This is a genomic window from Desulfomonilia bacterium, assembly GCA_036567785.1.
GTDB lineage: Bacteria > Desulfobacterota > Desulfomonilia > UBA1062 > UBA1062 > DATCTV01.
Genome location: DATCTV010000010.1, coordinates 1 through 57,671 on the forward strand (window position 1 = coordinate 1; position 57,671 = coordinate 57,671).

The 57,671-nt window shown below is 43.6% G+C and carries 51 protein-coding genes, 2 tRNA genes and 1 other RNA gene (1 of these 54 running past the window's edge); 34 read left to right on the forward strand and 20 right to left on the reverse strand.

What is annotated here, in order from left to right; all coding sequences use genetic code 11:
* Positions 1-157 precede the first annotated feature (157 nt).
* From VIS94_02775 to VIS94_02795, 5 genes are all read right to left on the reverse strand, one after another.
* Complete coding sequence (locus VIS94_02775) at positions 158-1,195, reverse strand: DUF362 domain-containing protein (protein ID HEY9159996.1); 1,038 nt, start codon at positions 1,193-1,195, stop codon at positions 158-160.
* Between the two features lie 4 nt (positions 1,196-1,199).
* Positions 1,200-2,405, reverse strand: a complete 1,206-nt coding sequence (locus VIS94_02780) for a PhoH family protein (protein HEY9159997.1) — start codon at positions 2,403-2,405, stop codon at positions 1,200-1,202.
* Positions 2,402-3,295 carry a class I SAM-dependent methyltransferase gene (locus tag VIS94_02785; protein ID HEY9159998.1) on the reverse strand — a complete coding sequence of 298 codons (894 nt, stop codon included), beginning with the start codon at positions 3,293-3,295 and terminating at the stop codon, positions 2,402-2,404. Before VIS94_02785 ends, VIS94_02780 begins: the two co-directional genes overlap by 4 nt.
* 77 nt (positions 3,296-3,372) lie before the next feature.
* Positions 3,373-5,793, reverse strand: a complete 2,421-nt coding sequence (locus tag VIS94_02790; protein ID HEY9159999.1) for a PAS domain S-box protein — start codon at positions 5,791-5,793, stop codon at positions 3,373-3,375.
* A 216-nt stretch (positions 5,794-6,009) separates the two neighbouring features.
* Positions 6,010-7,464, reverse strand: a complete 1,455-nt coding sequence (locus tag VIS94_02795; protein ID HEY9160000.1) for a PAS domain S-box protein — start codon at positions 7,462-7,464, stop codon at positions 6,010-6,012.
* Between the two features lie 652 nt (positions 7,465-8,116).
* On the opposite strand from VIS94_02795, the gene VIS94_02800 reads away from it, so the two are divergent.
* The 3 genes from VIS94_02800 (at position 8,117) to greA (ending at position 9,543) form a co-directional block, all read left to right on the forward strand.
* The gene (locus VIS94_02800; GenBank protein HEY9160001.1) at positions 8,117-8,404 is read left to right on the forward strand and encodes a hypothetical protein; all 288 of its coding nucleotides are present in this window, start codon (positions 8,117-8,119) and stop codon (positions 8,402-8,404) included.
* Positions 8,405-8,420: 16 nt separating this feature from the next.
* Positions 8,421-8,630, forward strand: a complete 210-nt coding sequence (locus VIS94_02805) for a helix-turn-helix transcriptional regulator (GenBank protein ID HEY9160002.1) — start codon at positions 8,421-8,423, stop codon at positions 8,628-8,630.
* A 439-nt stretch (positions 8,631-9,069) separates the two neighbouring features.
* Positions 9,070-9,543, forward strand: a complete 474-nt coding sequence (gene greA, locus VIS94_02810; GenBank protein HEY9160003.1) for a transcription elongation factor GreA — start codon at positions 9,070-9,072, stop codon at positions 9,541-9,543.
* Here the strand turns inward: greA and VIS94_02815 are convergent.
* Genes VIS94_02815 through VIS94_02825 form a run of 3 tightly spaced genes read right to left on the reverse strand, consistent with a single transcriptional unit; the run spans position 9,530 to position 12,107 of the window.
* Positions 9,530-10,321, reverse strand: a complete 792-nt coding sequence (locus VIS94_02815) for an ABC transporter ATP-binding protein (protein HEY9160004.1) — start codon at positions 10,319-10,321, stop codon at positions 9,530-9,532. The two genes, greA and VIS94_02815, sit on opposite strands and share 14 nt — an antisense overlap.
* Entirely contained in the window at positions 10,318-11,301 is a 984-nt protein-coding gene (locus VIS94_02820) for an iron ABC transporter permease (GenBank protein ID HEY9160005.1), read from the reverse strand. Before VIS94_02820 ends, VIS94_02815 begins: the two co-directional genes overlap by 4 nt.
* On the reverse strand, positions 11,298-12,107 hold the full coding sequence (locus VIS94_02825) for a helical backbone metal receptor (GenBank protein HEY9160006.1): 810 nt from the start codon (positions 12,105-12,107) through the stop codon (positions 11,298-11,300). The genes VIS94_02820 and VIS94_02825 overlap by 4 nt, the downstream gene beginning before the upstream one ends.
* Before the next feature lie 116 nt (positions 12,108-12,223).
* On the opposite strand from VIS94_02825, the gene VIS94_02830 reads away from it, so the two are divergent.
* The 3 genes from VIS94_02830 (at position 12,224) to VIS94_02840 (ending at position 15,593) form a co-directional block, all read left to right on the forward strand.
* The gene (locus tag VIS94_02830) at positions 12,224-13,456 is read left to right on the forward strand and encodes a DNA recombination protein RmuC (GenBank protein HEY9160007.1); all 1,233 of its coding nucleotides are present in this window, start codon (positions 12,224-12,226) and stop codon (positions 13,454-13,456) included.
* On the forward strand, positions 13,428-15,080 hold the full coding sequence (locus VIS94_02835; protein HEY9160008.1) for a YgiQ family radical SAM protein: 1,653 nt from the start codon (positions 13,428-13,430) through the stop codon (positions 15,078-15,080). Before VIS94_02830 ends, VIS94_02835 begins: the two co-directional genes overlap by 29 nt.
* 69 nt (positions 15,081-15,149) lie before the next feature.
* Positions 15,150-15,593 carry a flagellar biosynthesis anti-sigma factor FlgM gene (locus tag VIS94_02840; GenBank protein ID HEY9160009.1) on the forward strand — a complete coding sequence of 148 codons (444 nt, stop codon included), beginning with the start codon at positions 15,150-15,152 and terminating at the stop codon, positions 15,591-15,593.
* On the opposite strand, the gene VIS94_02845 is transcribed toward VIS94_02840, so the two are convergent.
* Positions 15,590-16,780, reverse strand: a complete 1,191-nt coding sequence (locus VIS94_02845) for an ABC transporter substrate-binding protein (GenBank protein HEY9160010.1) — start codon at positions 16,778-16,780, stop codon at positions 15,590-15,592. The genes VIS94_02840 and VIS94_02845 overlap by 4 nt on opposite strands.
* Before the next feature lie 110 nt (positions 16,781-16,890).
* Between VIS94_02845 and VIS94_02850 the strand changes: the two genes are divergently transcribed.
* The 7 genes from VIS94_02850 (at position 16,891) to VIS94_02880 (ending at position 24,227) form a co-directional block, all read left to right on the forward strand.
* Entirely contained in the window at positions 16,891-17,634 is a 744-nt protein-coding gene (locus VIS94_02850) for an HAD family hydrolase (protein ID HEY9160011.1), read from the forward strand.
* A 43-nt stretch (positions 17,635-17,677) separates the two neighbouring features.
* Entirely contained in the window at positions 17,678-19,168 is a 1,491-nt protein-coding gene (locus VIS94_02855; GenBank protein ID HEY9160012.1) for an NAD(P)/FAD-dependent oxidoreductase, read from the forward strand.
* Positions 19,169-19,183: 15 nt separating this feature from the next.
* Positions 19,184-20,341: an FAD-binding oxidoreductase gene (locus VIS94_02860; GenBank protein HEY9160013.1), complete on the forward strand. Its 1,158-nt coding sequence runs from the start codon at positions 19,184-19,186 to the stop codon at positions 20,339-20,341.
* 104 nt (positions 20,342-20,445) lie between these two features.
* Positions 20,446-20,637: a hypothetical protein gene (locus tag VIS94_02865; protein HEY9160014.1), complete on the forward strand. Its 192-nt coding sequence runs from the start codon at positions 20,446-20,448 to the stop codon at positions 20,635-20,637.
* 37 nt (positions 20,638-20,674) lie between these two features.
* Positions 20,675-22,624, forward strand: a complete 1,950-nt coding sequence (locus VIS94_02870; GenBank protein ID HEY9160015.1) for an aldehyde ferredoxin oxidoreductase family protein — start codon at positions 20,675-20,677, stop codon at positions 22,622-22,624.
* Positions 22,625-22,639: 15 nt separating this feature from the next.
* On the forward strand, positions 22,640-23,068 hold the full coding sequence (locus VIS94_02875) for a 4Fe-4S dicluster domain-containing protein (protein ID HEY9160016.1): 429 nt from the start codon (positions 22,640-22,642) through the stop codon (positions 23,066-23,068).
* A gap of 88 nt (positions 23,069-23,156) precedes the next feature.
* Entirely contained in the window at positions 23,157-24,227 is a 1,071-nt protein-coding gene (locus tag VIS94_02880; protein ID HEY9160017.1) for a DUF763 domain-containing protein, read from the forward strand.
* A gap of 153 nt (positions 24,228-24,380) precedes the next feature.
* Here VIS94_02880 and VIS94_02885 read toward each other — a convergent pair whose 3' ends face one another.
* The 4 genes from VIS94_02885 to VIS94_02900 form a co-directional block, all read right to left on the reverse strand.
* The gene (locus VIS94_02885) at positions 24,381-25,091 is read right to left on the reverse strand and encodes a hypothetical protein (GenBank protein HEY9160018.1); all 711 of its coding nucleotides are present in this window, start codon (positions 25,089-25,091) and stop codon (positions 24,381-24,383) included.
* A 385-nt stretch (positions 25,092-25,476) separates the two neighbouring features.
* A complete protein-coding gene (locus tag VIS94_02890; GenBank protein HEY9160019.1) occupies positions 25,477-25,845 on the reverse strand; it encodes a molybdenum cofactor biosynthesis protein MoaE in 369 nt (122 codons plus the stop codon).
* A 5-nt stretch (positions 25,846-25,850) separates the two neighbouring features.
* Positions 25,851-27,257, reverse strand: a complete 1,407-nt coding sequence (locus VIS94_02895; GenBank protein ID HEY9160020.1) for a sigma-54 dependent transcriptional regulator — start codon at positions 27,255-27,257, stop codon at positions 25,851-25,853.
* Complete coding sequence (locus tag VIS94_02900) at positions 27,254-28,789, reverse strand: PAS domain S-box protein (GenBank protein ID HEY9160021.1); 1,536 nt, start codon at positions 28,787-28,789, stop codon at positions 27,254-27,256. Before VIS94_02900 ends, VIS94_02895 begins: the two co-directional genes overlap by 4 nt.
* 106 nt (positions 28,790-28,895) lie before the next feature.
* On the opposite strand from VIS94_02900, the gene VIS94_02905 reads away from it, so the two are divergent.
* From VIS94_02905 to VIS94_03005, 21 genes are all read left to right on the forward strand, one after another.
* Positions 28,896-29,432, forward strand: coding sequence for an O-acetyl-ADP-ribose deacetylase (locus VIS94_02905; protein ID HEY9160022.1), 537 nt, complete (start codon positions 28,896-28,898; stop codon positions 29,430-29,432).
* Positions 29,433-30,146 carry a 3-deoxy-manno-octulosonate cytidylyltransferase gene (gene kdsB, locus VIS94_02910; protein HEY9160023.1) on the forward strand — a complete coding sequence of 238 codons (714 nt, stop codon included), beginning with the start codon at positions 29,433-29,435 and terminating at the stop codon, positions 30,144-30,146.
* Positions 30,134-31,375 carry a 3-deoxy-D-manno-octulosonic acid transferase gene (locus tag VIS94_02915; GenBank protein HEY9160024.1) on the forward strand — a complete coding sequence of 414 codons (1,242 nt, stop codon included), beginning with the start codon at positions 30,134-30,136 and terminating at the stop codon, positions 31,373-31,375. Before kdsB ends, VIS94_02915 begins: the two co-directional genes overlap by 13 nt.
* A 231-nt stretch (positions 31,376-31,606) precedes the next feature.
* Positions 31,607-32,482 carry a glucose-1-phosphate thymidylyltransferase RfbA gene (gene rfbA, locus VIS94_02920; GenBank protein ID HEY9160025.1) on the forward strand — a complete coding sequence of 292 codons (876 nt, stop codon included), beginning with the start codon at positions 31,607-31,609 and terminating at the stop codon, positions 32,480-32,482.
* A 108-nt stretch (positions 32,483-32,590) separates the two neighbouring features.
* Positions 32,591-33,364, forward strand: a complete 774-nt coding sequence (locus VIS94_02925; GenBank protein ID HEY9160026.1) for an ABC transporter permease — start codon at positions 32,591-32,593, stop codon at positions 33,362-33,364.
* Complete coding sequence (locus VIS94_02930; GenBank protein HEY9160027.1) at positions 33,361-34,107, forward strand: ABC transporter ATP-binding protein; 747 nt, start codon at positions 33,361-33,363, stop codon at positions 34,105-34,107. The genes VIS94_02925 and VIS94_02930 overlap by 4 nt, the downstream gene beginning before the upstream one ends.
* Positions 34,108-34,187: 80 nt before the next feature.
* A complete protein-coding gene (locus VIS94_02935) occupies positions 34,188-34,868 on the forward strand; it encodes a class I SAM-dependent methyltransferase (protein HEY9160028.1) in 681 nt (226 codons plus the stop codon).
* A 136-nt stretch (positions 34,869-35,004) separates the two neighbouring features.
* Positions 35,005-38,505: a glycosyltransferase gene (locus VIS94_02940; GenBank protein ID HEY9160029.1), complete on the forward strand. Its 3,501-nt coding sequence runs from the start codon at positions 35,005-35,007 to the stop codon at positions 38,503-38,505.
* Positions 38,506-38,529: 24 nt separating this feature from the next.
* Positions 38,530-39,636, forward strand: coding sequence for a UDP-N-acetylglucosamine 2-epimerase (non-hydrolyzing) (gene wecB / locus VIS94_02945; GenBank protein ID HEY9160030.1), 1,107 nt, complete (start codon positions 38,530-38,532; stop codon positions 39,634-39,636).
* Positions 39,627-40,742, forward strand: coding sequence for a glycosyl transferase (locus VIS94_02950; GenBank protein ID HEY9160031.1), 1,116 nt, complete (start codon positions 39,627-39,629; stop codon positions 40,740-40,742). The genes wecB and VIS94_02950 overlap by 10 nt, the downstream gene beginning before the upstream one ends.
* Positions 40,743-40,788: 46 nt before the next feature.
* Positions 40,789-41,694 (forward strand): glycosyltransferase, encoded by a 906-nt coding sequence (locus VIS94_02955; protein ID HEY9160032.1) that lies wholly within the window; start codon positions 40,789-40,791, stop codon positions 41,692-41,694.
* On the forward strand, positions 41,691-43,121 hold the full coding sequence (wbaP, locus tag VIS94_02960; protein HEY9160033.1) for an undecaprenyl-phosphate galactose phosphotransferase WbaP: 1,431 nt from the start codon (positions 41,691-41,693) through the stop codon (positions 43,119-43,121). Before VIS94_02955 ends, wbaP begins: the two co-directional genes overlap by 4 nt.
* Positions 43,118-44,473: a hypothetical protein gene (locus tag VIS94_02965; GenBank protein ID HEY9160034.1), complete on the forward strand. Its 1,356-nt coding sequence runs from the start codon at positions 43,118-43,120 to the stop codon at positions 44,471-44,473. The genes wbaP and VIS94_02965 overlap by 4 nt, the downstream gene beginning before the upstream one ends.
* 50 nt (positions 44,474-44,523) lie before the next feature.
* Entirely contained in the window at positions 44,524-44,988 is a 465-nt protein-coding gene (tadA, locus tag VIS94_02970) for a tRNA adenosine(34) deaminase TadA (GenBank protein ID HEY9160035.1), read from the forward strand.
* Positions 44,965-45,058 (forward strand) — tRNA-Ser (locus tag VIS94_02975). The genes tadA and VIS94_02975 overlap by 24 nt, the downstream gene beginning before the upstream one ends.
* Before the next feature lie 83 nt (positions 45,059-45,141).
* Positions 45,142-45,234, forward strand: a tRNA-Ser gene (locus VIS94_02980).
* A 51-nt stretch (positions 45,235-45,285) separates the two neighbouring features.
* An RNA gene (gene ffs, locus VIS94_02985) (signal recognition particle sRNA small type) lies at positions 45,286-45,384 on the forward strand.
* Between the two features lie 39 nt (positions 45,385-45,423).
* Positions 45,424-46,992 carry a DNA polymerase III subunit gamma/tau gene (dnaX, locus tag VIS94_02990; protein ID HEY9160036.1) on the forward strand — a complete coding sequence of 523 codons (1,569 nt, stop codon included), beginning with the start codon at positions 45,424-45,426 and terminating at the stop codon, positions 46,990-46,992.
* A complete protein-coding gene (locus VIS94_02995) occupies positions 46,982-47,941 on the forward strand; it encodes a P1 family peptidase (protein ID HEY9160037.1) in 960 nt (319 codons plus the stop codon). Before dnaX ends, VIS94_02995 begins: the two co-directional genes overlap by 11 nt.
* 23 nt (positions 47,942-47,964) lie before the next feature.
* Positions 47,965-48,864: a DMT family transporter gene (locus VIS94_03000; GenBank protein ID HEY9160038.1), complete on the forward strand. Its 900-nt coding sequence runs from the start codon at positions 47,965-47,967 to the stop codon at positions 48,862-48,864.
* Between the two features lie 139 nt (positions 48,865-49,003).
* The gene (locus VIS94_03005; GenBank protein ID HEY9160039.1) at positions 49,004-50,482 is read left to right on the forward strand and encodes a tetratricopeptide repeat protein; all 1,479 of its coding nucleotides are present in this window, start codon (positions 49,004-49,006) and stop codon (positions 50,480-50,482) included.
* Positions 50,483-50,487: 5 nt separating this feature from the next.
* Here VIS94_03005 and VIS94_03010 read toward each other — a convergent pair whose 3' ends face one another.
* The 7 genes from VIS94_03010 to VIS94_03040 all read right to left on the reverse strand — a co-directional run.
* Positions 50,488-50,850 carry a DRTGG domain-containing protein gene (locus VIS94_03010; GenBank protein ID HEY9160040.1) on the reverse strand — a complete coding sequence of 121 codons (363 nt, stop codon included), beginning with the start codon at positions 50,848-50,850 and terminating at the stop codon, positions 50,488-50,490.
* 28 nt (positions 50,851-50,878) lie between these two features.
* Complete coding sequence (gene gltA / locus VIS94_03015; GenBank protein HEY9160041.1) at positions 50,879-52,282, reverse strand: NADPH-dependent glutamate synthase; 1,404 nt, start codon at positions 52,280-52,282, stop codon at positions 50,879-50,881.
* A 3-nt stretch (positions 52,283-52,285) separates the two neighbouring features.
* Positions 52,286-53,128: a sulfide/dihydroorotate dehydrogenase-like FAD/NAD-binding protein gene (locus tag VIS94_03020; protein ID HEY9160042.1), complete on the reverse strand. Its 843-nt coding sequence runs from the start codon at positions 53,126-53,128 to the stop codon at positions 52,286-52,288.
* A gap of 229 nt (positions 53,129-53,357) precedes the next feature.
* Positions 53,358-54,668: a hypothetical protein gene (locus tag VIS94_03025; GenBank protein ID HEY9160043.1), complete on the reverse strand. Its 1,311-nt coding sequence runs from the start codon at positions 54,666-54,668 to the stop codon at positions 53,358-53,360.
* A gap of 156 nt (positions 54,669-54,824) precedes the next feature.
* Positions 54,825-55,130, reverse strand: a complete 306-nt coding sequence (gene atpE, locus VIS94_03030; GenBank protein ID HEY9160044.1) for an ATP synthase F0 subunit C — start codon at positions 55,128-55,130, stop codon at positions 54,825-54,827.
* A 182-nt stretch (positions 55,131-55,312) separates the two neighbouring features.
* Entirely contained in the window at positions 55,313-56,872 is a 1,560-nt protein-coding gene (locus VIS94_03035; protein ID HEY9160045.1) for an ATPase, T2SS/T4P/T4SS family, read from the reverse strand.
* Positions 56,873-57,065: 193 nt separating this feature from the next.
* A protein-coding gene (locus tag VIS94_03040) for a hypothetical protein (GenBank protein ID HEY9160046.1) crosses the window boundary here: on the reverse strand, positions 57,066-57,671 show its final stretch. It continues 1,263 nt past the right edge of the window; 606 of the gene's 1,869 nt are visible here — the last part of the coding sequence; its start codon lies off the right edge, out of view; the stop codon is at positions 57,066-57,068.

A 57,671-nucleotide genomic window follows, 5' to 3' on the forward strand; every position in this document is an offset into this window, starting at 1 on the left:
AGAACCATACAGTCGGACTGGGTGACATAGTATCGGACTGCCGCATAGAAGGCATAACTCGGGACTTCGTAACCGTCTCCAAACTCCAGAACGGCTCAACACTCCTTGTAAGACTTCCCGCTCCTGATTATGTTGAAAGAAAAAGTAAGAGATAAAATCAAAGAGTTATAAGGTTATAGTCCTGCTTTCCAAGTCCGATAAGTTCGGAATAGGGGAATAATGTCGTACCGTCCGACTTTGTAGCTTCCCTGAAGATGTCTTTGCCTCCATGCTTTTCAATTGTAAGATCATAGGCGGCTTTATCGCAGGCTACCGGATCGATTGATGATGCAATGCCTATATCATGGCCTATTATTCTGGTATCAGTCATACAGTCGCAGTCTTTGGTGATGTTGTTTATAAAGGTGAGGCAGACAAGCTTTTTGTTCTTTACTGCGCCGAGGGCATATTCGGCGAGTCTGTGCTGGACTTCCGTGCCTGTTGCACCGCCCCATGGAACGGAGATAGCCTCTTCCGGGCAAACGGCTATGCACAGTGCGCATCCCTGGCATATGTTATGATCGATTCTGGCTTTGCCGTTTACGAGGGTGATGGCGTCGGCCTGACATGATTCAATGCATATACCGCATCCCGTACATCTTTTGCCGGGAGAGGGTTTTACCTTTGAATGCATTTCAAGCTTTCCTCCGCGAGAGCCGGAGCCCATGCCTAGATTTTTTATAGCACCCCCGAAGCCGCACATTATATGCCCCTTGAAATGGCTGATGGCAATGATTGCATCAGCTTCAGCAATAGCCTTTGCAATTCTTACCTTATCAAATATTCTGCCCGGGATATTTATTACAGTTTCTTCATTGCCGTCATCCCCGTCAGCGATTATGACGGGAAGTCCAAGTGCTGCAAAGCCATGCTCTTCCGCGATCTTTATGTGGTCCCTGCCGTTATGCCTCATGCCTCGGTAAAGAGTGTTGGCGTCGGTCAGGAAACAGTTGTTACTGTGTTTGATCAATTCGTTTACTACAGGGGTTATTTGAACGGGTTTTACAAAACGTGTGTTGCCTTCTTCTCCGAAATGAAGCTTTACCGCAACCCTGTCGTCTTTAGCAATCCCGGGTTTCAGATCATCAAGAGCCGCCATGAAAACTTTAGATATTGCCTCGCTGTCAAATTTCGATGAGAAGTATACGTTCGCCATATGTTTACAACCCCGTTTTTAGAACAAGGTCCGTAATGGGACCTCTTGACTTGCTGCCCTTGAGAACCATATGCCCGTAGTTCGGGTATCCTTTGAATTTCTTTACGATCCAGTTAAGGCCGTTGTTTGACGAATTGAGGTAGGGATGGTCAACCTGGTTCGTATCGCCCAGAACATAGCATTTCACGTTTTCACCCATGCGTGTGAGCAGGGCCCTTGTCTGGTAGCGGGTCATGTTCTGTGCTTCGTCGATTATAACCACTGCATTCTCGATATTCATGCCGCGGATGAAGTTTAAACTGACTATCTCTATCTTTTTCGGATTCAGTTCCAGTCGTGTGCTCTGGGAATCAAGGAACAGAGAGTTTGCGGGCCTCTGGCTGTGCAGTTTCACAATGAGATCAAGAATGCCACGCATGTATGGCGCAAGCTTTTCTTTTTCATCACCAGGCAGATAGCCGAGCTTTTCCCCGATTTCAACTACCGGCTTGAAAATGAAGATCCTGTCAAATGCCTTTGGTTTCTGGAGAACGAGATGGAAAGCGCATGCAAGAGCGACAAAGGTCTTTCCGAAACCTGCTTCCGACTGGAGCGTCACGACGTCGATATGATGTGAAAGCATAAGCTCCATTGCACAATTCTGGTAAACGGTTCTGGGTTTTACTCCCCATGGGTTATGCTCATAATCGATATATGCCTCTTTTCCTTCAAACCACAGCTGTCCGTTTGTATCCCAGTAAAATGAGTTTGAAATCTTTTCATCGGTTTCTTTTATGAACCCGGTGTAAAGCTGGCTTTCCGAATGGAACGGTTTGGAATCGCGGAATTCCTGAGCCCTGAAACCCTCTACCAGAAGCCTTACCCTGAACATCCTGTCATTTGATACGATCACAGGTTCATAGCCGCTTATAAAACGTTCTTCATTGACGTGTGCATATTTGATATCTTCAAGGATATCATCGTCGTTGGTCTCGCTTCCGGTATATGTCTTGTGGGGTATTTTTATTATATTCAGTCTTGTATCGTCTTCAAGCCTTGTGGCGATCAGGCTTATAATGTGGCTCAGATCGGCTCTTTTTTTAAGCCTGTCCAACTCCATTATGACTGAATATGGTATCAGCACACGGTTTTCTTCTCCGTTTCTGAACATATCAATACAGTCAGGATTTTCAATCAGCGCATTGGTGTCGAGGATATAACATTTTTTCATAAACCGGCCCGCCTTGATGTTTTATTGATTCCGGATAAAGGATTAAAAGCCCGAAATATCGCATCATCTTTTGTAATGTTCAGCAATCCTTTTGAAACTGTCTGTTCGTATAGTCTTTTATAAAAATTATCCTCAATGTCTCTTATTTTATGTGGGTGTGAATCAATTATATCTTTAAACAATAAAGGCCTTTTTTTTGCAATGTATTCAATGCAGTCCGATAAGTCATCCGGGGAGAAAAGCATCGAATTGTTGTATGGCAGCATCTCAACTTTCTCAAAATGAGGTTTCAACTGCTGATAACCGTCTTCAAGGCAGAATGCTTTAAGAAGCTTGTTTATTGCAAATTCTTCAGGTGCGGTAATGCCTGTATGTTCCATGCTGGACGGGATTAACTCCGTGATCTCTTTCAGGGAATCCCTGCTGTGGGTTATTGCAATGAAAATGCCGTCGGATTTCAGAATTCTTGAAATGTCTTTGATCAGATGCGGGAAAAAATATAATGAATAGCTGGCTATGATGAGATCGTATGTCCGGCTGTCAATTGCTGTTATATAATCAGCGCCATTCCTGATGAATGTTCCCGAATAACCGCTCTTTTCGACTGTTCTTAAAAAAGGAACCTCATTGGAATCTACGATGTCAATACCTGTGATACTGGCATCAGGCGCAAGCTTGTCTTTAAGGGTTTCTTCGAAAAGGCCATAACCGCAGCCAAGATCGAGTACATTGCCGACCCGGGAGATATCTATTCCCGAAAGGGCGATTTCCCTGATATCGCGCTTGTTTGTTGAATATCTTGAAATTATATTTTTAGTGAATTTGTGATCATGAACCTTTTCATATGTTCTGGTAATGTCTTCTTCTGAGTACAGGTGGTTTCGGCTCATGATTTAACTGAATATTAAAAGATTGAATATCCTTTTTCAACCCTGATTGAATCAAAACAGCAGAATTATTATTTGAATCAGGAGTTGATACGGACGACTTTCGAATGGTCGGATCCAGTGAAATTTGCATTGGCGAATGAGGTTATACCGGCAAATCCGGCAGGCGCGGACTTATTATCCAGTATCAAAATCAGTTTCAGGGTTCCTGTAATCGTTTTGCCGTTATGTGTTTTCATATCAACAGGCATGCTTATAGAAAAAGGTGACTTCCGTTTTGCTGCCGAAATCCCTTTTATGAAAGCATCGCCTAGCGCCTGAATGGATTCCCTCGTATACAGGAAATCTCCTGACATGTTAAGGGCTCCTTCCCTTGAGTATCCGAGCAGGAACTCTATCGACGGGCTTATGTAAGTAAAACACAGCGACATGTCCGTAAACCAGACCAGGTCGTTCGTATTATCGGTTAAGGCTTTTATATGACTGGCGGGTAGCAATGATGATGTCCAGTCTGTAATGTCCGCTATCGCACACCTGTATATGCTGTTCCGAGATATATCATATCCAGCTGATTCAATCTTCAGTCCCAGTAATGAGGTTTTTCCATGTGAATATTTTGACTGCAGTTCGATGATTCTTGCAGCATTATTCCCCTGTGAAAATTTTACCAGCTCTTTCTCGAATTTTGCCAGAGATCTGGATGTAATAATTTTTGATATTGATAACAGCCTGACGTCGGAAGGCTGGATTCCAAGGATCTGCACAGCTTTAATATCTGCTTCGATAATGATGTAATCCTTATCCAAATAAAAGGTTCCGATTGCATTCTGCATCTTTCGCCCATATTGTCTTGAGAATTCTTCCGATAGAATCTCCACATGTTTTTTCCATGATATGTCTCTGAGACTGCATATTATACCGGTGCATTCGCCGGAAGAGGTGAAAATTCCCGAAGTCGTCATCTCTATCGGAATCCTACTGGCGTCCTTGGCGATCAGAAAATTTTCAATCGGAGCGTCTGAGAAAAATGACCTGCCGGCCTTGTAATAAGAGAGCCTAAGCATGAGTGCGTTTGTAAGAGCCGGATACAGTTCCCTGCCAAGCAGATCAAACGGACTGTTTATGAAGATATTTCTCAGTTCATCCTCTGAATAACCGGTCATTGCTGCAAGCGACGGGCTTATGTATTCAGTTTTCAGTGAATTGTCAAAAATCAGAACAGCGTCTCTTAAGCTTGAACTGAGCCTGCTGTATTGTTTTTCAACATCATTCAGTCTGGTTTCGTAGTATTTTTGTCTGTCAATATTCCTGTATATTCCTCTGATCGAAAGCGGTATTCCTGATTCGTTGAATTCGGCGCAGACAATTGTTTCAGCAAAGAAGCTTGTCCCGTCTTTTCGGGAAATCCGGGTCTCCAGGATGCATGCTTCATTTATTGCTGTCCTTGGGAGCAATGTGAGTATTTTTTTTATGTCATCAGGAGTGAAAACATCCCTCAATGTTTGTTTGAGAGATTCCTCCAATGAAAATCCCCGTTCTTTTTCATCAGAGGGGCTCATATATTTGACGTTCAGATTCATGTCGGCAACAAAAACCACGTCCTTCAGATATCCTGAAAGGATATTCCTGCTGTCGTTTAATGCCTTTTCGTTTAAAGAAAGCCTGTGCTTAAGGTCTTCAATGTCCGTAATCAGGCAGACGGTTCCGGTCTGGATGCCATTATTCACAAGAGGATGGCTTTTAATGATAATCCACCTGCTGTCTCCGTTCTTCATTTTTATACGACGTTCAGATGTGTTTCTGTCTGAAAGGAATGCCTTTACAGATGCCTGCCTGTATTCAACCTGCGTATTTTTGTCCCAGTAAAGGAAATCCATCAGACTGCTTCCGATAAGCTCTTTTTTTTCAAAACCGCTTATTGCGGAAAGGCGTCCATCAATGTTTGTGATCCTGGCATCACGGTCAAGCCACAATATCATATCGCTGACATTATCTATAATGAAGCGATAATCGGAGCTTGTTTTCTTCAGATCGTTCAAATATTGCGAATAATGAATATATTTCGCATATTCCACAGCTGCATCTGAAAGTATTGACAGGTCGGAAGGGACCCACTGCCTTTCTCTGACATCCATGCATATGACAAAACCCCAGAATACCCCTTCTGTAAGTATTGCGGATGTCAGGTATGAACTTGATTTCTTGATCTTCAAAAATTCGATTTCTTCGACCCTTGATGAATTTCCCCATGATGTAAGATTTACCGATGTCTTATTAATAAGCGACACAAGGAAAGAGTCTTTTATCTCAAATTCATTATCATCAAAGATGGTCATGCCTCCGGATCTTGTCCATGAAAGAAACTTTCTGATCTTATCAGATTTTATATCGCTGGCTTCGTAGACAATAACCTGATCAACGTCGAGCCTGTGACCGACTGACATGGTTATTGAATTCAGAATGTCTTTAGGGTCCCATTCTCTTGATTGCGTTTCCAGCATATCCTTTTTCTCGCAAAATACATAATTATATTCCAACTGATTTGCTGTATAGCAAATCGAAATATTTCATGCAATATTAATATTAACCAATTAAAACAATAAGATACGACTATTATTCCGCCAAGTGTAAGAGATTGAATTAACATATTGCGAATAATAATAACAGAATTTGCTACCAGGAAATACGAATTTGATGATTTTATTCAGACTTCGTGTTTATTGAATGGGGTCTTTAATGTTGATGTTGAAACATGTAATCCCGATAAATCCCATGCAATTTTCAGATTCATCGCAGAAAGGAAAGATTTTCATATTGCCTCTTATTTTTTCCCCTGATGAGGACACCATATCTGCGGGAAATGTTTTCATCCACCCGAAATCCTTTTTCCGTGCTGCAACAAGGCCTTCTAAAAGGGCTATGGCTATATTTGCCAATGTCTCGGTTGTTGTTATCTCATCACCATACATTCTCATTGCTTTTTCTGGTTTATATCCAAGCAGCCATTCGATTGAAGGGCTTATGTAGATGTACTTCAAATCCATATCCGTTACCCAGACCAGATCATTTGTGTTTTCTGATATCTTCTTAATTAGGTAGGCAGGAATTTCAGATTTTTTTTCGTTGATTGTCATGGCGACAGTGGAAGGTATGGCGCCATGGGTGAAGTGCTTCAAATGAGCAGTTGCTTTGAGTATCTGTTTTGAGGGGAGAAGGATTTCAAGGTCGATATCCTTTTCTTTGTTATGTGTTAACTTCATAAATTCGGATTTCAGATTATATTTATCGATAATATCCAGATTGTCCGGACTCATTAATCTTTTTTTCCCGTCATCCTTCCAGATAAGCGATTCCGCTTTCTGGGTGGCATTAATAATATCGCAATCCATATTCCAGAGTATGACTTTTTCCTTTAATCCGGAAAAAAAATCCATATATAATCTGGATTCATGATGAAATGATTCCTTTCTGTTGAATTCATAAGGTTCTATAATACATAAGGTCTGTATTGTACCGTCATTTACCGCCAGAGATCTGAATTCAGAGCTGAAATTTGCATAATCTCCGCTTTTCAGTTTTAATCTGAAATTTTCCCATGGCGTCTGCCTGAAGGGATTCGATGCAAGCTTTATTATGTTCTCTCTGTCTTCCGGATGTAAAAAATCTTCAAACGGTTTTCCTGTTAATTCATCGGGACTGTAGCTTATAATGCTGGCGCTGTTTTTCAGGGCGTTTATGATTCTTGAGTCTTTATCTAGATAAAGGATCGCGACTTTAAGGATATCAAGCAGGGCTTCGTAAGATTTGATGATTTCCAGAGACGAAACGAGAGGCTCTTTTATCCTGTTGATATTAACCGCAAGACACAGGTTTTTCTGGGATTCTCCTTCAGCCTCAGCATGGTAGAAAAACAATTTATACCAGATGCAGGTTCCTTTGCCGGATATTATTCGGATCTCTTCTGAAATAGGCCGGTTGTTGACCGATAACAATATTCTTTCAAAAGACGGCCTGTCATTCGGATGGATTATATCAAGGATGTTCTTTTCAAGCAGAACCTGTCTTGGAACATCCAGATCTGAAAGTATATTTCCGCCAGCATCTTCAATGGCTCCTTGTTTATTAAAAATCAAATACCCGTCAGCAGCATATTTGCTCATCCATGCAGGCATTCCTGATGTCCTGTTATCTGAAAGGCGGTCCTTAATATAAATGTATTTCGTTAATCTGTTTACTGATTCCAGGAGTTCCGGCAGATCATCAAGTTGAAACTCCTTTTTATTATTACCTTTGACGCAGCATACACATCCCCATAACTTTCCACTGATGCTTATAGGGGCAAATAGTATAAAGTGAACTCCATTTTTTATTAGGGAATCCAGCATGACTTTATTGTAGCTGTGCAGGGGTTCGAAATATGGATAAAGTACCTGCAATTTTTCATAAACCCTTGGAAGTTTAATAGAAATTTTCGAGATTTCCGCGAAAGGGAATACGTTGTTTGAGCTTTCTTGAAGTATCTCATCTCTATCAGGATAAAATCTTATTATTGCTGCCGAATTCATCTCGATTCTTTTGCATAAGTTGTTCAGGCTATTTATTATTTTTGTATCAATCTCAATTAAAATACCTTCCGGTCTCATGAGATGGGAATATAGCATGAAGAGTATATGGGCAAGGTATTTTTACACCACCCTGATTATGGGGAATATATTTCTTTGGGAAAATAAATTCAAAATTGCAAATAAGACGATATTAATCGAACAGCGAATTACGTATTGACAATTTGCTATGTGTAAATTATGTAAAATTCAAGGAGCAGTAATGACTTTAAAAACATGGCTTCAGATTAATAGTATTAATCAGAAGACGGTTGCTGATGAGCTGAAGATATCACGCAGCTATTTCTGCCAGATTGCCGCAGGAAAGCGTATTCCGACTAAGGATATTGCCCTGAGAATAGAGGGTTATACAAACGGCAAGGTGTCAAGGATGGAACTGCTGTATCCAAGAGAAATCAGGCATGAGCTGAATGCAGAAAATGATATGATTATTGTTGGCTCTCCTCTTTCCGAGGATATCAGGCAGAAAGTGTTATCATCAGTTAAATAGGGGAAAGGTGAAAAATATGCAGCTTTTAAGAAAATGGTTGGACAACAAGGGTATCAGTCAGAAAGAGTTTGCAGACATGATTGGTGTTGCACCAAGTACTGTTTACAGGGTTATAACAGGCAAAACCAGGCCAAAACTGGATGTTGCAAAAAGAATAGAAATACTGACTGATGGTGAGGTTTCCCGTTGGTCGGTTCTATATCCCATGGAATTTAAAATACAGTAGTTTTAAATTTTATTGTTTTTGAAAGAAGGGGGTCTTTTTATATTGCATGCCGGTGTGGCAGGGGAGTTATAAGAAACTGGCGAATCAATCAATTTCAGATACTTCCCGGCATTGGCATTTGTTTCAGGAAAGGCAGCGGACAGTTTATATATCCGCTGCTTTTTGTTCATATGGTCATCATGTATATATTGGGCAGGAAGAGGCCTAATCCTTTCTGAATGGACTTTCCGTGTTTACTTTATAAATTGTTTATTTCTATAAGGTTGATATAAATAACAATTATTTTCAATATGATATCTGATAACAATAATTGCTGAACGCATTAAGGCTCAAGCTGCTTGACTTTTTAAAGGATATTTGATTATCAGCTTTTAAGTAAACTGATACTGGTGGATACCAACTGCCGGTATCTTTTTTATTTTTGCTTCGGAGGAACCCAATGCAGAAAACACCCATAACAAAAAAAGGTTATCAAGTACTCATGGATGAACTGGAAAATATCAAAAAAGTTGAGCGGCCCAAGGTGATTGCAGCAATCGAAGAAGCCCGTGGACACGGTGACCTTTCGGAAAATGCCGAATATCAGTATGCAAAGGAAAAGCAGTCATTCATGGAGACAAGGATTCAGGAACTCGAGACAAAACTCGCCACTGCCGAAATAATCGACACTTCAAAGATCCCCAGGGATAAGGTTGTATTCGGATCGAAGTTTGTTGTCTGCAATACCGAAACCGAAGAGGAGATGACATATCAGATTGTGGGTGTCGATGAATCTGACATAAGCAATGGACTTATTTCAATTGCATCACCGCTTGCAAAAGCACTTATCGGGAAGAAACCCGGAGATACTGCCGTATTTAAATCGCCTGCAGGAGAGAAGGAATACGAGGTTCTCAAGATTATTGATGAATAAAAGTATCAGGCTTGAGAAATATGTGGGGATAGTTTGAGGATTCGTTTTTAATTATCTCGACATGCGTATCATAAACACTCTCTATATTTCTTTTCGTAAGGACCTCCGACGGTGTCCCTTCGGCAAAGGCTCTGCCGTTCTTGAGAAGAAGAAGACTGTCACAGTAGGCAGCCGCCAGATTAAGATCATGTGCAATCATCAATATCGGTATCCCGGCCGAAAGACACCTTCTTTTGATCAGGTTAAGCACACTTGTCTGGTGTCCGATATCGAGATGTGAGGTCGGTTCGTCCAGCATCAGGATATCTGGTTCCTGTGCCAGGGCCTGTGATATATGAACACGCTGAAGTTCTCCGCCGGAGAGTTCATCAATCCTTTTATGAATCAGCTCTTCAAGTCTCATTGATTTAAGCGCATCATAAATTATCTGATGATCCGAGCTCTTGAGCATTCCGAAGCGACCCCTTCTGGGATATCTGCCCATTTGCACGAACTCTTTTACCCTGAAAGGAAAGAAGGCTTCCTGAAATTGAGGAACCGCAGCTATTATGCTTGCAAGCTCACGCCTTGGCATGCGGTAAATATCTATGCCCTTTAATTTTATGCTCCCATTCCATGGTTTTAATACGCCGCTGGCAGCTTTGAACAATGTCGATTTGCCGGCACCGTTGGGCCCGATTATTCCATAGAATATGCCGGGATTAATTTTAAATGAGAGATCATCAACAACAATCTTTTTATTGTAACCGACTGAGAGGTTTGAAATTTCCAGGATCATGAAATGTTCTCACCCTGCCAGAGAATCATGAAGAGAAAGAACAAACCTCCGATGATTCCTGTTATTACGCCAACAGGCAGTTCCAGGGGTGATATGACTATACGTGAAATGGTATCCGAAAGAACGAGCAGAATTGAACCTGCAATCATTGATGCAGGTAAAAGGAGAATGTGGTCCGGTCCGATGATCTTTCTCATGATATGAGGCATAATAAGTCCCACAAAGCTGATTACCCCTGCCACGGCAACGCATGCACCTGTTATCAGTGAAGAGATGAGAAACAGTACGGCCCTTGCATACCTGGCATTTAAACCCAGATACATGGCTTTTTCATCTCCCAGGCTCAGGATATTTATATCACGTGAAAACAGTATTAAAGACAGCGCAAGGGGCAGCACGAAATAAACCATGATCCTTAAGGAATCTTTTCCGGGTGCACTCAGGCTTCCCATCAGCCACATGACCGATGCATATACGTCTCTGGTTGTTGAAAGGGAAAAAAGCAGCATCATTATGGACGAGAGCAGAAAACCTATTATAACACCGCACAGTATAAGCATCGTATTGGAGAAGCCTTTTGTAGATGCAAGGCCGAGTATAAGAAGAATAGTTATAAGGCATCCTAAAAAGCACATCCCGATCATTGCCGCTCCTGAGAGCCCCACCATTATGGAGATTGTCGCTCCAAGCGCTCCGCCGCTCGATACACCGAGCGTGTAAGGTTCCGCAAGAGGATTTCTCAGGACCGCCTGGAAGATGACACCGCAGGCTGAAAGGGCTGCACCGACAATAATGCCGTTTATGATTCTGGGAATTCTCAGATCCCAGATTATTGCACTCAACAGGGGATTCGAGTCCTTCTTGAACAGAACGGATGCCAGTCCTTCCGGTGTGAGGTCTGCGCTGCCTGTAATCAGGGATATTATGACTGCCAGAAAAAGAAGGATAAAAAGTATTATGAAGACGACAGGTTTTTTCATAGAGGTTTGCCTGAGAGTATCGATGAGATTATCTTCAGACCTTCAACAAATCTTACCGGGGTTGCCTGGCATACCTCATCGGCATTAACCGTGAATATCCGGCCTTCAGATACTGCGCTTATTCCTTTCATTTTTTTCCAGATATCAGTGCCGGCGCCCATGCCGGATATAATGATTATTACATCCGGATTTCTTGTCAGGACTTCTTCCATGTTGACTCGAGGATACTTGGTTTTTATATCGCCGAAGATATTCATGCACCCCGAAAGCCTTATGAATTCGCTGGCAAATGTCGGTCCGCCTGCAACGATCATCGGGTTCGCACTGATCTGCCACAGGACTTTATAATGTCTTGATCCGGCCCTGGCGCTTATTGAAGACACCTCTTTCCTGCATTTATCAGCAATCCTTTCTGCCTCTTTCTGACAGCCTGTCAATTTCCCCAGCCTTATGAATTCGGTGTTCATGCACTCAAAACTTTCGCAGCCTTCGAAAATTTCCACCGAAAATCCCATGGAAAGAAGTTTTTCTATATCTTTTTTTCTGTTTGCATCTTTGCCTGCAAGTATCAAATCAGGTTTCAGGAGGATGATCTTTTCAAGGTTAATATCAGTCAGGTTGCCCACGATCTCCTTTTTGCCGCCCGGATTCATACAGTATCTGGTTACCCCTACGAGGTTGCCCTGTAAGCCGAGGTCAAAGAGTTCACTGGTGATAGCCGGTGATAGCGAGACTATTCTTACGGATGCAGCGTGTGCCGCAGGTGTAAGAGAGGCGGCAACCCACCCAATCATAATAATTGCCATCAGGAACCTGAATTTCTTCATTCTGGGAAATATATTCGTTAAATATCTGACAGGCAAGAAATTATACATCCTTTGTGCTATATTTGAGATAAGCTTGAATACTGATCGGAGGTCGTATGGTCTATGCAGCCGTAGCGCTAGCTCTGATAATTGGATTTATCATAGGCTGGCTTGTTTCAAGGCAGGAGACAGTCGCGCTGAAGGCAACGCTGAATGCCCAGATGTCGAGCATCGAAGATGCGAAAGTGAGGATGTCCGAGAGTTTCGGAAGCGCTGCCGCCGAGGCATTAAACGCCAACAGCAGGCTTTTTATAGACCAGGCCAGGGGAGTCCTTGAAACATTGATCGAACAGTCGAAGGGCGATCTTTCCGTCAGACAGGAGGCGATTGCAGGCATTGTTAAACCTCTTGGGGATGCCTTGACAAGATATGAGGCATACATTGCCGAAATGGAAAGCAAAAGGCAGACCTCCTCGGGAGAACTCAAGGCAATGATAGAGCAGATGCTGAACGCGAGCGCAAAACTGGAAAACCAGACGCGTTCTCTTACTAACGCACTAAAGCGCCCGGAGGTTAAAGGCAGATGGGGAGAAATAACCCTGATGAGGGTGGTGGAGGTCTCAGGAATGAGCCAGTACTGCGATTTCGATGTGCAGCAGTCAGCGAATACCGAAGAAGGCAGAAAGCGTCCGGATATGATCGTGAGGCTTCCACAGGGCCATTCGATTGTTGTCGATTCCAAGGCGCCTCTCGATGCCTACATGGACGCGCTTGATGCGCAGGATGACGCTGCCAGGAAAGCGCAGCTGATGCGCCACGCACAGAAGATCCGCCAGCACATGGCTTCTCTTTCATCAAAGGAATACTGGAAAGATTTCAGTCCGGACACCGAGTTTGTCGTCCTCTTTCTGCCCGGGGAAAGTTTTTTCAGCGCGGCCCTTGAGCAGGACAGGCAGCTGATTGAAGACGGGATAGCAAAACGCGTCATACTGGCTACACCTACTACACTTATAGCCCTCTTGAGAACCGTTGCGGTTTCATGGCAGCAGCATGCGCTTAATGAAAATGCAAAAGAAATCGGCAGGGCCGGAGGTGAACTTTTTGACAGGCTTTCAACTTATGCAGATCATATGAAGAAAATAAAGGACGGGCTGCAGAAGGCGGTCAATGCATTCAATCAGGCTGCTGGTTCATGGGAATCGAGGATCATGCCTTCGATCAGCCGCATGAGAGACCTTGGCGGCAAAGAGGCCGAAGAAGGCATGCCTCCCATAGGGCATGTTGACGGTTATATGAAGACATTGAAGATCGAGAGGGAAAATGGGATTTCTGGCGGCGACGAAGGATGAATTAAAAGGTAGAGAAGCTGACATCATAATAGTTACAGGAGATGCCTATATAGATCATCCATCATTCGGGGCGGCAATGATAGGCCGGGTCCTTGAAAAAGCAGGCTATACCGTAGGTATTCTGTCCATGCCGGACTGGAGGAATCCAGAATCCATAACTGCACTGGGAAGGCCACGGCTTTTCTTTGGTGTCACATCCGGAAATGTGGATTCCATGCTGAGCCTTTATACGGCGTTTAAAAAAAGGCGTTCCGATGATCCGTATGTCCCGGGCGGCGTCGCCGGAAAAAAGCCCGAGCATGCCGTCATCAATTACTGCAATCTGATCAAGGCTAAATTCAAGGATGTGCCCATTGTGATCGGGGGGATTGAGGCATCCATGAGAAGGCTTGTCCATTATGATTTCTGGGACAACAGGCTTAGGCGCTCGATCATCGAAGATACGCGAGCCGATATTCTTGCATACGGCATGGCGGAAGCAGCCGTGGTGGAAATCGCCGGCAGGATAGCTTCCGGCAGATCGCTTGAAGGGATACCGGGTACTCTTCTGATGGAAAGGACACCGCCTGTAAATGCAGTCTTGCTGCCTTCTGAAGAAGAGGCTTTGACAAATATGGATGCATTTCTTGAAACCTGCAGGCTTTTTTATGAAAACCAGGACAAAATACTGGTCCAGCAGACAGCTTCCCGTTTTCTCGTTTGTTATCCTCAGCAAAGTATGGCTCAGGAGCAGATCGATTCCGTCTATTCTTTGCCTTTCATGTATGCGCCGCACCCATCATACATAGAACCCATACCTGCATTTGAAATGATTTCCGGCTCAATCAATGCCCACCGGGGATGTGTTTCAGGGTGTTCATTCTGTTCGGTAGGACTTCATCAGGGAAAAAGAATTGTCGCCAGAAGCTCTGAATCAGTCCTTGACGAAATCCGTCTGCTGGCAGGGAATAGGCATTTCAGAAAGCATGTTAAAGACATAGGCGGGCCGTCAGCTAATATGTACGGTTACGGCTGCAGGTCAAAATGGAGATGTTCGAGGATAAGCTGCATATATCCCGATTTATGCCGGAACCTTGAGATAAAGACGATGCCATGGATAAAACTGCTTGGAGATGCGGCAGGAATAAAAGGGGTGTCGAGGGCGACTGTAGGGTCAGGCATACGCTATGACCTCCTTATGAGGGATAAGGATTCCATACCTCTTTTGAGGGCCCTTATTAAAAACCACATCAGCGGCCAGCTTAAGATAGCCCCTGAACATACAGAGGGCCATGTGCTCAGGGCGATGAGAAAAACTCCGGTTTTCGATCTGAAGGAATTTACCGGAATGTTCAAAAATGAAACGGAAAAAATCCGTAAGAAACAATACCTGCTGCCCTATCTGATGTCATGTCACCCAGGGTGTTCTACAAGTGATATGCTTGCCATGAAGAAATGTATCAAAAACGTCTTCGGCTTCCTTCCCGATCAGGTCCAGGCGTTCATTCCTCTTCCCATGACAATTTCATCGATAATATATCTGACTGGAGTCGATCCCTTGACTTCAGAACGTTTCAGAGTCGACAGAAATACCCGGGAAAGAAGGGCTCAACATGGCATAATCATTAAGAAGTCCTTTTTTTAAATTAGTTGCAATTTGCAGTTAAAGGTTTGCTCCTATCATCCGATATATTAAGATTAGAAGGAGCTAATCGTGGAAGTAAAAAGCATCAGAGCAGCCAACATTAAAAAGACCTATGAAAAGCTGAAAGCTCAAATTGAGAACCGGAAGGTTGACGATAAAGAGAATATCAGTATCTCCATAAATTCGGCAAACCGGGTTTTTGGAGAATTGATGGAAAATACAATAAAGAAATCACTTAATATTGTATCTGCCGCAAGCAGACCGGATCTTGTAAATGATCAAAAAAGCTCATATCACCTTTTTGAAAACAGAGCAGGCTTCAATGTGCAGGCCGGACAGCATGGAGAAACAGGCATAATAAACAACATCATGAGTACAATCGAGGAAACACCTGAAATGCGTATGAACAAGGCGAAGGATATTCTCAGGAAGATAAAGGAAGGTACTTACGCGGCTGATTATTTGTCAATAGCCGAAAAACTGCTCAGCCATGATGTGGTGATGCGCATCTAGCCCCGGCAGATCAGATTGATCCCTTCAACAGTTTCGGTATCCGATCCATTCAGCTTGACGACATAAAGAGTCTTTTTAACTGAGCCGTCCACCATCAGGCTTATTTTGCCGGTAAGATATGTTTCATTGCCTGATATAGACAATAACGGGATCATGTCCGAAGCGGTATTATGAGGAAGCACAGATGCATCTATCAGCAGGAAAAGGGCGTCAGCGGAGATAAATGCGCCTGTATCAGGTGAAATATTATCTTTTGAGAAGACTTCAAGCAGACGCTTGCACCTCTCGTCATTTGTAGGCTGGAATGAAAAATTGTTTAACAGGTAGATTCCCGGATTATCCCTTAATGTTTCAAAGACATCCTTGTTTTCCGGTGAACGTATAAAAAATACAGGAATTTTTATGTTCTCTGACCTGAGAAGTCTGACAATCTCCGAAGTTTTATTGTCGGCCTCGGGAATGATAATCAGGGATGGTTTTTTTCTATTTAACTTTGAGAGTTTTTCTCTGAAGCCCTTTTCATTTATATCGTAAATATCAATGATCGTACCGCCGGAGTTTGTAAATTCTTTAAGGAACATGGTTGCAAACTTGATTCCCCCGTCTTTTCCGGAATCGAGGATAACCGCTATCCTGGTTGCGTTCATCGTCGATCTGATGAAATGCAATGAGGCACGAATCAATTCGTCTGAAGAAGGTGAAAGTCTCCATATTCCGCTGCATGTTCCCGGAGCGGAATCAGGGGCATTTACAACTATGACCGGTATTTGCAACCGCAACTGTTCACGTTTCCTTTTACTGTTATCAGGACAGTATAAACGGCTCAATTCCAGGTATTCATCCCCGCAGGCCAAAAGGATCACTCCTGCCGCATTTTCCTTCTCGAACTGGCGGACAGCTTCAATTGCGGTGTTGGAATCGCCCTTTGAGTCTCTGAGCGTTATCGCTACGTTTCTGCCTGCAATGCCGGGCGCATTTCCGGCGGCAGTGCTGATTGCTGCAAGATGATTACGTGCAATGGACTCACAAGGACCAGTGAGAGGAAGAATTACGCCTATTTTTACAGGCGCTCTGTCTGAGATCCGGATTGTTTTCTCAGTCCGACTGTCTTTGGAACATCCATGAAAAATAAACATCATAATTATGAATATCGCCGGCAATCTCAAGATGAATCTGATCATTTTCATTCACTGCTCTTTAAATCAAAATACATAATATTTCCAAGAGTTAATTTATTTATCAAGATGCCAAATAATCTCACTTATGATATTCAAGGAAAAAAATTGAGGGGATCGAGTTGCCATACATAGAAATTTCCGGGAACAGATTTGAAGCCGATCTTATAATATTTGACAAAGACGGGACACTGCTTGATTTCAGACAAACCTGGCTCAGTGTTTTCCGTGAACTTATAAACCTGATGCTTATTAAAACCGGCCCGAGCAAAAATCTGTCAAAGAGGATTCAGGACATGCTCGGAATGGATTTTGAAAAATGGGATATCGACGGCAATGGTCCGCTGGCAATGGGGACCTCGTTTGAAGTCGAAAATCTTCTGGCAGGGTGTGTTTATCTGGAAGGCATAAGGTGGGATAATGCCGTAGAGATTGTAAAGCAAACGGTTAAAGAGGTTTTCACAGGACCGATAAGGGAGAAAAACCTTATCCCCTCAAAGGGGGCGATTGAAGCTTTAAAGCTTGTCAAGCAGAGGGGATTTCTGACTGCGCTGGCAACCAACGACAATACAATCGATGCGACAAATGACATGAATGCGCTTGGTGCGCTGCCTTACCTTGATGTTGTTGTTGGTGCGGACAGCGTCAGCAATACCAAACCCGCACCCGACATGATTTTTCATATATGCGAGCTGCTAGGGAAAAAACCTGAAGATTCAATCATGATAGGCGACACCATGATGGATGCGATCATGGGTGCGAATGCAGGGGTAAAAGTAAATATCGGCATTGCAGAAATAGTTCCGGCTGAAGTCCTGGCAACCAGGGCAGATGTCGTCATCATGAGCATGGACGAAATCGGCTGAGATAAAACAATCACATTACGAGCTGAATATAAAGGAGATCAATATGTCTGATTATGATGCCGTGGTAATCGGTGCAGGAAATGGCGGTCTTACTGCAGCAGCCGGTCTTGCGAAAGAGGGTCACAATGTTCTTCTCCTGGAAAAGCACAATGTCCCCGGAGGCTGTGCTACGAGTTTTATCAGGGGAAGGTTTGAATTCGAAGTCGCCCTGCATCAGCTCAGTGGATTGGGGCTTCCTGAATTTCCTGGACCCTTGAGAGGTGTCCTGAGCAATCTGGGCGTGATAGACAAGATAGAATTCATCCAGCAGAAGCACCTTTACCGGATAGTGGTTCCCTCACGGATGGATATAACGCTGACCACAGACAGAAAGCAAATTGAAGAGACGCTTACAGAAAGGTTCCCTTCTGAGAAGGAAGGCATCAGAAAGTTCTTTGACCTTGTATATGCATTTTCCATGGAAATGGTCAGTGTCCTCTTTATGAAAGACCCTGAGGCAAGTCCCCGGAAATATCCGCTGTTTTTCAGTCTTGCGCTGAAAGAAACTCAACCCATACTGGATCAATACCTTAAAGACCCTCTCCTGCAGGGGGCAGTGGCCATATATTGGGGATATGCCGGGCTTCCCCCCAGCAGGCTCAGCTTTATGGATTTTGCCCTTATGCTGTGGGCTTATATCGAATTCAAGCCCTGGCATATGAAAGGCGGTTCCCAGGCGATGTCGAACGCCCTGTGCGATGCCTTTCTCGGATACGGCGGCCGTGCAAGATTCAACTGCGCAGCAAAGAAAATCAATGTGAAGAACGGCAGGATAGTTTCCGTCGTTACCGAAGACGGCGACGAGATAACAACCAGGGCCGTCGTGTCGAATGCCGGTCCCATACGCACTCTTGTCGACATGGTCGGAGTTGACAATTGTCCGGCAGGTGAGATGAAAAGGCTAAATACCAGGACTGTAGGGCTTTCCGCCTTCACTATTTACATGGGCTTTGACTGCAATCCGTCTGAACTTGGTATCGAAAAGGCGACCAACTTCATCTGTTCGACAACCGATGCTGATCAGGCCTACATGAGCATGAAGACGCTCAATCCGGCCGAATTCTCACTGCTTACCTGCTATGACGTGGATGACCCGGATTTCTCGCCGGAAGGCGCCTGCCAGGCATCGCTCGTAACATTGCAGTATGCCGAGCCCTGGATGAGCGTATCGCCTTCACGTTATTATGATGTGAAATACCGCTATGCGGAACATATGCTGAAGCTTGCTGAGAAGGTGTTTCCCGATCTGAGAAAACACATTGAAGAGGCTGAACCTGCAACACCGCTTACCCATATGCGCTATCTGGGGCACCCCGGCGGCTCTATCTACGGTTCGGACCACTTTACGAGAGAGACCAGCATGTTTGTCGATTCCCGTTCGGAAATCGAAGGGCTTTATTATACCGGGGCATGGAACGGTGCAGGCGGATTCCAGCCGACACTGCAGTCGGGGGCATCTGTTGCAAGGTCGGTTTCCAGAATGCTTAAGGGTTAAACAAGGGGGAATATTATGGGATCTAAAGATATATTCAAGCAAATTGAGAATTATGATGAAATGCTGAAGGATACGGCAGTTCTTGAAAAATACGGATTTGATTACCAGACAAGAAAAGGCGAGGTGGAGAAGATAATCGACGAGCTTCATCCCGGAAGGCTTAATCTGGTTGTCTCTGAAATAAAAGAGGAAACGCCTAGCACAAAATCTATAAGGCTGGTTTCCGCCGACGGGTACCTTCCGCCCTTTCAGGCAGGACAGTACATCAATATGTTCGTCGATGTCGGCGGTATAAGGACAAGCAGGCCGTACAGCATTGCTTCGGCCCCGACGCAGAGCGGTTATTATGAGATTGCCGTCAGGAGGGTTGACGATGGTTTCGTATCGAATTATCTGCTTGATGAATTAAAGGTCGGGGCATTGCTCCAGTCTTCATCCCCTTCGGGCAACTTTCACTATAATCCTTTATATCAGGGCGACAACCTCGTGTTTATCGCGGGGGGCAGCGGGATCACCCCTTTCATGAGCATGATCAGGGAGATGGCGGACAGAAATACCTCCCGCAGGGTTCACATGCTTTATGGCAGCAGGGTTGAGGGGGACGTCATATATCATGATGAACTCAAAAGGATTGCAGCGGCGCACAAAAACTTCTCGTTCGATATTGTCGTTTCCGAGCCGTCAGAGGGCTATGCCGGGAAAAAAGGTTTCATCAATGCGGAACTCATTAAAGATTCGACATCTTCTGAAGACTGCACATTTTTTGTCTGCGGGCCCGAGGCGATGTATGATTTCTGCCTTGGCGAACTTGAAAAGCTTTCGATACCGCAACGAAAGATCAGGGTGGAGATTATGGGCGCTCCCAAAGATATTACCCTTCAGCCGGGCTGGCCTGCTGGAGTCAATGCAAAGGATGTCTTCAAGGTTCTCATCAAGGGTAAAAAAACCATAAAAGCCAGGGCCGGTGAACCTTTAATGTCATCACTGGAAAGGTCGGGTATTAATATTCCCGCATTGTGCCGCTCGGGCGAATGCAGCCTCTGCAGGACAAAACTCATATCAGGTAAAGTCTTTCAGCCGGACGGGGTCAAGCTCAGGAAGTCGGACAGGCGGTTCGGATACATTCATCCGTGCATGTCCTATCCGCTTGCCGATATTGAAATTATGCTTTGATGTATCGGGCAGTTCACCGTTAAAATAATGATTTATGAAACGCTTTACTGAAACGGTGAAATTGCATATATTACAGCGATAATTTGATCAGATAGGAGGATATTATGTCTGCTGTAACATCAAAAGATATAGAAATGGCACAGAAGTGTCTGACCTGTCCGGTCTGCAAGACGGCAAGAAAGAAACAGTCCGGCATCGCCTTCTGGTTTGTCAAGTCGATAGAAGGCAGCCTCTGTCCCAACTGCAAGGCCTATGAAAGGGTATACGGAAAGAAAGCACACGAACCTTTAAGATAATTGGGCATCCAACAGTAAAAGCGCAAGGGAGGAAAACATGGGTAAAGGTTATATGGGAAAAGTTTTATTTGTTGATCTGTCAAAAGGAGATTTCAAGGAAGAAACTATTCCGGACGAGGTTTACGAGAAATACCTTTCCGGTACTGGTCTGGCGGCTTATCTCCTCTATAACAGAATTCCCGCAGGGGCCGATGCGCTAGGTCCGGAGAATATCTTCGGGCTTATGTCTGGACTGCTCACCGGGACAGGGAGTCTGTTCACCGGCAGATGGATGGCTGTAGGAAAATCTCCTCTGACCGGCGGCTGGGGCGACGCCAATTGCGGAGGCCAGTTTTCTCCGGCTATTAAAAGGGCCGGATATGACGGAATATTATTTACGGGCATAAGCGAAAAGCCCGTTTATCTGTATATAGGCGAAGGCAAGATGGAATTGAGGGACGCATCCGGCCTCTGGGGAAAGGATGCCGTCGAGACCGAAGAGATGCTGCTTGAAGAGTGCGGCCATGACGCTAAAGTAGCATGCATAGGTCCGGCAGGCGAAAAGCTTTCACTTATAGCAGGCATATGTAATGACAAGGGCAGGATTGCAGCACGCTCCGGCCTGGGTGCGGTCATGGGATCAAAAAAGCTGAAGGCAGTCGTACTCGACGGCTGCAGGAGAATCCCGGTTGCCGACCGTGACGAGATGAAGAATCTGAGCAAGATATGCAGCAAATGGGTGGGCATGCAGCCCCCGTTTGTTCCCGGCAACATGACCGGCTTCATCGGCGCATTCATGCGCATACTTCCCACCCAGATGGCACAGGACGGTATGCTCTATAAGGTCATGCTCAGAAAATGGGGCACGGTAAGCATGAATCAGGTTTCCGCCGAGATGGGGGATTCACCGATAAAGAACTGGTCTGGCAGCAACAAAGACTTCGGCATGTCAAAATCAAAATACGTCAACCCGGATGTATATACGGATTGCGAGATGGTGAAATACCATTGCTACTCATGTCCTCTCGGCTGCGGCGGCATCTGCAAGATGACCGGCAAATTCAGTGAAACGCACAAGCCGGAATATGAGAGCGTTCTTGCTCTGGGCGGGCTTTGCATGAACGAGGATTCTGACAGCATATTCTATATGAATGAGCTTCTCAACCGTGCAGGCATGGACACGATATCGGCGGGCGGCACGGCGGCATTCGCCATTGAATGCTACGAGCGCGGCATACTTACAAAAGACGAGACGGACGGCCTGGAACTCAAATGGGGCAATACGGCTGCTATTGTTTCGCTGATAGAAAAGATGATCAAGAGGGAAGGGATAGGCGATCTACTTGCTGACGGATCAAAGGTCGCTTCTCAAAAGATCGGCAAAGGTTCAGAACGTTACGCCATACATGCAGGCGGGCAGGAGCTTGCAATGCATGACGGAAGGGGTGACCCGGGTTTCGGCCTGCACTACAGTGTCGATCCTACACCAGGCAGGCATACAATCGGGGCATGGCTGTATTATGAGATGTTCCAGCTCTGGAAAAAGGTCAAAAGCCTGCCCGCCGTCAAACCTCTTTATCACAAGGATGCAAAATACAAGGCCGATGAGGAAAAGGCGATATGGTCGAATGCATGCAGCAAGTTCATGAACGTACTGAACGGTTCGGGCGTATGCATGTTCGGGGCATTTATCGGAATAAAGCGGACCCCGACATTTGACTGGCTTAACGCGGCTACGGGTTGGAACAAATCGCCTGAAGATTATATGGAAATCGGCGAGCGCATTCAGACGCTTAAACAGCAATTCAACATAAAGCATGGCATCGAGCCCAAATCATTCAAAGCAAACGACCGTTCGCTTGGCATTCCACCGCTGCTGGAAGGCGCAAACAAGGGAAGGACTGTCGAGATAGACAAGCTCATGAAGGATTACTGGACTGCATTCGGATGGGATCCGGAAACCGGAAAACCGAAGGGTGAAACCCTTGCAAAACTGGGAATAGAATAAGAGGAGGATGGCCAGATGTCATATACGATTATTGAAGTCTGCAACGGTTGCGGTGCATGTAAGAGATTATGCCCGGCAAATGCCATAAGCGGCACGCAGAAAAGCCTGCATGTAATAGATGGCTCTCTCTGTATCGAATGCGGCGCCTGCGGCAGAGTCTGCCCCAAACAGGCTGTCAAGGACAGTCTTGGCAGGATATGCACTGCCGTAAAGAAATCGGAATGGGAAAAGCCGGTATTTGATCACAAGAAATGCAATTCATGCGTTATCTGCATTGATGCCTGTCCCACGGGTTGCCTTGCCATGTCAGGGGCCATGGGAAAAGACAAGCATGGTAAACCTTACATGAAAGACGACAAGGCCTGCATCGGCTGCGGTTTCTGTGCAGCTGAATGTCCGGTCGATGCGATAACAATGGCGAAGCCTGCAGCAAAGGCGGCGTAGCTTTAATTAAGAGGTGCACATCCCGTGCGGGATGTGCACCTTTCGATACTAATCATTATCATATCCTCTCAGTTCAATAATCAATCCTATGCGTACGGGAATAATGACTACACCGCTTCACGGGGGCAAGGCACCGGCATGGCTTTTTAAAAGGATGCAGGTGCTGGCCGGTGAGATTGTAAAGGCGATCATACTGGATTACGGGACAGACGAACTCCTGAAAAGGCTCTCAGAACCCTTGTGGTTTCAGGCGCTGGGTTGCGTTCTCGGATTTGACTGGCATTCAAGCGGTGTAACGACAACGGTATGCGGCGCGATCAAAGAGGGTATTGCAGGTTTTGAGCATGAAATCGGTTTTTATGCATGCGGCGGCAAAGGGGCCAGGTCAAGGCAGACTCCATTCGAAATTGAAATGCGGTGCGAAAGACTCGGGCAGGAACCCGCCCCTTTGGTGCGCGCCAGCAGACTCTCGGCCAAGGTTGACAACAACGCGCTTCAGGACGGCCATCAGCTTTACCACCACAATTTCTTTTTTGATTCATCGCTTACCTGGACCGTTGTACAGCAGGGCATGAACGAAGAGGCGCAAACCGCCCGCAGGTATCACTGGTATTCTCCTGCGCTGAAGGATTTTGTTGAGGAGCCTCACGCAGGGATAACCGCACAAACGGCCTTGCATACAGTCTATGATCTGACTGCAAAATCGAGCGTTGAAACCAGGGATGCATCTGTTGAAATACTTAAAGAGGGACCTGATTTTGTGATCGGCGAACTTAAGAAGGCGCGGGAATACAGCCTGCCTTTCAGGCATGAAGTAATGTTACGTGACATCAATCCTGAGAATATACGCAGGGTTCTCATTGAAACCTATGAACAGAATCCCACTGATTTTAGCTCTCTCATAGGGGCCAAAGGTGCGGGGCCGAAAACGATAAGGGCGCTATCTCTGCTTGCAGAGATTATACACGGGACTCAGGTCAGCCGCACCGACCCTGCTGTTTTTTCATTCGCGCATGGAGGCAAGGACGGCACTCCTTACCCTGTTGACAGAAAGAATTATGACCACTCGATAGAAGTTTTGAGAACAGCTGTAGAAAAAGCAAGGATCGGCGAGAAAGACAGACTTGACGCGATCAGGCGGCTTGCCTGCAAATTCTGATATGCATTAATTGCAACCTGATCTAGACAGATCAGGAATGTTAATTACGATTTTTTCCAACATAAGCTCTTTGCTACCTGAATAAAAAATAGACATCTGCAGGAGATGATAAGTTTCTGTGGTTTTATTAAACTGACAATCAATCGCAGTTATCTATAAATTATTTCTAGGGAGTTCAATAACCATATTGACTCCATCTTTCTTGAAAAGACTTGCAGGATAATTCATTATCTTACCTAATTTTTCCACTTCAATTGTTGTCTTCATTTTTTCCGCATCTTTTTGTTTCAGACCTGTAATATTGGAATGGATTACAAATCCCTTATATCTGCTTACTGGATTAATTAAATAATCCTGATCCAAAGAGGCGGAATACATTGCCAAATCATCCAAATACCGAGTAGTCCCAGTTTCCATCATTGGTTTCATTCGACTGTAGGCATTCTCGATCATGGCTTGTCTCTTGTTGAAATCAAGGTTTATCATAACAAGCTCATCGCTTATTTCACGAGGCCAATTGATTTTGATAGTCCTTCTAGGTATTTTAATTGTTCCATTTTCATCCGTCCTCAACCAATATGTTTGTTCATACTTATTATTAAAATTTGTTTCAATATTAGGTATGAACAGAATAATTGTATATGTAATATGTTCTGATGAAAGCATATAAAGAACCGGGACATTTCTGATTGGCTCTTTGGTAATTTCATCAACCACCTTGATAGTAATCGGCCTTACAGCAATGCTGTTTTTTATCCAGGGTATTTCAATGTTAAGAAAATAATTGTTTTTAGCTTCCCAGTATACAAAGAAACAGCTCAATAGGATTACAATTCCGATAACAATCTTTTTTCGGAGCATCATTTATTATCTTATTCTCCCTGTACGAATGCCTCGAACCCTTTAAAACCAGTTTGCTTCTGAAATCCTTAAATAGCATATGCGATCACTCATGAAAAAGAGTAATTTGTTACAACAAACAATAACTTCATTTAGAATACATAATAATTAAAGGTCTCCTGAAGTAATATGCATTATTGTTGATCATCTACAGAGTATCTCTTCTGGCACGTCATCATCAAATACTTGCCCTTCGGGAAAGTCCAGATATCTTGAGGTTATCCAAGATCGGCTTGTACTCAATATATCCACATAAGACCATAGGTATCGGCTTTCAGATTGAAAGACAAAGTCAGATCTTCACGGGTTGATCTATAAGATAGGATACAGATTTTAAATTTTTGATATTTCAGACAAAATGTTCGGTCTTGCTGGTTACGGTTTTCTTTACGGTATTGAGTGTGTCCGTGAGCACAGGGATCACATTTTCCCTTATATCGCCTGCGACCGCGATCAGCAGCAGGTCGTCTCCCACTTTCAGTTCGCCCTCGTTCACATGGACGAGTATCTCAAATATACCGGGCCGAGATTTCTGGGCTGTTATAATGTCATCAAGTTTTTTTCTGTCTGCCGTAACTGCCACACCCCTTACTTTTCTGCCGTCACGCGAGGTTCCCCTGACTATCCCGTTATGGCAGAGTATCATACCCACTGAATCCGCTCCTGGCATGGCCTTTATCTTGTTAACCATTTCATCAAGTGATGTTTGTTTTTCCATCAGTATTACCTCTTCTTTTTGATGAGTCCCAATTCATCGGCTTTGAGGTAGAATGTTTTATAATTCATTCCAGATTCACGCGCGGCCTCTGCTATTACCCCATCGTGTTTTTCAAGGAGTTCGCATATGAATTTATATTCAAAGTTATCAAGCAGCTTCTTTTTCTGTTCATGGTAATTACCTGAAAGCTTCTCTCTGGATGAAGAGACTGTTTCAGTCTCCGATGTACTGACATTATCCTGGTTCAGTATAAATGGGAATCCTTCGATGTAGCCCGCCTGTGCCGATACGATCGCCCGCTGGACGACATTTTCCAGTTCGCGGACATTGCCGGGCCAGGGATATTTCATCAGTTCATCTATGGCACGGGGGGTTATTCCCTTAAGCGCGGGGTTGAGCTTCCTGCCGTACTTGTTGATGAAGTGGCCGACAAGCATCGGGATATCTTCAGTACGCTGCCTGAGCGGAGGTATCATAATGGGGAAGACGCTTATCCTGTAATAGAGGTCTTCCCTGAAGAGCTTTTCCTTTATCATGTTCTGAATCGGCCGGTTCGTTGCGCAGACCAGCCTGAAATCGAGCTCCACCTCTTTGTTGCTGCCGAGCCTGGTGATGCATCCGTCCTGCACCACCCTTAATATCTTGGCCTGCAGGCCGGTCGGTATGTCGCCTATTTCATCAAGAAATAGCGTTCCTGTATGCGCCTTCTCAAAACGGCCTATCCTCTGGCTGAGCGCTCCGGTGAAAGCGCCCTTTTCATGGCCGAAAAATTCGCTTTCCAGAAGGTTTTCCGGGACTGCTGCACAGTTTATCGTGACAAAAGGCCTGCCCCTGCGCGTACTCCTGTGATGGATGGAGCGGGCTACAAGTTCCTTCCCTGTCCCTGTTTCTCCGAGTATCAGAACAGTGAGGTCGGTATCTGCAGCCATGATTATCTGGTCATAGACTTTCTGCATCAGCGGGTGCGCCCCGATAATCTGGTCAAGCCCCTGTCCGTGCTGCTGCAGCTGGCCTTTGAGTTCGAGATTTTCCTTCAGGATTTCCTGCTGTCTGATTATCTTTGTCAGTGCTATTTCCAGCGTATCCATGTTGAAGGGTTTTTCAAGAAAATCATACGCGCCGTATCTCATGGCCTCAACCGCGAGCGAGACATTTCCAAATGCCGTGACGACGACGACATATGTTCCGGGGTGCTTTTCATTGATTTTCTTAAGGAGTGCCATGCCGTCCATACGCGGCATGCGCATGTCCGTTATCACTATGTCGAAGGATTCCAGTGACATTTTATCAAGCGCTTCCATGCCGTCGCAGGCGGTGCTGATCTCAAAACCCGGGTGAGCGTGCAGGAGCGCCTCCTTGAGCTGTTCGACAAATACCTCTTCATCATCAACAAGCAGAACTTTTTTGGTCATAATGCGGGCTCCGTATATTTAGAGTTTCTAATGGTCTTCGTCGGATCAAGCGGCAGTCTGATAACAAACTCGGCGCCTTTCTTCGGGATATTACGGGCAAAAACATAGCCGCCGTGTGCCTCGACTACTTTATGGACAAGCGATAGTCCGAGGCCTGTTCCCCTCTTCTTGGTAGTGAAAAACGGCTGGAATACTTTTTTGAGATCTTCCTCGGAAATTCCGGGGCCTGTATCGCTGATGCTGATTTCCAGCGCATCCGATATTACAGGACCACTCTCCGTTTCAAAGCCGTGAGATTCAAGCATGCGTGTCTTGAAAGACAATACCCCTCCCGACGGCATTGCATCCATTGCGTTGTCCAGGATGTCTTCTATCGCCTGTCTTAATTGTATGCCGTCCGCGATGACGGAATCGGCTCCGGCATCGTAATCGGTTTTAACCTTTATGTTCCTTTCATTCAGTTCAGCCTCATGGTTGAATATAAGACCGTCTATAATGTTACCTACATGATAGGCCTTGAGTTTGAGCTTTCCGGACCTGCTCCAGTCAAGCACCTCTGTTACGAACCGCTCCAGGTTTTCAATTCCCTGATTGACGCCTTCAAGTATCTTTTTCTGCTTTTTATCGAGCGATATGGAAAATGAGAACAGCTCAAGGCCGGTCTTGATTTTCTGCAGGGGATTCCTGACCTCATGCGCGACATGGGCGCTCATCTCTCCTAGAATCGCCATTTTCCTTGTTTCTGCAAGTTCGCGTTCCATGCGTTTTCTCTGGGTGATGTCACGAATGATATTCTGGGTTGCCACGCTGCCTTCATATTCGATTAAAGCGGGTGTAATTTCAAAATCACCCCAGGTGCCGTCTTTGGCCATAAATGATATTTCATACTGGTCAGGCACCTTCTCGCCCCTTATGCGCCTGACATAGCGGTCCTCTATAAATTCTGCTAGTTCGGGATGCACGATATCACGCAGACCCATGTTGATGAGCTCTTTTTCCGAATAGCCAAGCATCTCTATGAACTTGTGATTCGCATACCGGAAATAATGATCCTGATAGACAAATATTCCGTCATTGGCCTTTTCTACGAGTATCCGATATTTCTCTTCGGAGACCCTGAGCTTGTCCCGCACAAGGTTTATAGGCCTCAGATCACGGAATATATTCATCGTAGCAACCGGGACGCCGCGTTTGTAAATATAAGAAACCGAGAGTGAAATCGGGATGAGTGTTCCGTCTTTTGCATAAAGGGTGGTTTCCTCTCCGACAAGCTTGAGAGGTTTGTCCGCGGTCCCTTTATTCAAGATCGAGAGGATTCTTTCCTGCTCTCCCTGCCCCATGAAGTGCCTGAATGAGACCTTTTTGTTGAGCAGGTCCACTGAATTGTAACCGGTCATTTTCTGGGCTGCTTCATTGAAGATCAGGACGTAGCCTTCTATATCCGTTGCAATGATGGCGTCGCTTGAATTGTCGATCAGGCTAAGGAGAAAATCTTCTTCGAGTTTATATAGTTTTTTTATTTTGCCGTCCAACTCTCAAACCCCTTCAGATTTATCGGAAAACTATATCAGTAATTTGCAATGAAGACAAATTAGGGATAAAAGTTCAGGAAACCATCCTGACTGACGGGAGGACTCTATGGAATACATTCCGGGCGGAAGAAAAATAGAACTCGTAAAAGGGGATATTACGGCTCAGGATACCGAAGCAGTCGTCAACGCCGCCAATAACCAGCTTGCACCGGGCGGTGGTGTGGCAGGCGCCATACACCGGGCGGCGGGTCCGGAATTGTGGAAAGAGTGTTCAAAACTTGGCGGTTGTCCGACAGGGGAAGCCCGCATCAGCAAAGGATATAATCTGCCTAACCGCTATGTCATACATACCGTGGGCCCGGTTTACAGAAATTCACCTGATGATCCTTTACTGCTTGCTTCATGTTACCGCAGCTCCCTTGAGCTGGCTGAAAGAAACGGTATAAAAACTATTTCCTTCCCGGCCCTTTCAACCGGGATATTCGGCTATCCTGCAGGAGATGCGGCAAAGGTTGCATTAAGTACGATTATTGATTACCTGAAGAAATCAACGGTTATTACACTCGTGCGGATGGTTCTGTATGATGAAGCGTCGTTAAGGGTTCATGAAGAAGTGCTGAAAGATCTGACTGGGGGGAAGTGAATGAAAATTGTCGCCGTAATACCGGCCAGGTATGAATCCACAAGATTCCCCGGCAAGCCGCTTACCGATGTATGCGGCAAGCCGATGATTGAGCGTGTTTATGAGCAGGCCGCCAGGATAAAAGGGATTGAGAGCGTCATTGTCGCAACCGATGATGAAAGAATAATGAACGCGGTCAGAGGCTTCGGCGGCAACACGGTCATGACCGGCAAAGAATGTGCATCCGGGACTGACCGGGTGGCGGAAGCAGTCAAGGATATTGATGCGGATGCGGTTATCAATGTCCAGGGTGATCAGGTAATATTGGATTGTGATGCCATTGCAGGCCTTGTTGAATGCATGGCCGGCGGCGAGAAAATGGCGACGATCGCAGTGCCTGCAATGCCTGAAGACAGGGATGATCCCAACATTGTAAAGGTTGTCTGTTCAATAAAAGGTTATGCACTTTATTTTTCGCGCTCCACGATTCCCTACGAAAGAAGCTCAGGCCATTACCGTATGCTCAAACATGTAGGGATTTACGGGTATACGAAAGAGACACTGTTCAGGTTCAAGGAACTGCCCCAGTCGCCGCTCGAGATGAGCGAATCGCTTGAACAGCTGAGGGCTCTTGAAAACGGCATACCGATAAGGGTAGTTGTGGCTGAAGGCGAGTTCCACGAAATCAACACCGAGCAGGACAGGCAGAGGATAATCAGTACATGGCCCGTCTGATTCTGTTAATATACCGCATACTTGCCTGGATAGCTCTGATTCCGCTGTGCGTGGCAGTCAGGAATCATCCGAACTTTAAAGGCACAATTGCTTCAAGGCTTGGTGCTGAAATGCCGCCCGCGCCGGGTGAAAGAAAACTTATCTGGCTTCACTGCGCTTCCTTAGGCGAGGTAAAGGCGGCGGAACTTCTGATAGATGCCTTGAAGAAGGTCAGGCCTGATATTTTGATATATGTGTCGTCAATGACCGTGACCGGCCGTGATGCTGCATGTAAAATAAAGGGAATTGATCATGTGTTTCCTTTTCCTTTCGATCTTGCACCGGTTATCAGACTTTTCCTGAAGCATCTCATGCCTTCAGCGCTTGTAATAATGGAAACCGAAATATGGCCCAACCTTCTGAACGAAGCACGGAATAAAAATGTACCGGTAGTCTTCGTCAATGCGCGGATGTCCGGGAAGTCGGTTCGGAATTTTAAGATCATTAAACCTCTGACATCTGTGATTTTAAAGAATGCGACTGTTCTTGCCATTTCAGATGCCGATGCAGAAAGGTTTGCTTCAATCGGGGCGGGACACGTTAAAGTAATTGGAAACATCAAATTCGATGCCGTTAAATCGGCTGATACCTCAAAAAGAAAGAAATTAAAGGAAAGCATAAATGCCGATGGCAGGCCTGTTTTTATAGCCGGAAGCGTAAGGGAAGGGGAGGAGAGATTCGTTGTCGATGCAGTCAGATATGCTTCGTCAAAAATCCCCGGGCTTATATCGATTGTAGCACCACGCCATTCGGGCAGTGTGGGATTATTGGGTGAGATGCTCAACGCTTCGGGGATTTCATTCGCTCTGAGAAGCAGCGGGAATACAGCGGATATAATTATTGTCGATACGATGGGAGAGTTGTTCAACCTGTACGGGGCATCCGATGTCGCATTTGTGGGGGGCAGCCTTGTTGATCTGGGCGGCCAGAATATACTCGAACCCATTGCATGGGGTGTACCTACAATCCACGGGCAGTATATGTCGAATTTCAGATGGGCCCTTGATGTTGTGAGCGGCTCAACTGTTGAAATTGACAACCCGGATAAGCTTGGAACTGCAATCATTGACGTACTCGGTAATCCCAGCATCTTTAAGGCAAAGGCGGACGAAGCTTTGCATTTGATATCAAAGCTAAGGGGAATATCGATGAAATATGCTGAAAATATCGCATTATCCCTGAACAAATGAGCATGATAACAATGTGTTGCGGGATTATAAAAGACCTGTTATTCGTTTTTATGGTTATATTTCTGAACGCTTAAATTTTGTTTGAATTAATGGGAAAAATCATAAAACAACTTGCTTCAAAATTGAATGAAAAGTCATGGTATTTCACCATGATCGACGGAGTTTTTGTTAATGTGCAATAAAGAACTTTTCAAAAAATAAATCTGAAAAATACATAAACAGGAAGAAAAAATGATTAAAAAAGGCATTATATTGGCAGGCGGGTCAGGAACAAGACTTTATCCTGTTACAAAGGCAATAAGCAAACAGCTGCTGCCGGTTTATGACAAGCCCATGATCTATTATCCTTTGAGTGTTCTCATGCTTGCCGGCATAAGGGATATTCTTGTCATCAATACCCCGCACGAACAGTTTCTCTTCAAGAATCTTCTGGGCGACGGAAGCCAGTGGGGTATAAACATAAGCTATGCGGTTCAGCCGAATCCCGAAGGAATTGCCCAGGCTTTTATCATAGGGAGGAACTTCATAGGAAATGACGGATGTACATTGATTCTTGGTGACAACATTTTCTACGGTCATGACCTTATCAAGGGGTTGAAGCAGGCAGCTAATCAAAAAGACGGTGCAACGGTTTTTGCCTACTGGGTCAAAGATCCTGAACGTTATGGGGTCGTTGAATTCGATGAAAAAGGCCTGGCGGTTTCAATTGAGGAAAAGCCGGAAAAACCGCGTTCTCATTATGCCGTCACAGGACTTTATTTTTATGACAATTCCATTGTAGATGTTGCGGGTAAACTTAAGCCTTCTGCAAGAGGCGAGCTTGAAATAACGGATGTAAACAGGGAGTATCTTAAAAGAGGTCTCCTTAAGGTGGAGACTCTGGGGAGAGGATTTGCCTGGCTTGACACGGGTACATATGAATCACTCTTGCAGGCGTCCGATTATATCGGGACAATCCAGGAAAGACAGGGACTGATGATAGCCTGTCCCGAAGAGATAGCATACAAGTCGGGCTGGATAGATAAGGATAGAGTTCTGGCCCAGGCTGAACCTCTGAAGAAGAACAGCTACGGTAAATATTTAATCGACCTCATCAATAACGAATAGGCCTGGCTGGAAGTGATTAAGATTTTCAGGCCTAATTGTTATCTGGACTGTTTTTTCGAGCGGGCATTTTTCACGTTAAATTATCAATAAAACAAGAAGAGGTGTTATGTGATTCAAAAACGTGAGATACGTCATATCATTGACCTCATAGTCGTTCTGACTCAGAAGGAAATGAAGGTCAGATATAAGAATAATTTCCTGGGCTATCTCTGGTCTATTCTCAATCCGCTTGCCTTTGCATTTGTATTCTTTGTTGTCTTCAAGGTTGTCATGCGCATACAGATGGAAGACTATACATTGTTTCTGATAGCAGGACTTTTCCCGTGGCAATGGCTGTCGAATTCAATGAACATGTCGCCCACGGTCTTTCTGGTTAACGCATCCATCATTAAAAAAGTTAATTACCCGAGGAATGTCACTCTTCTTGCCGTCATACTACAGGATATGATTCATTTCATTCTGGCAATTCCGGTGATTATTTTTTTCATGTTTGTCTATCATAAAATCCCTTACCTTTCATGGATTTATGGCATCCCCCTTCTCTTGATTATTCAGCTTTTATTGAGTTATGGCATATGCTTGGCTATTTCATCGATAAATCTCTTTTTCAGGGATCTAGAAAGGCTCACAACCATATTCACCATGTTTCTCTTTTATTGCACGCCAATCATTTACCCCGAAACGATGATTCCTGAAAAATATAAATATCTGTTAAATTTCAACCCTATTGCCCCTTTGATGGTCAGCTGGAGGAATCTTTTCCTGAACGGCACATTGAACCTGGAATCTATCGCAGTAAGTTTTGCCTATAGCCTCATCGCGTTCGGAATCGGCCATTATATATACAGCAAACTTGTCTGGAGATTTGCGGAGATACTATGAACAGCCCTGTAATCAATTTTGAAAAGGTCAGCAAAACATATCCCCTCTATCATCACATAACCGGAGGGATTAAGAATTTTCTTTTTCATCTGCCGAATGCAATAAATTCCATGCGGAAATTCAAGTTCGAAGCGCTCCATGACATAACCTTTAGTGTCAATAAAGGAGAAAGCATCGGCATAATCGGGAGAAATGGAGCAGGCAAAAGCACAATACTCGGCCTTATGGCAGGTGTTCTGAAACCTACTGGGGGTCGCGTTACAATCAAAGGAAAAGTAGCCCCTTTGCTGGAGCTTGGCGGAGGGTTTCATGCCGAGTTGACAGGACGTGAAAATATTATCCTTAATGGCATCCTCCTGGGTATGACAAAGTCTGAAGTGAAAAGAAAGATGGATGTGATAATTGAGTTTTCTGAACTCGCTGGTTTTATAGAACAGCCGATCAGGATGTATTCTTCAGGTATGCTTGCCAGGCTCGGCTTTTCAGTGATAGCGAATCTTGAACCTGACATACTTCTGATTGATGAAATACTGGCAGTCGGCGATAAGGATTTCCAGAAAAAATGCCTTGAAAAGATGCAGGAATTCAAGAAGTTGGGAGTGACTATAGTACTCGTTTCACATAACATGGGAGATGTCGAAATGATGTGCGACAGGGCAATATGGATTGAGGATCATTACCAGAAAATGGACGGACATCCTTCCGAGGTTATTCAGAACTATTTAAATCCCGAAACTTCCTGAAAAATTGATGGGGTTATTTTATCCGATATTAAAATCTGAAAACTATAAAGCCTGCATGAATCAGTGGTAATGGAGAAATAGTGAATAATACCCCGGATATAAATACGAAAGAATACTGGGATACACGATTTGAAAAAAACTGGGAGTTGTGTGGCGGTAGGGAACAGTCACGCTTTTTTGCACGGCTGGTGGTTGATAATCTGCCGTCCTGGTTCATGGATCAATTAAAATCAGGGCATCTGACCTTCCTGGACTGGGGCTGTGCACAGGGAGACGGTACGGCAATCTGGACGGACTTTATTGACGGCGGACAAATAACGGGTATTGATTTTTCAAGGACAGCAATAGAGAAAGCTGCCAGAAATTATCCGGATATATGTTTCATAAATGAAGACTGGCTGAAGGACAGTGAAGAAAAGATAAAATATCATGATATTGTCTTCTCCTCGAATACCCTTGAACATTTCCGGAATCCATATGATGTACTTAATACTTTGAGTCTGCATGCAGGAAAAGCCATTGTGCTCATATTACCGTTTCGTGAGACTGACAGGATTGAAGAGCACCTCTATACATTCACAGATGAGAACATCCCGAAAAGTTTGCAGAATGGTTTCAGACTCTTCTGGTCCAAAGTGATTGATTGCAGACAGATTCCCGGTTCTTTATGGCACGGGGAGCAGATTGTTTTAATATATGCAGATGAACATTGGATTGACAGCTTGGGAATTCCGGTAAAAAAAATCCTCGAAGGAAAGTAAAGCATTGCGCATCAAGCCTGATAAAACATGCGAGAGTGAAACCAGGAAAGCGATTATGTATTATCACAAGTTTAAAGATTTGCTGTTTGATGATCCTCAGAAATTGTTTTTACTTTGGAGGCAGAAAGGAATAGGTATGCTCTTTTTAAATAAGTTCAGAAAACTTACATCCCTGAGAATCGGCAAAATTGTAAATAGCAATAATTTCCCATGTTCCAATATCATGTTCCTGAAAAACATTGAGATTGATGTCATTGATACTGATTTCCCGGTTGAAAACATAAAAGTTCCATTTTCTATGATAACAACGATAAAGAATGAGAGCGCAAACATAGTTGAGTTTTTAAAGAGTATAGAGTCACAGAGTCTGATACCTGAAGAACTGATAATAGTTGATGGCGGGTCAACAGATGGAACCGTCGATCTCGTAAAGGAATTTATAGATAATTCAAGCCTGAATGTTGTTTTCATGGAGCATCCCGGGATCAACATTGCCGCCGGAAGAAACATGGCAATAAACGAGGCTGGAAATGAAATACTTGTCCTCACAGATGCGGGCTGCAAACTGGATATGAACTTCTGCAAGAACCTTGTTGGTTCATTCATGGCTGATGACAGGGCGGACATGGTAGGCGGTATATACAAACCGATTGTCAAGACCGACTATGCAAATTTCTTTATTCCCGACTGGAATAATATGGATTGGCAGGAATTTTTGCCTTCGGCCAGGTCTCTTGCAATAAAACGTTCTATTGCACTCGATATCGGAGGATTTCCTGAATACCTTACTTTGACCGGGGAGGATACATTATTTGATGTAGACTACAGAAGGGCTTCAAAAAAATGGGTATTCAATAAAAAAGCCTTTGTATCCTGGAGCGGGCCGCTCACCGAACAGGCTGCATGCAAGGTCGCTTATACGTACGGGAAAGGCGACGGAGAAAGCGGAGTGGGCGACTACAGATTTGCAAATATGTTCTATGACAAAATAATGCATTATAAACATCATGGAGATACAGATATTCCGAACCCGATAATGAAAAGTATGTTCATGGGTTATATGGATGGCTGTAAAATGAGAGCCAAAGCAGAAATAGAAAAGAGAAAAATAAGCGGAGTCGTCCTGATATTATCAATAAAGTCTCTTTCAAATAAGGACAAAACAAAAGTCGAAGCGATCAAAAGCCTGATTTCGAGTAACTATAAGGTGTTTTTTGTTAATGTGAACAAGGGAGCTGGTCTGAAAAAAGATAACTGGTTTGATGTGGACTACTCCTTGCTTGAACTGGCATCTGTCAAAGATTTCGACTGGGAAAATTTTATTGAGGAATATTATGCAAGGATTCCTGAAAAGACACTTGTTGTAAATCCTGAATGGCATCCTCTTCTGGGATCGTTACTGGATAAATTAAAATCAAAGTCGGGGAACGGTATAAAAGTTGTTTCCAGTTTTGGTGATGTTTATGGAAGTTTGAAGGAAATCGCACCTGCTCATAAAGGAAACAACGCCTTGAAAGAAGAAACAGCAACAGATACTGCTAAAGAGAACGTTAATTTTTCCGGATTCGGAAAGGTTGGTAATCGTCTTCAGCTTGTTTATCAAAAGCTTATGAAGGTTAAACTTTACGGGGCCATGTTTTATTCCCACACGAAAACTTTCGGATTTAAAGAGACACTGTATAAAAGCATGAGGAAATTGGGATTCAGTGTAAACTTCAATTATAGACCGTTTAATCCAAAGTTGTTTCTAAAGCCGTCTGTTTTAAAATCAAACAACAGCAATATGCCGGATATTATAAGTTTTCCCATAATGCCATGGTTTTCCAGAAAACAGAGATCGCAACAGCTGCTGACCAGGTTTGCAGAGAATGGGACCAGGGTATTCCGGATTGACAGGGATTTCCTGGTTGGCAAAAGAGAATATAAATATAGTCTGCTGGAAGTGCAGAAAAACATACTGCAGGTCACTTTAAGCAGTAACAGGAAATTGAGCATTTATACGGATAAAATCGGTGATGATTCTTTAGGCGGGATGCTGGAGTCTATTGATCAATTGAAAACGGATTTCATGATTGGTGAAGCAGTCTGTATAGTTGAATTGCCATTCTGGTATCCCATAGCGAAAAAATTAAAAGAGAAGTATGGCTGGAACATAATATACGACTGCATGGACGAGCATGAGGGTTTTTCCACCAACAATCAAGCCATGCTTTCGGATGAATCGGAAATCGCCAGAGAGGCTTCATTTGTTACTGTTTCTTCTAAATACCTTATGGATAAGATGAGCAGATACAACCGGAACTGTTTTCTGATTCGAAACGCAACGGATTTTAACCACTTCAGCTATCTGCCTCAAAATGACCTGTTAAAGAAAGTTCGGAAGCCTATTATAGGATATTACGGTGCAATTTCAGACTGGTTTGATATTGATCTGATTGTTTATGCGGCATCAGAAAGGAAAGACTGGAATTTTGTTATCATAGGAGGAAACGATAGCTGCATCGACTTAAGCCTTCTTGAAAAGCTTCCCAATGTGAAGCTGCTGGGAGAGAAATCCTATTCTGAACTTCCCAAATATTTGTACTGGTTTGATGTCTGTATCATACCTTTCAAATTGACAAAACTCACTGAGGCAACAAATCCGGTAAAATTATATGAATATCTCAGTTCGGGCAAACCTGTTGTCTCAACGATGCTTCCTGAATTAATGCTTGTCTCTGAGTACCTGTACCTGGCCGGGGACAAGGATGACTTTGTAGCCAAGATCGATAACGCTTTGAATGAAAGTGATTTTAACCTGGTGGAAAAGCGCATACAAATGGCAAAAGAAAACACCTGGGAAACGAGATATAAAGACTTATATCAGGCTGTCCGGAATTTGTATCCGACCGTAAGCATAATAATTGTCACATATAATAACCTTAATCTGACAAAGGCTTGCATAGAGAGCATATATGCGAATTCTCACTATCCGAATCTGGAGCTTGTCATTGTTGATAATAATTCCTCAGACGGAACCAGGGATTACTTGATTGGAATTCAAAATACCTATGATAATATTTCTTTGATACTCAATGATGAGAACAGGGGATTTGCTGCTGCAAACAACCAGGGAATCAGGAAATCATGTGGAGAAAATATTATTCTTCTCAACAATGACACAGTAGTCACGCCGGGATGGATATCGAAGCTGAATCATTATCTTAAAGATAAAAGCACAGGAATGGTTGGTCCTGTCACCAATATGTGCGGAAATGAAGCAATTATAAATGTTCCTTATGACGTCAGTACGTTGGAAGGTTTTGATGAGTTTATAAATTCATTTTATAAGCGCAGCAGGAAGGGAGATTCATTTGAGATAGATATGCTGTCGATGTTCTGTGTGGCAATTAGAAGAGAAACAGTAAATGAAATAGGTTTCCTTGATGAAAGGTTCAAAACCGGGATGTTCGAGGATACAGACTACTCATACAGAATAAAAGAGAAGGGGTATAAGATCATCTGTGCAAGAGACATATTCATACATCACTGCTGCCGTGCCTCTTTCGGTAAATTGCCTTCAAACGAGTACAATAGGATCTATGAAGAAAACAGAATTAAATTCGAAGAAAAATGGTCAATAAAGTCAAAATACTGACCTGAAGATAGAAGAATAAATGTTATGATAAAAACAATGTGCGTTATGGGAACACGACCCGAGGCGATTAAAATGGCCCCGGTCATTCACGCGTTAAGAGATGATGCAAGTTTTAAAGTAACCGTTCTGGCAACGGCTCAGCATCGTCACTTGCTTGATCAGGTACTTTCCTTATTCGATATCAAGCCGGATATAGATCTTAATATCATGAAGCCTAATCAGGCATTGTCAACCTTGACGGCAAAGCTACTTCTTAACCTCGATAAGGTGCTTCAATCTGAAAAGCCTGATATTGTACTTGCGCAAGGGGATACGACAACTGTTATGTCCATAGCGCTGGCATGCTTCTACCAGCGGATTCCTTTCGGTCATGTTGAAGCGGGATTAAGGACATGGGATATGGCAAATCCGTTTCCCGAGGAGATGAACAGGGTTGTTGCCGGGCGGCTTTCCAGATGGCATTTTGCTCCTACCCAGAGTGCAAGGCAGAATCTATTGCGTGAAGGGGTATCTGATAAAGATATAACCGTAACCGGCAATACTGTGATCGACGCTCTCCTGAGTGTCGCTGAAAGAGATACTGAACTGCCTGTTGGAATCGATCCTGAAAAACGCCTGATTTTAATGACAGCCCATCGTCGTGAAAATTTCGGGGAACCGTTTGAAAATATCTGTGGTGCAGTGCTCACCCTGATGGATAATAATCCTGATATTCAGGTCCTGTACCCTGTTCATCCCAATCCTAATGTGAAGAGCATAGCCCACAGGCTGCTGGGAAACAATAAACAGGTAATATTATGCGAACCTCTGGATTATCTGCCGTTCGTTGCTTCAATGAAGAAGGCCTATCTGATATTGACTGATTCAGGCGGTGTCCAGGAAGAGGCGCCCGCCCTGGGTAAGCCTGTCCTTGTTTTAAGGCAGGAAACAGAACGCCCTGAAGCTGTGAACGAAGGGGTCGTGAAGCTGGTTGGAACGGATAAAGAGGCTATTGTCTCTGAAACACAGAGACTGCTTGATGACAGGAATGCCTATAGAGCTATGGCTCGCGGGGTTTCACCCTATGGAGATGGCCGGGCAGCCGGCCGTATAGTGAATGTACTGAGAAATTATTCCCCGTCATGCGCCTGATCTATCTCTCTCCTTTGCCATGGTGCAGCTTCACTCAGAGGCCGCATGAATTTGTCTTGTATTTTCATAAAGTCACAGAAGGAAAAGTTCTCTGGGTGGATCCTTACCCGGCACGGCTGCCGAAGCTCTCAGACATTAACCGTTTAAAAGGAAACATGGGGCTCTTCATCAGACCGGAGCCTGCCTGGTTAACCGTGTTGAAGCCCAGAGCGCTGCCTTTTGAACCATTGCCTTTGATTTCAAATATTAATAAAATTTTCTTCAGACCGGTTGTAAACAGAGCAAAAGAATTTGCAAAATCAGATAAGACTGCCATTGCTTTTGGGAAGCCGTCTGCAATGGCGGTTGAGCTTTTAGATATTATTGATGCAACATGGTCGTTGTATGATGCCATGGATGATTTCCCGGCATTTCATACAGGGCTTGCTCATAGGTCAATGGAATATCACGAGAACATCCTGGCCCGGAGAGTATCTCAACTTATCGTTTCTTCTTCGAATCTGGTTCAAAAGTTTGCGAATCAATCACTGTCATCCACATTGATCAGAAATGCTTTCAGCAGAAACCTACCTATGCCTGGCATTAGGAAAAAGACTCATACGCGACCCCGGATCGGCTATGTCGGAACACTGAGCGGATGGTTTGACTGGGAACTGCTGACCTGCCTGGCAAATGACAATCCGGGATGCGATTTTATACTTATAGGCCCTTTGCTTGAGAGCTCAGTACAGGATTTGCCCGCTAATGTTTTCATAAAGCCGCCGCTAGAGCATAATTCTGCGATGATTGCCATGTCAGAGTTCGACGCCGGTATAATTCCATTTAAAAAAAATAAACTTACAGAATCAGTTGATCCGATCAAATATTATGAATACCGCGCATTAGGCCTGCCTGTAATAAGCAGTGCGTTTGGAGAAATGAAACTGCATAAAGAAGAAGGAGTGTTTCTTGTTGATGACTATTCTGATTCAAGAGCCGCCATTTCCAATGCATTGAATTTTAAAAGTGATGAAGAATCGATTATGGCGTTCCGAGACAATAATTCCTGGGATAAAAGGTTTGAAGCTGCCGGTTTGTTCAAGGGACTTGACAGTATTTCTGATTAAAACAGTAACCTGCAAACGAAGGTTTAAACAATAAACTCCTATTTCCATGAAAGTATCGATAATAATCCCTATATTGAATGCGCATAAGGTTCTTCCGGGCCTTCTTGACGTTCTAAACAGGAACGGCAATCATGAAATTATTGTGATCGACTCGGAATCAGATGACGACACTTTGGAAGCCATAAAAAGTTATGATGTAAAGCTTATCCGTATAAAACGAAAAGAATTCGATCATGGCGGAACCAGGAATTTTGCGGCCGGATTTGCAAGCGGTGAATATCTTGTTTTTCTCACTCAGGATGCGCTTCCTGTCGATGACAGAACGATTGACAACCTTGTAAAGCCAATGCAGGATGACCCCGGAATTGCTGTCACATACGGCAGACAGACAGCGTATCCTTCAGCAAGGCCGCTTGAGAGATTCATCAGGGAATTTAATTATCCTCCTAAGAGCATGAAGAAAACGAGGGATGATGTTACATCAATGGGAGTGAAAACGTTTTTCTGCAGCAATGCCTGTGCCGCATACAGGAAATTAATTTTTACTGAACTTGGAGGATTTCTCACAAACACCATTATGAACGAAGATATGGAATTTGTTCACAGGGCGGTTATGAAGGGATATTCGGTTTATTATGCTGCCGATGCCATTGTATATCATTCCCATGACTATTCGTTTTCCGAACAGCTGAAAAGATATTTCGATATAGGAGTCTTTTTTGAAGACAACCCCGATATAAAGGCAAAATCAAGAAATGAGAGTGAAGGGTTCAGGTATATTGTTGAAGCATGCAGGTTTATTCTCAAGAATAAAGAATATTGCGAATTTATCTATCTGGTAACTGATACACTGGCCCGGTTTTCAGGCTATCGGTTCGGATCACGTTACAGGTCATTACCTGAAAAAGTTATTAAAATGCTTTCGATGAACAAAGGATACTGGAACAAATGAAAAGAACGTTCGAAGTTTTAGCAAAAAAAATTGCGGCAGCCCTTGTACTGCTGGCAGGAGACTTTCTAGCAATAATATGTGGTTTCATCATTGCCTATTTCATCCGGGCATGGTTTCTGGTTGATATCATTCCGATTATGAATCCTATGATGCATGGGTTCGGAGTATATGCCGAGCTGTGGATAATGCTTGTTCTGTGGCCCCTTATCTTTTTTTATGATGGACTTTATCCGTCAATAGGCATGGGTTTCTGGGAAGAGACAAAACATCTCGTCAAAGGGAATTTCATTGTATTTCTGATAATCATACTGCTCACATTCGTAACCAAGACATCCGGCATGTTTTCCAGGCCATTGATAGCCATAGCATTCATTTCGACAATGCTCTTTCTGCCGGTGTTTCGAAAAGTCTCGAGGATGCTTCTGCGCATCCTTAAACTGTGGACTGAAGAGGTCGTGCTGATAGGCCGCAGCGAGGCTCTCAATCATGTGTACTTTTTTCTTGAAAAAAATCCTGATCTTGGCTTGAAGCCTATAGGGAGCATCACATATGAATCGGAGGAATCAAATACTGAATTAATCAAGCTTGGCTCGATTGAGAATCTCGAAAAGATTAATGTCAGGGCCAATGAAGTCATTATAGCCATTCCGGGCGCCACAAACGCCGAACTTGTTGAGATTATCGAGAAGTCGAGCCATATTGCAGCAATTGTAAATGTCCTTCCTGATTTGAATGGCATTGCATCTACCGGTGTAGGTACCCATGACCTTAACGGGATGCTGCTGCTCGAAATGGAGGACAGGCTTGCCAGGCTTAGAAACAGAATTATTAAAAGGGTATTCGATTCTATCATATCAGCGTGCGCTCTTCTGATATTGTCGCCATTATTCCTGATCATAATTCTCTTCATCAAGTCGAATTCCAGAGGGCCAGCCATTTTCGGACATAAAAGAGTAGGCAAAGACGGCAAGACCTTCACCTGTTACAAGTTCAGGACCATGATTACAAATGCACAGGAAGTTCTGCAGGAACTTCTGGATAATGACCCGGAGGCAAGAAGACAGTGGGATCAAGATTTCAAACTGAAGAATGATCCTAGGATTACCAGGATTGGCGGCTTCTTAAGAAAGACGAGCCTGGATGAACTGCCGCAACTTATTAATGTGCTCAAGGGAGAAATGAGCCTGGTCGGCCCCAGGCCGATAGTTGAAAAAGAGATTGAACGCTACGGGAACAAGGCGAAATATTTTTTCAAGGTAACACCGGGAATTACAGGTTTATGGCAGGTTTCCGGCCGCAATGATATCGGCTATCAAGAGCGGGTGATGCTTGACGAATATTATGCTAAAAACTGGTCTTTATGGCTTGATATTGAGATTATCATTCGAACTTTCGGTGCGGTTCTTAAAAAGGAGGGCGCTTATTGAAAGGTTTCATTGATAGAATTCCGCTGGGCTGGATATGCCTGTTCATAATACCTGCATGCCTGATTTCACTTGCTCCATCCTGGTATCAGTATGACATAATATCAATGGATGGTGCATTTCAGTATATACCTGTTGCAGAACTCTATCTTAACGGCACTTTTATTGAGGCACTGATGCAGAAGCAGCTTCCTCTTTTCCCGATGTTGTTAGCCTTATTCTCCTGGATCACAGGTTTTGATCTTGAGATGTCAGGCCGTTTGATATCCATTATATCATTCTGCATTGCTGCAATCGGTTTATTCAGACTGACAGTATTTGTAAACTCGTCAAGGATATCAGGGCTGATTGCGGTTTTATTTATGATAACAAGCAGGGTCCTGCTGTATTGCAGTGTGGACTGTCTCAAAGAAAGTCTGCTGCTCTGTATTATAATATGGGCAAATTATTTGATACTGTCAGGAACGAGCAGTGAGAAGAAAAGTTATTCATTGATTGTAAGCGGCTTTATCCTGCTTTTTACGGGAGCGCTTCTAAGAAGCACGGCAAATTTATTCATTCTCGCCTGGTTGATTTTATGGGTCATCCATGAAAGGCGGTTGATCTTATATAGATTGATTGGACTGCTGCTGCCGATTCTTCTGGTGCTGATAGTATGGCTTATAAAACCTGATTTGCCGGTGTTTGTAAGAAGTTACGATCTTAATCAGCTTTTCGGGAAAGAATTTAACCTGATGTCTCTGCTCTCAGGGGTATGGGGTGCTGTTGACAGCATGTTTTCAGCAGGGAATCAGGGCGCATTTGTATTTTCCCTGCTGGGATTTTTTACATTCAGAAAAAATGTCTTATACAAGCACCATGTGGGTTTGACATTGTTATTGTTTCTTTTTGTTTATTCATTCTGGGGTTTCGCATCAGACAGATATTCACTTGCGCCGGTGATTATGACATATCCTCTTGCGGCATCACTGATAATGGAGTCAATGAAATCCGCAAAAAAATTGTTTGCTGCAGTAGCTTTTGCTGTTTTGCTGTTCAGTCCTGCTCAATGGATTTATAATTCTACCGGAGCCCCTGATCCCGATAAGATTGCGCAAAAGGATGCAGGCAGGTGGATTCTTTCGGTAAGGGGGCCTGGACATGAGGTAATGACCAACAGAGAACGCCTGGCTTTTTATGCAAAGTCGAAACTGATTCTTGTAAATGTTCCAGAGGATATAAAAAACTTCTCATCCGTTATTGCTGTTGACCGTTCCAAAGAAGGTGGTTCTGAAATGATTGAATCAATCGAGCATATGGGATTACATCCCTCTAACATTATTGCTCCTGTATATATTTTTTTCCCCAAGAAATAATATGTCAGGGTTTTGTTGACTTCTAATTTTAAATGATGATAAGTCCTCCGATGGATGATTGCTCTTTGATGAGAATAGCCTTGAAAGAGGCTGAAATAGCGGCTGAAGAAAATGAAGTACCTGTCGGTGCCGTACTTGTTTCAGGGGATCGGATTTATAAGAGTCATAACAGAATGATTAATAATTCAGACCCCACCGCCCATGCTGAAATCGAGGTAATAAGGAAGGCAGCCAGGGAACTTGGTAATTACAGACTTGTTGGTTCTATACTCTATGTCACGATTGAACCGTGTCTTATGTGTGTCGGGGCTATTGTACATGCAAGGATTAAGAGGCTTGTTTATGCAGCCAGGGATGAGAGGTACGGTGCTGTGGAATCATTACTAAAGGCCTTTGAGCTTGGACTCAATCACAAACCCGAAACAGCGGGCGGGATCCTGGCTGATGAGAGCTCTGATATTATCCGAAGGTTCTTTAAGAAAAAAAGAAGGGGAGAGGTACCGAAGTGGCTGTAACGGGGCCGACTCGAAATCGGCTGTCCTCCCAAAAGGGGGACCGTGGGTTCGAATCCCACCCTCTCCGCCAATGAATGATTGAGAGAATAATGAGCCGGGCTGTTGTAAAAAGAATAATCAGCTTGAATAATCGTTATTATTCGAGAATAATCCGGAGAGATGCCCGAGAGGCTGAAGGGGCGCGATTGGAAATCGCGTGTACCGTCAAAAGCGGTACCGAGGGTTCGAATCCCTCTCTCTCCGCCAGAACCTTATAAGCTTCAAATCAGGAACAATATTTTAAAAGACCTGATAAAGGATCGGGTCTCATGCAATACGGCGCTGCGAACCCCGTCAGGCCCGGAAGGGAGCAGCGGTAAGCAGTACGCCGTATGTGTATGTTAAGGCCCGGTCCTTTATCAGGTTTTTTTTGGCTTTTTTCCTTGAAACAGGGACTTGATAGATAATAATATACCGCTCATGTATCAGGTGATCGCACGCAAATACCGCCCGCAGTGTTTTCAGGATGTTGTGGGCCAGGAACATATAACAATGGTTATAAAAAATGCCATTGAATCGGATAGAATCCCGCATGCCTTTATCTTTTCAGGTCCAAGAGGTGTCGGGAAAACGTCAATTGCGCGTATTCTTGCAAAGGCATTGTCATGCGAAAAAGGTCCGGATTCCAATCCATGCAATGAATGTCCTATATGTATGGATATAACGGCTTCTAGGGCTGTAGATGTATTTGAAATCGATGCCGCTTCACATACGGGAGTTGAAAATATAAGGGAACTGATTGAAAACTCGCGCTATGCGCCCAGCACATCAAGATATAAGACCTTTATAATTGATGAAGCGCATATGCTTTCAAAAAGCGCTTTTAACGCATTATTGAAAACACTGGAAGAGCCACCCCCTCATGTTATTTTTATACTGGCTACGACCGAACTCAACAAAATACCTCTTACGGTATTATCCAGGTGCCAGAGCTATGACTTCAGAAGGATATCGGTAAGTGAGATTGTCAGTCATCTCAGGAATGTGGCTACCGGTGAAGGGTTTAAAATCACAGACGATGCCCTGACACTTATAGCTGTTCAGGCAGACGGCAGCATGCGCGATGCGCAGGGTATTCTGGAACGTACGATTGCAACCGGTCATGGGGAGATCGGTATTGATAACATTGAAAAGCTGCTTGGACTATTGTCGATGTCAAAAAAGCATGAAGTTCTGGATGCTCTCCTGATGCGCGATGCAAAGTCATTATTGAGTCTTATTGATGAAATCTACAGATATGGTTACGATCTGACTCAGTTCTACAAAAGTATAATCGAACAGTTCAGAAATATGATGGTATTGAAGACGGGATATGAGAATATTCCCTTGCCGTCTGAAGAAATAGCTTTACTGAAAAAGATGATTCAGGACCATTCTTTTGAGGAAATACACAGGGCGCTGAGTGTCTTAATAAGGTCTGAAAATGATATGAAATTTTCGAGCCTGCAGAAAATAACTCTTGAAACAATACTGCTGAGGATTATTTATGCACCCAGGTTATATGATATTCAGCAGTTGGCCCGGACAAATGATTCAAAAGCAAATTATAAAATCGGCGGCGCCGCTCAGCATGATACGGAGAAGAAAAGCAGGCAGTTTGATTCATACTCGTCAGAAAAAACCTGGAACGGTTTTCTTGGCTATTTGAAAACCCACGAAGCGCCTCTGTTCAGTATTGTATCTAATGCAAATTATGAGAGTAATGAAAATGATACGGTTGTCCTTAGTGTTTCATCGGAGTTTCACGCCGAACAGATACGCAGAGATCATGTCGAGATTGAAAACAAAGCCAGGCAGTATTACGAAAAGAATATTAAAATCAGAATTGAAATAAAAGAGAATCTTCAACGCGATAATATGATGAAACCTTCAGAAATAAGAGCCAAAGCAGCAAATGCGCCTGTCGTTAAAGAAATCATGGCGGAATTCAACGGTACATTTAGAGACTTCAAACATGATCAATAACACCTTGACAGCCATTGAAGGAATCAGGGTCGGCCACGAATCAGATTTTAATGGCGGAACAGGTGTTACGGTAATAATTTTCGACAGGCCTGCAATCGGTTCGGCAGACATATCTGGGATGGCGACATCAACCAGGCAGATTGATTCAATGGAAATAATGCATCCGGGAACTTCCGTACATGCATTGTGTCTGTCCGGCGGGTCGGCTTTCGGGCTGGATGCAGCAGGTGGGGTTGTAAGATATCTCGAGGATCAGGGGATAGGGCTGGATTTATCGGTAGCAAAGCTGCCAGTCGTGCCCACTGCCGTCATATATGACCTTTCTTTCATGGACGCAAAAGCTAGACCGACAAAGGATATGGCTTTCAAGGCCTGTATAAATGCAAGCGGATCACCGGTAATGCAGGGGACAATAGGCGCAGGCACAGGCGCGACGTGCGGAAAATTAAGAGGCGTTCTCAATGCAACAAAAACCGGACTCGGCTCAAGCTGTATAAAGGGGTTTAACGGTGTCAGTATGGGAGCGCTTGTAATAGCGAATCCTTTTGGGGATATTATTAATGGCCGCGGAGAAATCATTGCGGGGGCAAGGGAAGAGAAAGGTTTTCTTGATACGCGAAAGGCAATTGTTTCGGGGGAAAACAGAAGCAGGATAGGGGCGCCCTCCAATACCACGCTTTGCGTTCTGGTTACAGATGCTTGTCTGGATAAAATATCGGCGCTTCAGGTTGCAAGGATGGCGGGCAACGGCCTTTCAAGGCATATTTCACCATTTAACACGCCTTTTGACGGGGATATTGTTTTCTGTCTTTCCATTGGCGAGAAGGAGGCACATCCGCTTCACCTGGGAGTTATCGGCGCAAAGGCTGCAGAGGAAGCTTTGATCAACGCGGTCATGAAAGCCGGCTCCCTCGGCGGTCTTCCTGCACATAAAGATATTGTGAAATAATAAAGCCTCACTATTATCGCCATATGAAACCCGAACCATTCAACAGAAACATTCTGTATCTGATCGCCGGTGCATCAATAATCAGTTTTTCTGGTGTCTATGTAAAGCTGGTCAACGTCGGTCCGACAGTTGCAGGGTTTTACAGGACATTCATTGGCGCGGTATTTCTACTCGTTCTTTTAGTCATAAAAAGAGAACGTCTCTGGTATGGTATGAATAACTTTCTGATTTCCACGTTATGTGGACTTGCTTTTGCTGTGGATTTGTTTTGCTGGCATAAAAGCGTGCTTTATATCGGTCCGGGGCTTTCAACAATTCTGGCAAATTTCCAGGTCTTTTTCCTTGCGGCATTTGGATTTTTTATTTTGAAGGAAAGAATCGGCATAAAATTTCTTGGATCAATCATCCTGGCCGTAATCGGATTGTTTATGATCGTTGGTTTTAAATGGGGGGCATTTTCTGACAATTATAGATTAGGAATTTTCCTGGCATTGATTACCGCTGGAGCTTACTCATCATACATACTCCTCTTGAGACTGCTTCAGTCAAAGGAAAAAAGATTATCAACAACAGCAAACCTGGCGACTGTATCTATTATTACATCTGCATGCCTTTGCCTGCTGTCATTGATCGAGGGTCAATCTCTGATAATCCCGGATATATCAAGTGGTGCATATCTGATTACTTATGGTCTTATGAGTCAGGTTGTTGCCTGGCTGCTCATATCAAAGGCCCTGCCGAATGTGAAAACATCATTGGCAGGCCTTATATTGCTGCTTCAGCCGGCGCTGGCATTTGCCTGGGATATTCTATTCTTCAAGAGAGATATCGGAATAATATCGGGAATGGGTGTTCTTGTCGCTCTTGCTGGAATATATTTTGGTACTACACGGAGAAAAGATTCAGGAATTGACAATATTTAAGCTCAAAATTGGCGTTTAATATTAGACTTTACAAATAATTGGCAAGATAAGTGAATCATTATTGACGCTCAACAGTGTTTATGTATCAATATATTTAATATGAAAATCCAGCCGATGAGACATGATAGCACTGAAAAATATGAGAACTGAGTTTAAATATATCTGTCCCGTTTCTTTGACAAGCTATACGTCTATTCTATTAAGCCTGATGATTACGTTAATTCCATGGCAGTTATGGGGAAGTTACCATGATGCATATGGAAGAGGAGACACGAGTCCGGCCTTCAAGGAACTTCTTCATGATGCACAGAAGGGAGATACAGGCGCTGAATTTCAATTGGGAGTTATTTATGAACAGGGGCGAGGTGTTCCGCAGGATTTTTCAGAAGCTGCCAAATGGTACAAGAAAGCTGCTGCCGCCGGGCATCTGGAAGCGCAATACAATCTGGGTCTTCTGTACGAGGAAGGCCGGGGATTAGAGAAGGATTATAAGGAAGCTGCCAGGTGGTATTTGGAAGCGGCTGAAAAAGGGCTTGCCGAAGCGCAATACAATCTGGGCCTGATGTATGAGGAAAGCAGGGGCTTGCCAAAAAACAATCATGAAGCGGTTAAATGGTACAGAAAAGCGGCTGAGCAGGGAATGGCGGAAGCCCAATACTCTCTGGGAATTAAATATGAAACAGGCGAAGGGGTAGGACGTAACTATAGCGAGGCTGCAAAATGGTATAAAAAAGCCTCTGACCAGGGAAACGTCTATGCGCAATACTGTCTTGGCAGCCTCTATTGTAATGGCAGGGGGGTCCCTAAGGATTATAAGGAAGCTGTCAGGTTATATCTTAAAGCAGCTGATCAGGAATTGCCTGAAGCTCAATTTGCCCTTGGGCTGATCTTTGAAGAGGGTCTCGGAAGACCCAAGAATTTACCCGAAGCCTTGAAATGGTATAGAAAAGCTGCTGAACAGGGATTAAGTGAAGCCCAATACAATCTTGCGGTAAAATATGAGAACGGTGACGGTGTATCTCAGAATTATCAGGAAGCGGCAAAATGGTATCAGAAGGCTGCCGAACAGGGTGATTTGTATGCACAGATCAACCTGGGAAGCATGTACAGTAGCGGAAGAGGGGTTCCGCAGGATTACAAAGAGGCTCTCAAGTGGTTCAGAGCAGCAGCAGAAAAAGGTCTGGCGGAAGCGCAATTTAATCTTGGGCTGACATATGAAGAGGGAATGGGGGTTCAAAAAAATTATCTTGAAGCCGCCAAATGGTACCGTATGGCCGGCGATCAGGGGCTTGCTGAGGCACAATATAATCTTGGAATAATGTATGAGGAGGGATTGGGAGTGAACCAGGATTATCTGGAAGCGGCCAAATGGTATAAAAAAGCCTCGGAACAGGGGTTGGCAGATGCCCAGTATAATCTTGCATCTCTGTATCATGACGGCAAGGGCGTCCCTCAAGATTTTATCCTTGCCCATATGTGGTATAATCTTGCAGCTGCGCAGGGCAATCCCAATGCCTCCCAGAGCAGGAATGATCTTGCAAGCATAATGACCCCATCTCAGGTTGCCGAAGCCCAGAGACTGGCACGGGAATGGAAATCAAAACGGAAAACGAAATAAGCTTTTCAATCTTTGCCCGTTTTTGTTATCGATCCCCTTATGCCGGCTTTATAAAGTCTGCCGCAGGTTTCAAACATGATATAGCGGGTCGCCAGCAAGGGAATATTTTTCTGTTTTGCGAGTTCAACAGCCTCATTTAGAGGTTTCTTGCCTCTAACAAATATAATTGCAATAAGATCCATTGTATCTGCAGTGCGTACCACAAGTGGATTCGTAAGGCCCGTTAAAAGTATTGCTCCAGGTTTAGCGAAAGAGAGTACATCGCTCATGAGGTCGGCTGCAAACCCTGCCTTAACTTCAATGTCAAGTTTTGATTCACCGACTATTACTTCAGCATCAAGCAGTACCATTAACTCTTTCAGGGTCATATTTTCTCCATCTTCTTAATTTATCAAATCAAAGAGACATGATGTACTCATGTATGGCCTTGGCAGCTTTTCTCCCTACTCCCATTGCAAGAATAACAGTAGCTGCACCTGTTACTATATCTCCTCCTGCATATACACCTTTTCTTGATGTTTGTCCCGTTTCTTCATCAGCAATAATATATCCCCATTTGTTCGTATTGAGGCCGGGGGTTGTGCTTTGAACAAGAGGATTAGCACCAGTACCCACAGCCACCACGACTGTATCAACTTCCATCGTGTACTCGCTGCCCTTTTTTGGTACAGGCCTGCGTCTCCCTGAATCATCCGGCTCGCCAAGCTCCATCTGCTGGCATTCCATACCCACAACCCATCCTTTTTCGTTTCCTATATATCTGATAGGTGTGGTCAGAAGATGCAATTCTATTCCTTCCTCTTCGGCATGATGAATTTCTTCGATTCTGGCAGGCATCTCAACTCTAGATCTTCTATAAATCAGATAAACCTTTTCAGCACCTAGCCTCATGGCTGTCCTGGCAGCATCCATGGCAACATTGCCGCCTCCTATAACAGCCACCTTTTTCCCTTTGACAATTGGCGTGTCATACTCTGGGAAAAGATATGCCTTCATCAGATTTGATCTTGTAAGATACTCATTGGCTGAATAGACACCATTGAGGTTTTCTCCCGGTATGTTCATAAACGTGGGAAGGCCTGCGCCTGTTCCAAGAAAAACTGCGTGAAAACCGTCATTAAACAGATCATCAACAGTAAATATTCTTCCGATTACATGAGATGTTAGAACCTTGACGCCTAATTTTTTTAAATAATCTATTTCTGCAGCGACAATGGCCTTCGGCAATCTGAATTCAGGAATACCATAAACCAATACGCCACCCGGAATATGCAGCGCTTCGAATATCGTTACATCATGCCCGAGTTTGACAAGATCCCCTGCAACTGTAAGGCCTGCCGGTCCTGAACCTACTACTGCGACCTTTTTACCTGTTGATGAAGCAATTTCAGGGATAGAAATACTTCCCTGTGATCTTTCAAAGTCAGCCACAAACCTTTCAAGTCTTCCAATGGCTACACTATCACCTTTTTTCCCGCGCACACACTTTTCTTCACATTGTGTTTCCTGAGGACATACTCTTCCGCATATGGCTGGCAATGCATTGGTTTCTTTTATTTTTCTTGCAGCACCTGTAAAATCACCATTGGAAATCAGATTGATGAATCCTGGAATGTCAATCTCAACAGGACAACCTTCAATACAGGGTTTCGTTTTGCATTGTATGCAGCGATTTGCTTCGGTTATAGCAGCTTGAGGAGTGTATCCCAGAGGCACCTCGTCAAAATTGCGGGATCTTGCTTTTGCATCCTGTTCAGGCATCGGTTGCCTTTGAATATTCATCCTTTCTTTCATATCCATGAATCACCTCCCGGACCTGCATGAGCAGAAATGATCATAAGATTCTTTCTCCTGATCAAGATATATATGCTGTCTGTCAATGAGTTCCTTGAAATCAACAAGATGCCCGTCGAATTCCGGGCCGTCCACGCAGACAAACTTGGTTTTTCCTCCAACGCTTACCCTGCAAGCGCCACACATTCCTGTTGCGTCAACCATGATCGAATTCAGGGAAACCACAGTGGGTATATTATATTTCCTTGTAACATCACAAACAGCACGCATCATTGAGACCGGACCAATGGTGACAACCGTGTCTATATGCTTTCCAAGAAGAAGATAATTATTTTCCAATGCCTGACTAACAAATCCATGATAGCCGTATGAACCGTCGTCAGTTGAAACAATTAATTCATCCGATACCGCTTTCATTTCATCTTCGAGAATCAGAAGATCTTTGGTCCTGGAGCCGATTATTGATATTACATGATTTCCGGCAGCTTTCATTCCCTGTGTTATAGGGAAAACCGGTGCGATTCCGACTCCGCCGCCAATACATGCAACAGTTCCGAAATTTTCAATATGCGTTGGTTTCCCAAGCGGACCAACCAGATCGAGTATTTCCTGTCCCGGTAGCATCTCGGCAAGGAGGGCTGTCGATTTTCCTACTACCTGGAAAATCAGGGTTATTGTTCCCTTGATAGCATCTGCATCAGCAATTGTGAGGGGAATGCGTTCCCCTTGCTCATGTATCCTTATAACAACAAATTGACCGGGTTTTCTTTTTAAAGCAATTTGTTTTGCATCGAATACCAATGAAAACACATTTTCTGATAACATATCCTTTGAGATTATTTTAGCAGGCATGCATGTCCCCCATGTAAGTAAATTTCTGTAGGCCTTATATGATAGGAAATATTTTTATACAAGCTCGAAATTATGCTTGAACGTTATGAAATTACAACGATTTTAAGGTTATCCACAATTGCGAAGAGAGTTTTATTTAAAATTTGTTTAATTAATTTTTTGTGTAAGACTTTATAACAAGTATTTGGTCTTTGGATTAAAAAAAGGGATGCATTAAGCATCCCTTTTTTTAATCTTTTCTCTCATCATCAGAAGGATGTGTTGACTCTTCGTCATATACCCTTTTTATCTGTCGGTGTATCCCTTTGGAAAGAATAAGTGCAATAAGGAAGAGTAGAATCAATGATACAATCACAACCAGTATCGTAGATTTCTGCCATTTAGCTACCTTATCTTTAATATCTTTTGCCTTTTCTTCACTGATATTTTTATAAAGGTTTACATCAACAACCATGCCCACCCAGCCAATACCTTTGGGCTTGCTGAATCCGTTTCCATAATATGGTATCGGGGCGAAAGCTACAAAATAACTGCTGTTATCGAGTACATACGTGCGGGAACCTGATTTTCCCAAGGACGCTTCTTCATGAATTTTTGGCAAGTTTTCATCTTTGAAGCCAATTGATAAAATATTCATGTAACCCTCACCAGACGCTTCAAGATCTTTATAATTATCTTCTTTAAGCATTGGTACGGTATTATTATTTTTATCAAGACCGATTATCAAGGTTTCGTCAGGATGAGATAAAATGTTGCCATCCCTGTCAACCAGGAAGGCATAATTATTATCCTTTATATTAACTGATGCAAATATCTTATCCGGATCTGTTGGGACCAGATGATCAACAAACTCTCTGACATGCTGGAAATCTAATGCCAGTTCAACTACGCCTGCAAACCCCGATGAATCAAATACCGGTGTGGCAATACGTTGAATGCCTTCAAATTTCTTTCCGGAATCTGCCTCTTTCCTGTTTACATGATATCCGACAACTGGACCTATATAGAATTCACCAGGGGCAAGAGATTTTGCTATTTCAAAAAAATTCTCCTTTCCATATTCACCATTGTCGGGAACTGACAAGTTTTTAAGATTCTTTTTCGGAACAATACCGGCATTGGTAACTTTTATCTGTTCCATACCTGTTTTATCCAGAAAAGCAATTTCTTTGTAAAGAGGCACAGGGACTTTTACCAAGCCTATATCGGATGATTTGATAACGCCAAGATTATTTGTTGTCAGGAATGTTGTATATGCCTTGTCATCCCTGGGAAGTATGGATGCAATTTTTATGTCTTTTTCCCTATCTGTATAGAATTGAGCAATTCCTTCAGCAATATTCTTGGCCCTGAGTTCAATAGACTGCTTCTGGGGATTATCCAGAACTCTCAAGTTTGCCTGCGTTGCTTCTTCTCCAACCTTAACCACTCCCTTGCTTATAACTATACCTGTGATTGTAAGAGGAAGTACTATCAGGATAAAGAAGCTTACAGCAACACTTGCAAAATTAAGTTTAGTGTTTTTTTCTTCCTGATCCATAACCATCTCCTCGCCCTGTTATTACCAATAAAAATTAAATATGCTTAGCTCACCGTGAAAAGATTTGTAATCAAATAGATGGTGAGTTTCTTCCTTGTTCCCAGATACGCATACGATAATTTTATTATGCGTAAATTGCAGCGGTTGTTGGATAAGTTAACCTAAAACCACTGCTTTGAAAGGGTTAGCATAAAGAATGATCAGAGTAATAACCAGAGCATAGATGGCTACAGATTCAACCATTGCAAGACCGATCATCATAGTCATCATAATTTTGCCCTGAGATTGAGGATTTCTTCCAACGGCTTCACTTGCTCCTGAAATCGCATGGCCCATACCAAGTCCTGTTCCGACTGTTCCAAGTCCCATACACAAACCTGCACCAAGGATTGATACAGCTATGAAGATTACCTTTGTCCAGTCAGTGTAACCAGTTGCTACTGCAACTGTTTCACTTGCCATAACAGCGCCTGCTAATACCAGGATCATAAAAGCACAAGAAACAAAAATCTTCCTACCCATTAGTATACTCCTTATATTAATATTTTTATTTATTCTTTCCCAATTTTACCATGAATTCAAAACATTACTCTGAATAACGGTTCATTTTATACATGATAGAACTAGGTGATGCAAGTGAAAATTTACCTCCTTGCCAGGTATCCATTAAGTAGTTCTTTGTTAATTCCAGGCTCACCTTCTACGGTTTTCAGATCAATCTTTCCTGTTTTTATTGCATTGGCAAGGCTTTCTTCCATTGGAAAATAATCACCTTGAAGAGACTGGGCCTGTCCTTTGATAAAATGGACCTTGTTTTCACGAATAAATTTCTGAACTCTTGATTTGCCGAGGAGAAGTTCCCAGATTACTGTCCCGCCGTGTTTTTCTTTAGCGCCGATTCGTTTCATTGAAAATACACCCATAAGTGAATGAGAGAACAATGCCTTCATATATTCGTCCGACAGCAGTGAAAGATATTGCTCAATCGCACTGAAAACATCTATTCCCAACATTCCTACAATTACAAGGATTCCTTTTTGTGTAGCCTGCAATGCCGTTTTAGCCATAAGGCTGTCTGTAATTTTCCCGAACACGAGAATGTCAGGATCATATTTGAAAACATTTTCGAACAGAACTGATGTGTCTTTAGTGGTGTCCCTGCCTATCTCCCGCTGAATGACATTTGCGAGTTTATGCTCATGAATATATTCTATCGGATCTTCAAAAGTGACTATATTGCAGCTTTTGTTTGAATTTATGTAATCGATAATCGTTGCTATTCCTCTGTTCTTTCCCTGTCCACCGGAACTGGAAACAATAAACAGCCCGGTTTGAGATGTAAGACTTGACATAAGAAAATCAGGAAAACCCTGTTCTTTGTAACTCGGGATATCCTCGATAAGTTTGTGTGCATTTATCGCAGGTTCACCATCGCGGTGCATGAAAATATTCAGCCTGTATCTGCCCACACCTCTCTTGATGTAAGTGAATTCAACTTCCTTTTTCTGTTTAAATTCTTCCATATATTCATTGGATGTCACTTCTTTGATAATCTTATTCATTTGATCAGGCGTTACTGCCGGAAGATTTGTTCTTGTGAAATCGGCATTTTTTCTGATTGCAGGTGGAGCCCCGATTGTCAAGTGAAGGTCTGTAATGTCCGGTTCGTTTAAAAGCTTGAATATGTAAGTAGCATCTGTGCTTATTATATTCATTACATTAGGATTCCGATCAACATTCTTAAGGTTAAGGTTCATTTTGCCAAAACCTATAGAATTAAGTGTAAAGAGAATATCTTCTATCTGAGACTGTGTAGCCAATATTACCTTAATGTCGCGGTTCAGAAGATATTTGACGTTTTCAACAAGAACAAGATTCATCGGGTCTGACATTGCTACTTTTACAAGAGCGCCTTCGGTTGCAATCGGCACAGCCATGAATTCTCTCATTCTATCCTGAGGGATAAGCAACTGAGTTTCTTTTGTAATAATTTCATTTTTCATATCCAGAATCGGGATACCTGTGAGGTTTTTTAAGATGCCCAGAAACTGGTCTTCTGCCAGGTACCCGAGTTTAATAAGAGTCTCGCCGAGTTTAAGGCCTTCTTTCTGCTGCGCCTCCAGTGCGACCTTCAACTTTTGTTCATCAAGAAGACCAAGTTCAACAAGCACTTCACCGATTTTCTTGTTCTGGAATCTCTCCATGTAAGGCTCCTTTTTAGATATGACTTGTTTGCTGGTGATATCGATGCTGTGGAATTAATAAGTTATTATAGTCAGTAAAAAATTAAAATGGAAGATAAGAGATTTTGTGTTCAAGAGATGTTGCTGCTAACATTAAGAAAAGAAAAGGCGGGGTGATTGCCCCGCCTTTTCTTTATTATTTTTTTCTTCTAAATTATTTCTGCTGCATCTCAGTGCTGGTTACAGTTGCAAGCGCATTGGAATTGAGGTTAAATTTGAAGTCGATCTTGAACTGAACAGTCCATGCATTTGTAAGATCAAACTGGTCAGCGCCGAGGTTGGGGCCATATATTTTGTACTGTTTAACTTGAGAAGTAGGGTCAGTTGTATCAAGCCATTGGACCAGATAAGGTTTCGGGGTCAGTGTGTCTTTATAGAAATCACCTGCCCAGAAGTACGATCCTATCAGTGATACATCAAGACCCGGGAAAAGGTTATATGTAAGCCAGCCGGTAAGCTCTGTTCCAAGATAAGGGGATACATTGGTCTTGTACTGTACATTATCGAACATGAATAAGAACGGGACTATTTCATGGCCGTTGTTGTCGGTATATTTAAACCATAAGGCATAATTTACAGGGAATGATGACCAGTATTCATCTTCAAAAAACTTTACATTGGAACGCCATGCCATGACTGCCTGCCCCATGAATTCCCATTTGTCGGCAAAACGGTATTTCGCACCGAGCCTTCCCAACGTCATGTTGTTGAAACTTATATCATTCTGGTCAAAGGCCTCTTTTGTCGCAAGATTGACAAG

Excerpts from the sequence above, each read along its gene's own strand:
- gltA (HEY9160041.1), bottom strand. The coding sequence starts at position 52,282 with ATGGATATGAAAGAAAGGATGAATATTCAAAGGCAACCGATGCCTGAA.
- VIS94_02905 (HEY9160022.1), top strand. The coding sequence starts at position 28,896 with ATGGAATACATTCCGGGCGGAAGAAAAATAGAACTCGTAAAAGGGGAT.
- VIS94_02890 (HEY9160019.1), bottom strand. The coding sequence starts at position 25,845 with ATGGAAAAACAAACATCACTTGATGAAATGGTTAACAAGATAAAGGCC.
- VIS94_02805 (HEY9160002.1), top strand. The coding sequence starts at position 8,421 with ATGCAGCTTTTAAGAAAATGGTTGGACAACAAGGGTATCAGTCAGAAA.
- VIS94_02875 (HEY9160016.1), top strand. The coding sequence starts at position 22,640 with ATGTCATATACGATTATTGAAGTCTGCAACGGTTGCGGTGCATGTAAG.
- VIS94_02780 (HEY9159997.1), bottom strand. The coding sequence starts at position 2,405 with ATGAAAAAATGTTATATCCTCGACACCAATGCGCTGATTGAAAATCCT.
- VIS94_02795 (HEY9160000.1), bottom strand. The coding sequence starts at position 7,464 with ATGCCTGCATGGATGAGCAAATATGCTGCTGACGGGTATTTGATTTTT.
- atpE (HEY9160044.1), bottom strand. The coding sequence starts at position 55,130 with ATGGCAAGTGAAACAGTTGCAGTAGCAACTGGTTACACTGACTGGACA.
- VIS94_02800 (HEY9160001.1), top strand. The coding sequence starts at position 8,117 with ATGACTTTAAAAACATGGCTTCAGATTAATAGTATTAATCAGAAGACG.
- VIS94_02995 (HEY9160037.1), top strand. The coding sequence starts at position 46,982 with ATGATCAATAACACCTTGACAGCCATTGAAGGAATCAGGGTCGGCCAC.
- VIS94_02835 (HEY9160008.1), top strand. The coding sequence starts at position 13,428 with ATGGGATTTCTGGCGGCGACGAAGGATGAATTAAAAGGTAGAGAAGCT.
- VIS94_02855 (HEY9160012.1), top strand. The coding sequence starts at position 17,678 with ATGTCTGATTATGATGCCGTGGTAATCGGTGCAGGAAATGGCGGTCTT.
- VIS94_02950 (HEY9160031.1), top strand. The coding sequence starts at position 39,627 with ATGCGCCTGATCTATCTCTCTCCTTTGCCATGGTGCAGCTTCACTCAG.
- VIS94_02895 (HEY9160020.1), bottom strand. The coding sequence starts at position 27,257 with ATGACCAAAAAAGTTCTGCTTGTTGATGATGAAGAGGTATTTGTCGAA.
- VIS94_03010 (HEY9160040.1), bottom strand. The coding sequence starts at position 50,850 with ATGACCCTGAAAGAGTTAATGGTACTGCTTGATGCTGAAGTAATAGTC.
- VIS94_02790 (HEY9159999.1), bottom strand. The coding sequence starts at position 5,793 with ATGCTGGAAACGCAATCAAGAGAATGGGACCCTAAAGACATTCTGAAT.
- VIS94_02955 (HEY9160032.1), top strand. The coding sequence starts at position 40,789 with ATGAAAGTATCGATAATAATCCCTATATTGAATGCGCATAAGGTTCTT.
- VIS94_02870 (HEY9160015.1), top strand. The coding sequence starts at position 20,675 with ATGGGTAAAGGTTATATGGGAAAAGTTTTATTTGTTGATCTGTCAAAA.
- wbaP (HEY9160033.1), top strand. The coding sequence starts at position 41,691 with ATGAAAAGAACGTTCGAAGTTTTAGCAAAAAAAATTGCGGCAGCCCTT.
- wecB (HEY9160030.1), top strand. The coding sequence starts at position 38,530 with ATGATAAAAACAATGTGCGTTATGGGAACACGACCCGAGGCGATTAAA.
- greA (HEY9160003.1), top strand. The coding sequence starts at position 9,070 with ATGCAGAAAACACCCATAACAAAAAAAGGTTATCAAGTACTCATGGAT.
- VIS94_02885 (HEY9160018.1), bottom strand. The coding sequence starts at position 25,091 with ATGATGCTCCGAAAAAAGATTGTTATCGGAATTGTAATCCTATTGAGC.
- rfbA (HEY9160025.1), top strand. The coding sequence starts at position 31,607 with ATGATTAAAAAAGGCATTATATTGGCAGGCGGGTCAGGAACAAGACTT.
- VIS94_03035 (HEY9160045.1), bottom strand. The coding sequence starts at position 56,872 with ATGGAGAGATTCCAGAACAAGAAAATCGGTGAAGTGCTTGTTGAACTT.
- tadA (HEY9160035.1), top strand. The coding sequence starts at position 44,524 with ATGGATGATTGCTCTTTGATGAGAATAGCCTTGAAAGAGGCTGAAATA.
- VIS94_02845 (HEY9160010.1), bottom strand. The coding sequence starts at position 16,780 with ATGAAAATGATCAGATTCATCTTGAGATTGCCGGCGATATTCATAATT.
- VIS94_02860 (HEY9160013.1), top strand. The coding sequence starts at position 19,184 with ATGGGATCTAAAGATATATTCAAGCAAATTGAGAATTATGATGAAATG.
- VIS94_02830 (HEY9160007.1), top strand. The coding sequence starts at position 12,224 with ATGGTCTATGCAGCCGTAGCGCTAGCTCTGATAATTGGATTTATCATA.
- VIS94_03005 (HEY9160039.1), top strand. The coding sequence starts at position 49,004 with ATGAGAACTGAGTTTAAATATATCTGTCCCGTTTCTTTGACAAGCTAT.
- VIS94_03000 (HEY9160038.1), top strand. The coding sequence starts at position 47,965 with ATGAAACCCGAACCATTCAACAGAAACATTCTGTATCTGATCGCCGGT.
- VIS94_02775 (HEY9159996.1), bottom strand. The coding sequence starts at position 1,195 with ATGGCGAACGTATACTTCTCATCGAAATTTGACAGCGAGGCAATATCT.
- VIS94_02915 (HEY9160024.1), top strand. The coding sequence starts at position 30,134 with ATGGCCCGTCTGATTCTGTTAATATACCGCATACTTGCCTGGATAGCT.
- kdsB (HEY9160023.1), top strand. The coding sequence starts at position 29,433 with ATGAAAATTGTCGCCGTAATACCGGCCAGGTATGAATCCACAAGATTC.
- VIS94_03025 (HEY9160043.1), bottom strand. The coding sequence starts at position 54,668 with ATGGATCAGGAAGAAAAAAACACTAAACTTAATTTTGCAAGTGTTGCT.
- VIS94_02825 (HEY9160006.1), bottom strand. The coding sequence starts at position 12,107 with ATGGCAATTATTATGATTGGGTGGGTTGCCGCCTCTCTTACACCTGCG.
- VIS94_02930 (HEY9160027.1), top strand. The coding sequence starts at position 33,361 with ATGAACAGCCCTGTAATCAATTTTGAAAAGGTCAGCAAAACATATCCC.
- VIS94_02880 (HEY9160017.1), top strand. The coding sequence starts at position 23,157 with ATGCGTACGGGAATAATGACTACACCGCTTCACGGGGGCAAGGCACCG.
- VIS94_02820 (HEY9160005.1), bottom strand. The coding sequence starts at position 11,301 with ATGAAAAAACCTGTCGTCTTCATAATACTTTTTATCCTTCTTTTTCTG.
- VIS94_02865 (HEY9160014.1), top strand. The coding sequence starts at position 20,446 with ATGTCTGCTGTAACATCAAAAGATATAGAAATGGCACAGAAGTGTCTG.
- VIS94_02940 (HEY9160029.1), top strand. The coding sequence starts at position 35,005 with ATGCTCTTTTTAAATAAGTTCAGAAAACTTACATCCCTGAGAATCGGC.
- VIS94_02815 (HEY9160004.1), bottom strand. The coding sequence starts at position 10,321 with ATGATCCTGGAAATTTCAAACCTCTCAGTCGGTTACAATAAAAAGATT.
- VIS94_03020 (HEY9160042.1), bottom strand. The coding sequence starts at position 53,128 with ATGCCTGCTAAAATAATCTCAAAGGATATGTTATCAGAAAATGTGTTT.
- VIS94_02785 (HEY9159998.1), bottom strand. The coding sequence starts at position 3,295 with ATGAGCCGAAACCACCTGTACTCAGAAGAAGACATTACCAGAACATAT.